This is a genomic window from Aquibacillus saliphilus (assembly GCF_020404745.1).
Lineage (GTDB): Bacteria > Bacillota > Bacilli > Bacillales > Amphibacillaceae > Aquibacillus > Aquibacillus saliphilus.
In genome coordinates, this window is sequence record NZ_JAIZAP010000016.1 from 1 (window position 1) to 57,671 (window position 57,671).

A 57,671-nucleotide genomic window follows, 5' to 3' on the forward strand; every position below is an offset into this window, starting at 1 on the left:
CAGGAGAAAGTGTTATCCGGTATTAGCTCCGGTTTCCCGGAGTTATCCCAGTCTTACAGGTAGGTTGCCCACGTGTTACTCACCCGTCCGCCGCTCATTCCACAAGTTCACACCCCGAAGGGTGATCACTTGTTTCCTGCGCTCGACTTGCATGTATTAGGCACGCCGCCAGCGTTCGTCCTGAGCCAAGATCAAACTCTCCATAAAGTTTATGAGCTTGATTGCTCGTTCAAAAAACTAGCTTAATTTCTTACTTAACATACTGGTTGTTTCGTTCAGTTTTCAAGGATCAAATTGTTGATGTCTTTGTGCGACAACTTAATTAGTATATCAAATCACATTAATAAAGTCAACAACTTTTTGCGAGGCCAAAACTACTTCGTTTGAGCGACAATGAATAATATACCACACTATGAAACTACAAGTCAAATGTTTTTTTCACTAATAATTTAATAAGTTTGTGTTCGTGTGGTGGATATATAATATAGCACGGATAGATAACTAGTTCAATACCCTACTAATAATCAGTTTTTTCCATTTTTTAATAATAAGGATTTATTTCTTTACACTTTTCTACTATATAATGAAGGAAAATTAAAAGGGTTCAAAAAATCGCTGGTTCCTATTAATGTTTTTCTTTGTTCTCAATCAACCGATCTGTAACATCTAACGTAATAATGTCTAAATCACGATGACAAGACTAGTCCTAATCCTCTATCTGCACCTGTAATATAAACATTCTTTTTCATTTGTATCGACACCTCCAGAAATTTCGAACATAAACATCATCCATATACGTATTCTTGGGTTAGAGCTATAAATCCTTGTTATCCATAAAAAATTGTCGTTTTTTGGTTTATAATAGTTAACTAAACTAGATAACACTCCTGTTCTATCCTCGACTTAATCAACTAACAAAAATATTACACAGTATTTCGCTTTTCAGATAGTATATAATGAAGAAACGGGGAATTGACCTTATATTTCAAAACGATATTATCGACTACTACTCTATAATCATCCTCACTATTTTCAAAATATCGCAAATTAATATCGACTTAAGTTCTCTACCTCCTCCTTTACGTTGTGCTTGGCATCTTATAAAATTGGTAATTAAAAATTAACTCAGATAAACTATTCGTTTGTTTATCTGAGTATAACTTGCTAAAATTAGGATTTATTAAATAAGAATGAGATTGGAGTGTCGATGTTGCCGAAAGTAAGACATATCATTGCTTTATTACTTGTTGCTGGTGCGCTTTGGCATTTTTATGGGGAGACATTCAACCATTCTGGTATCGCGGGCGTCTACGAGGATATTCGCTCAGATGTAAATGGAATAAAAGAGAACCCAAAAGTAATTCGTACAGTTGATTATTTGAATACAGAGATTCAGCTTTTGATTCGTAAGTTGAAAGGAAATATAGAGGATAGTGAAAGTGAACAACCAAATCAAGTTGCGCCCGAAAAACCTCAACTAGATGGTCCAACAGAGCAACCATTTTCTATTCATAATATTGAACTGAATGACAACCGTTCAGATGTAGAACAGCAAGTAGGGCAAGCAAAACGCTCCTCCTTGAATGAATATGGGGTCGATTGGGCTGCTTATCATGAAAACTATCATAATTTTTTGATGGTTGCTTATAATGAACAAGATAAAGTTGTTGGATTATATACAAACCAAGACTTACTTACATCTACAGAAGGGATTAGCTTTAACGATACAAGAGATTCAGTTCTTTCCACATTAAATGAACCTCTTGAATCAATACGGAAGGGATTTGTCAATTATCAAATTCAAAACAATCAAGAGTATGACACGTTCCAAATTAACAAAAATTATGTAACGATATTTTATGATAAACATGAAAATAGTACAGTAACAGCAATTCAAATTATTAGCGATGAACTGGAAAAACAAAAGGAAAATTACTTTGGAGATCCGAGTGATGAACTTAAAGAAGGATTTGAATATCAACTATTTGATCTTACCAATTCCACCAGAGTTAATCACAATCTTTCTACTCTGACGTGGGATGAGTCGGTAAGAGCAACTGCTCGTGATCATAGCACAGACATGGCTGACAACAACTATTTCGGCCATACGAATCTTGAAGGACAGTCCCCTTTTGACCGGATGACGGAGGATAATATTAGCTATCGAATGGCTGGAGAGAATCTTGCAGCAGGGCTTTCAAGTAGCATTTTCGCTCATGAAGGTTTAATGAATTCGCTCGGTCACAGGGAAAGTAAGTTAAAAACAGGTTTTGAATTACTTGCTGTTGGCGTTGCTTTTAATGAAGAATCACAACCATTTTATACAGAAACCTTTTTGACGAAATAGATGGAAAAACGGACAGAACCTTTAAGAAAACCTCGTTGCAAAATTTGCAACCGAGGTTTTCTTACTCTTATTTAGCCAAATTAAATATCTGACGTACGTCATCCTCATACAACTTAACAAAGTTGCCAACTGGGCCCCTTTCTGTTCCTTTGCTAGCCATCTCATCAAAGTGCTTATCATCAATATTTACTTCTTCTAATTTAACTGGCATTCCGATAGATTTGAAAAATTGTTCTGTTTTCTTTATACCTGCTAAAGCCGTTTTCTCTAAATTATTTAGATCAATTTCCACATCCCATACACGATTAGCAAATTGAACAAACCGATTAACATCCTGTTTGTAAACGTACTTCATCCAGGCAGGGAATACAATTGCAAGTCCTGCACCATGTGCAATATCATAAATTCCGCTTATTTCATGTTCAATATCGTGGCTTCCCCAATCTCCGATTCTTCCCGTATTTAGCAGGTCATTATGGGCAATAGTTCCTGACCACATAATTTCTGCGCGTGCATCATAATTCGTCGGATCTTGTATAACTGTATCTGCATTGTTAATAATTGTTCTTAACGTCGCTTCACATAATCGATCTGTTAACTCTACGTTTCTATCATTTGTAAAATACCTCTCTAAAATATGAGAAATCATATCTGTAATGCCACATGCGGTTTGGTAAGCAGGTAATGTATATGAAAGCACTGGATTTAGAATAGCAAACCTAGGCCTAAGTGATATATGACCTGTCGCTCTCTTATAAGACCCTTCTTCATTCGTAATTACACTTCCTGTACTGCTCTCACTACCTGCAGCAGGAATTGTTAACACTACGCCAAGTGGTAAAGAGTCTGTTACAACCGCTTTGCCTGTAAAGAAATCCCAAACATCACCGTCATATTTACAACCAGCAGCAATCGCTTTTGCAGAATCAATAACACTTCCTCCACCTACAGCTAAAATGAAATCGATGTTATTCTTTTTACAAAGTTCTACCCCTTCTCTAACAAGACTAACTCTCGGGTTTGGCTTTACCCCACCTAACTCAAAGATTTCTACACCTTGCTCATGCAATGACTCAACTACTCTGTCATATAGACCGCTATTTTTGATACTTCCTCCTCCATAATGCAAAAGCAGTTTTTTTCCATATGAGATAGATTCTTGCCCTACTACTTGTTCCTGATCTTTACCAAATATAATTTTTGTGTGATTATCAAAAACGAAATCTTGCATTTATTTTCCTCCTTTTTCTATATAATAGTCCCTATAAAAAGCAAAGGCAAACGCTTTCTTTTATATATAAAGAATACTAATTTGTTTTACAACAGTTAAAAAAGGCTAGCATCGAAAAGATTAACATTGCACACCTACTAGTACAATTTTGTGAACGACAACTAATGTCTTTTTAAAAAAAGGAACGACGGATTATAGTAACCCATCGTTCCCTCTATTACTTTACAATTAGAACCGGACAATACACATGCTTGGCCAACTTATGACTTACACTTCCCAGAACCATTGTTTGCAATTTGTTTAAGCCTCTACTGCCAACAACTACACAATCAAAGTCATGTTGGTTTGCATATTCCACGATAGCGGGTCCGGGCTCACCATGTAACATCTGAACATTGTACTCAACCTTAGAATTGTCAAGAAGATCTAGTACCGGTTGTATCTTTTGTTGTCTTTCCTCTTTAACCTTATATTTATCAACATTATGCAGAACATCTTCCTTTGAACTTTTGGCATCCACTACATAAACCGCCTCTATTGTTCCGTTGAACTTTTCAGCTAAATTTATAGCATGTTCAGCTGAACGCTTGGAATGCTCTGATCCATCTGCTGCTAGTAATATTTTTTTAAACAAAATCGTCACCTCCTAGTAGTTTCCTAGATTATATTAATTCAATGATCAATGTCCCGAAGCTTTTGAAAAGCCACCAATCCGTTTTTTCAAATGCTTACTTTCATCATTTAAGCCTGAATAAGTTACATGAATATTATTTTGTTCAAATTTCATTTCAATTTTATCTAAGGCACCTATTGCCGAGTCATCCCACAAATGTGCATTTGATAAATCGATTTCGACCTCTTTAACTGTGTCATTAAAATCAAATTTATCTAGCATATCATTTACAGAAGCAAAAAAGACTTGACCATAAACCTTGTAAATCTTTTTAGATCCTTCTAATGCTGCGATTTGTGTAACTTCCACTTTAGATATTTTAGCTGCAAAGAAGATTGCACTAAGCAATACACCAGCTAATACACCTTTAGATAAGTCGTGCGTTACAACAACAGTTACTACGGTAACAACCATAACCGCTGCATCTGTTCTTGGTAACTTATGAAGGTTTGTTAACGACGACCAGTCAAATGTACCAATTGAAACCATAATCATAACACCAGCTAAGGCGGCCATTGGAATTTGAACAACAACACCACCTAGTACGATGATTAAGAACATTAAAACAACACCAGATACTAGAGATGATAGTCTACCAGTTCCTCCTGATTTTACGTTAATTACGGACTGACCAATCATCGCACAACCCGCCATACCTCCAAAAAATCCTGTTACTACGTTGGCAACACCTTGACCGCGACTTTCTTTATTTTTATTACTTTCTGTATCGGTCATATCATCAACAATGTTCGCTGTTAATAGCGATTCTAGTAAACCAACAATTGCTAGTGCTAATGAATAGGGAAAAATAATCATTAACGTCTCAAAGTTGAAAGGAATTGACGGTATTAAGAAAACTGGTAACTGTTGCGTTAGATTTCCTAAATCACCAACCGTTCGAACACCAAAGTTTGCAAAAATAGCAATAGCTGTAACTACTACAATTGCAACTAACGTAGATGGAATTGCCTTTGTAAATCTAGGTAATATATAAATAATAGCTAATGTTAAACCAACAAGGGCATACATTACCCAACCTTCACCGACAAAGTGTTGAAGCTGTGACGTGAAAATTAATATAGCAAGCGCATTGACAAAGCCAACCATTACAGATCTTGGAACGAACTTCATCACGCTTGATAATTTAAATACACCGAATAAAATTTGTATTATACCTGTTAATATTGTTGCTGCAAATAAATATTGCAATCCATGATCAGCAATTAATGTAATCATAAGTAGTGCCATTGCTCCCGTTGCACCTGATATCATTCCTGGTCTGCCACCAATAAATGCAATAACAATTGCAATACAGAATGAGGCATAAAGACCAACCATTGGGTCTACTCCAGCAATAATAGAGAAAGCAATTGCTTCAGGTATTAAAGCGAGTGCCACAACAATTCCGGATAACACGTCGCCTTTAATGTTACCAAACCAATTTTGTTTTATTGTTTGTAAATTCAATTTTGCACCTCTTTTGTTTGTAGTATAGTAACTTTCGTCTTTCACAAAAGTTCGTCCCGTTTTCAACAAGATGAATCATATCATATTAATATAGGTGTTCAAAACCGCAAGAAAGCGTGAACATCAATTACATTCTCTCATATACTCTATCTTTCTCTTATAAAGTAGTTAAGTTCGGAAAATCCGTAAAACTTTATATTTGAGTATATCTGAATATAACTGATTACGTTTCATTGTTGATTTTTAAAAACGGAAAGTTTTTGTGTTATGATACGTATATGTTATCAGTTTGGGGGCGTCCTTAATGGAAAAGGAAATTATGACTGTTTCACAAGTTGCCGAATATTTACAGTTAAGTGAAATGACAACATATAAATTAGTTCAAGAAGGAAAAATACCTGGTTTTAAAATTGGACGACATTGGAGAATTAAAAAAGAAGACTTAAATGAATTTATTGAACGATTAAAAAATGGTGAACGAATATAACACGAGTATTTAAGTGAAATGAGTGAAACCTTAAAAACAAATAGCTAGTTAATTCAAATAATCGACAGAAAAAAGACTTCCATTTTATATAAATGGAAGTCTTTTTTTGATAGTCTGAGAAATTATATAATGGCTTGCTGTGGATAATAATTAGTAAGTTTGCCACGTCCAACTCTGGCACCTTCGAAATAAGCAATTTGCTTATTTCGAAGGTGCCTACTTTTGTAATTGGTTTATTATCTCACTGTTTTTAATGCTCCGCTCCATGAAAGAAGTTGATCAAGCATTTCATTAGCATTATTTTCATGGTGAACTGCAGGTTTGAATTCACTAAAGTTCTCAAAATCAGTCATTAGCGAGAATGTAACGGCTGTTCGCACATCTGCTACTTGTAATTCACCTAGAATTAAGCGTAGGTTTTCATGTGCACGCGTACCACCTAAGCTACCATAACCAACAAAACCAGCTGCCTTGTTGTTAACTTCTGGATTTAAGTAATCTAAAGCGTTTTTCATTGCGCCGCCTACTGCATGATTATATTCTGGTGCAATGAAAATATAGCCATCGAATGAAGCAATTTTTTCTGACCAAGCTTTTATCGCAGCCTCGGCCTCTTGTTGTCCAGCTTCTGGTACTGCCGCACCTAAAAATGGTAGATTGTAATCAGCAAGATCTACAATCTCATATTCAGCACTATCGTTACGTTTTTCTGCAAAATCCTTGGTCCAGTTTGCAACCGCTTCTCCATTACGCCCTTGACGTACACTTCCTAAAACAATTCCTATTTTCAACATATATATATCCCCTTTAGCAATTTAGTTATTATCTCGAATTCGAGATAATAACTAGTATAAGATATTTTTACAGTCTAGTCTATTATTTTGTTTAGTGAATCTATTTCGTAATTACCTTATGCAGCAATTGTCATCCACACAAAGTTTGGGAACGGTCTATCCCAACTAATGTTAAAAATAGGATAGTATTACAAGGAAATGAGAATAATGGTACAGTTATTGTTAAAGAAGTAACATTTGAAAGTGATGAAAGAGAAGTTGCTGAAGTTTTAACCGTACTTTAACTTATACAGACAATGATGGTAACTTTAGTGATTATATAAAGGAAGTAGTTAAAAATATTATTTCAAAAAAGAAATCTGAGGTCAATTAGAATTATAATAGGGACAAGTGGCCCTGTCCCTCTGCTAAATAATGGAATAAAATAAAAAAATCCTTATAAACACTGATGCCGTACAATTATTACTCGACACTAATTACTATCAGAAATTGACAGTGTTCCGAAATCCCGTTGTCGAACAAGGAACGCCTTTGTTAATTTTATTTAAAGGGTAAAACTAAATGTACTATAGTCCCTTTTCCTTTGTAAGAATCAATTTTGATTTTCCCTTGATGTGCTTTTATAATATCAAAACAGATAGGCAATCCCATTCCAAGTCCACTTTTTTTTGTAGTAAAAAAAGGTGTGCCTAATTTGTTCACTTCCTCTTCTGTCATACCTTCTCCTTCATCCTTGATGGATATATGAACTTCTTTATTACTTGGGTCAGAATTTAATTGAATCCATATATTACCGCCAAGGGGCATCGCTTCAAAAGCATTTTTAATAAAATTAATTAGTACCTGTTTTATTTTAGATTCGTCAATAGTGACTTCTGTAATTGTTGTTGAGGCTTTGAAATGAATCTTAACATTATGAAGATGAGCATTACTGTTCATTAATTCAACTGTTTTGATTATTAGATTATCGACATTACAATCAGTACGTTCAAAATCAGTTGGTTTTCCTAATGAAACAAATTGATTCACTAAACTTTTCATTCTTTCCAACTCTGCTGTTATGATCTCTAAGTATTTATTGTCATGATTATTCTCTTTTAATAACTGGGCGAGGCCTATAATCGAGGTAAGCGGATTACGGATTTCATGTGCCAAACCGGTGCCTAATTTGCCTATTGCAGACAATTTTTCCGACTCTACGACTTTTTGTTGTAGTTCATAGTAATTGGTGATATCTCTGAATTGAGCAAACGCACCAATCATAGTGCCTTTATCAAAAAATGGTAGTACATCCAGATAAATAATTTTAGATTTTTCATTTTCCAAGGAAAGTAAAATTTCGACATTCTCTATCTTTTTTCCAGTTTCAATAACAATTTGAATATATTCTCCTATCTTTCTTATCTGTTCTAGTCCATTATCTATAAACTGTTCTTGTTTAACTCCTAATATTTTTTCCGCACTTGAGTTAAACTCTAACACATTTCCATTATTGTCTGTCATCACTATGCCAACAGGTGTAGAATCAATTAACATTTGATTTAATAAATGAAGGGTGTGATTTTGTTCTTGAAGTTGAATTTCCCTCTCGATTGTATCAACAGCAGACGATAACAAACCGAGATGGAAATGACTAGCAAAATTAACCGGTGTCATAATCGAGACAGTACCAATTAAATTACCATCGGTTGAGGTACGAATAGGAGCGGAATAGCATGCTGCTTTTGATAAGTGATGATAGAAATGATCGTTACCAATCAAGCCAATTGATTCCCCATGCCTTAAGGCTAGAGAGACAGAATTCGTTCCAGCATCTTTCTCATCAAATTTAACCCCTATCGTTATACCAAGTGAGTCTACCATTCCTTTTATGCTGGCATCACCATAAATATCCAAGATATATCCCTCGTTGTCCGTTATAATAATTAACGTCGGGATTCCCTCCATATATTGAATCAGCTTTTGCATAAAGTGCTGAACAACATTCAAAACCTTTTCGTACATTCCTTTTTTAAATTCCAGTTGATCCTTGGTAAGACCTACTTTTAAATAAGGAACTTCGTCAGCATTCAGATTATAAATCAATTCACTTCTTTTTTTAGATTCACGTATGTATGTAGTAAAATCCTTCATAATTCCCCCCCTAAGTACTGTTATCGAAAGTACAATTGATTTTTGACAAATTATCCAAGATAACATTATTTCATAAATACCACCAACAAGGTATCACTTTCATGAAATCACTGATTAGTAATTCAATAGCACCAAAATTATAATAACCCTTATATACAAGGGGCAGGATATGTTTAATAACTGATGTCCGTCTGATGCCATACGTCGAGCCTCTTCGTGCGATAAAACACACAAAGAAGCTCGGGTTTGGGTATTATTTTCAATTAAATCAACTTACTATCTACTTTCTTGTCTTTCCAATCTGTCTTTTCTCTAAAACTACTTCATTCACCATCTCGTACATATCCTCAACACCTTTATTTGAAGCTTCAAAGTTAAAGGCGTGATCTGAACTTATCCCCAAGCTGTCAGCTTCTTGTGCTGCATCCATATTGGCACCGAGAAAAATAAACTCCCAATTATATTTTTCTTGTTGGTGATTGATGAGATGTTTCACTTTTTGATGGGTGAATTCACGACTCGAATTTTCCATTCCGTCCGTTGTAATAACAAAAATAAGTTTTTCAGGTCTTTGTTCGGCTTTTGTATTTGATAGCCTCTGACCTACATCAACAATTGTTTTTCCAACGGCATCAAGTAGTGCTGTACTCCCTCTTACAAAATAATCTTGATCTGTTAATCTTACTTTTTTCGCATCAACAACGTCCCATAATACCTCGTAATCATCATCAAAAAGGACCGCAGACAAAGTTGTTTCTCCGCTTTGTTGGCTCTGTTTTTCAACGAAAGAGTTAAACCCGCCAATAGTATCCATCTCAAGTCCAGACATCGACCCACTTCTGTCAAGCAAGAAAATAATCTCCGTTAAATTTGTATCCAAGCTAATCATCCTCTCCTCGTTTTGCATGGTATAATTGTAGCTGAATAAATAGATGATTTGGTCGCCTGTAAAGGGACAAATTGGAGGAATTTGATATGCTTAATCATCACCTTTTAATGGAACTACAAGAGTACATAGAAGACCACTTAAAATTAGAATCATTTGCATTCAATTTAAATGAGAGTAATTATGATATTCAACAAGAAGTAAAACAGAATGAAATAGATGATTTTATTAAGAACAAACGAAAACCTACACTTAACCAAGTATTATTCAGTTTTATTGACGCGAAAGGAGTTAAAGACTCTGAAGTTTATCGAAAAGCGGGAATCGATCGAAGACATTTTTCAAAGATAAGAACAAAACCAGGCTATCTGCCGAAGAAAAATACGACAATTGCTCTAGCCTTTGCTCTTTGTCTCAATGAAGCAGACACTAATGAACTCTTAGGTGCTGCCGGTTACTCATTGTCTGACAGTGATACCAATGACTTAGTTATTCAGTTCTGTTTAGAAAAAAAAATCTATGATATCGATAAGGTTAATCAAGCACTTGATTATTTTAATCTAAAGCCACTAACTGGACTATTTTAGAACAGATAAAAAATATCTACCACTAAACAATAGAACAATATAAAAAAACCCTAATAAAAAGGCTAATAACAGACACCTTTACTATTAGGGCTTTCTAATTGTAGGCTTGCCTACTATACGAAGTTGAAGTTTCCTTTCACGCTAGTGAAATTGACTGACCAAAGTAGTATTCCGTTTATCTTAATAAGAGGTTTTCTCAGATTTAACGATATTCCTTCATCTGCTCACCCACAGCAGTCATCCACTCATACTGACGAAGCTGTACTTCGAACATAGTAAGCGGATCGCGATAAACTTCAGGATTTTTTCTCATATCATTTAGTGAATCTCTATTCTCTTCAATCTCATCATATGTTTCTGCTAACGTTCTATTTAGCACTTCAATCGGATCCTTGAAAAACATGTTAATATCTCTTTCCAAAGATTTTTCAAATAAATCGAATTGCTGCATGAAGTTGTTTGTAATCAATTCAGCTGTTCCGCTATAGTCTTTATTCTCAATAAATTGCTTATATTTATTATGGAGCATTTCTTTATTTTGCTGCATTGCACCGAACAGCCTGCCTGCACTTTTCATTAAAAATTGGGAAGGGGTGGAACGCATGACGATATTGACTTTGTCTAGCTGAGTATTCCCCCTTGTCATTCGGTCCGCATCACGGCGCCAATCATCAAGCACCCTAAAGTCACAATTTAATGCCAACTTTTCTGCACCGTATAAATCGTTAAAACTCTCGCTCATTTCGTCTAAGTATAATTGGCGTTCCTTAAACGCTCCTTCACTTTCAGCAATCCACGTTTTGATGGCTAAATGAAAGTTAGGCAAAACTTTTGTATCAATATAATTAGTGATCCGCTTATTCATTTCATCGTTAAGATCTACATGCATTCTCCCAAAGTCACTGTCTTCATGAACGATTTCAGAGCAATTTCGAAGCTGTGTCGGTATATTTTCCATCAAATCCTGTCTCAAATCATCTTTAATATTGCTATAGGAATTTTTAATGACTTGAACTTTTTCCTCTTCCATATCGCTCAACTGGTTAAGTGTACCTTTTAATTTTGTGACTATCTCTTCATTCCACTTAATTTTATCAATTAACAATTTCTCCATTTCCACCCGTTCTTCAAGAAGAAACTTTATTGATTCCTTAACAAAGTAAAGAACTTTAGCCGTACGTTCCAGTTCTAAATTATGATTTCTTTTCAACGACTGAACGAACCCAGATAACTCAACTAAGCTACTGTTATCATACGCGGAAAAAGCAAAGACCTTTGCGTCTGGAAAATAGGTACTGATCTTAGCTGTTGTTGTCTCAACTAGTTCCACTTTCTCCTGGCTATTAGCAATTCTATCCATTTTACTTAAGAGAAAATGGATGGTTAACTCTGGTGCTTGTTCTCTGATGTTGACAACCCGATCAAGTTCTTTATCTGTTAGTGGCAATTCAGCATCCAAAACGAACAGTAGGCTGTCTGCAAAATGCAAATAGTGAACCATATCTTTGCTAACTTTACTTCGGTCTGCAAGCCCGGGGATATCCATTAGCTCAAGTTTATTTTCATTTAAAAAAGATATTGGCATCCTACAGTGAATAAGTGCCTGTTCATCTTTTGTACTCTCCCGAAAATCGTCAAGATCATCAATACTTCTAACTTTTTGACCTGTAATAGCTTGAATATTTGCCTCATCAGCATCCTTAAAAAGAACTGCTGCTGAAGTTGATTTATCTAAAAGGTCTTCATCAAGCAACGTGTTAATAAATTCAGATTTTCCATTTGTTGCTGTTCCTGAAACGAGAAGGCGGTAATCATGCATGTCCGGAAGTTCTCTCGCCATGAGTTCGAAGCGTTCATCAAGGAACACCCCTTTTCCCTCTGCCCAATTGATAATTGATTCGAACAGCCTGAACCCATCTTCGGTCCCGTTGTGATAGCGAGAAGATTGACTCACCATACTTTCCGCCTCATTAACCAACGAAGTGTCAAGATTGGACGGGAAAATCTCGTTCCACGCCAGTACAGCTGAAGCAGAAACTAAAGCACCCGAATCTGTAGACAGCTTCAACCAATTTGTTAAATGATTCGGTATTAAATGAGAAACTTCCCTAATTAAAAGTTTTCCATTAATTAATTTAAAGTACGTTTCTTCATATACAAGAGTTAATTCCTCCCATGTAAAAGAACGTTCTGGCTCAATGTTAAGGAGAAGATGGTTGATCTCCTTCAACCAAGAGAAATATAAATCGCTTTGTTTGTAACTGTTCCAAAATGCTACAGTTAGACTTTTAAAAAGAGACTGATCGATACTATATACAGTCATCAATGCTTCACTGAAATAATTTGGATCTACTTTTTGCGTATAGCCTTGCTCCACATATTTTTGTAAAATCCCAAACCATGATGGTGATTCTGTCCGAATTGCCTCTTTAACAGCAAGCTCAACTGCATTTCCAAAGTCCTGGTGTTGCTCAAAGAAAGCTCGCGCCATTTCGGTCACTTCCGAATAATCCGGATTCAAATCAACCGCGTTTTTGATAGAACCCACTGCCATATCAAGCTTGCCGTTCTGTATGTATAATGAGAATAACTGTAACAGCACTTCTGTTTTTAAATCAATCGAGTCAGTTTCTACTTCTTTATAAGCTTCTTCTGCAATTGCAAGCAGCTCCATTTTATAATGGGCATCCGCTATATTTTTCTGTGCCCACGGCCTTAATTCATTTGAGATATTTTCCCATTTAAAAATAGCCGCTTCAAAATCTTTATTCAGAAAATATATCTCTCCCTGAGCAAAACGAATATAAGATAAATAGGTTACTTCGTTTTGTTGCTCATCCATATACAGTTCACCCAGAACCTTAATTGGATGCACATTTTCATTACCTTCCATAAAGGTCTCATAATAGGATTTATTGATTAATTGCTTTTCTAATGTCATCGTGAACCTCCGCAGCGTTTATTTAAAAGTATGATATCTTAGGTAAAAGGAAAACCTGTATTCTCGTAAGAGTTACAAGTATACTAGTTTAAAAACAATATAAGTAACGCAAGCTACACAATTAGCCCTCTATTCTATATTGTAACAAAAGTTATCCTTACAAAATGTTTCATTTAGTTATCATTTCTGATACATTCTTGTATTCTTTTATAGAGGAAATGATAAGTTATTCCTTTGTAAAGAATGGTAGCCTCCTCAATCATAATCTTTATATAGAAGCTTTTCCTAAGACCTCAGGCGGGGTAGGCGCTCGAGCTAGACGACTGAGCATACTATTATATTTATATCAAAAGTAACAAATACAAGCATTTAGACATCTAACTAAAAAAGGTACTGTCAGAGCATTGAACTCTGCAGTTACCTCTTATGTTGGATTATACAATTTAATAGTATCGAAAAGAAATACCAGGAAAAATGAAGAAGGAATTTTATGTAAGTTGTAGAGAAGGTTGACGACTAATACATCGTTTTGTTGTTTACAACAATCTTATAATGTGCAGATTCAGTCTCGGATAACCCAACTGTTTCAAATTCATTTGAACTTTATGTTCTTTTTTTAATTAGTATGTTAAGAACGACTACATTAATACCCGCTATTGCTGCTAGAGCATATGGTATATTGGATAATTGATGAAACTCAAAGCTTCTTAAAATCCACATCAAGACCAAAAGGATTATCATTAGATACAACGCAATTCGCTTAAACGTTTTCAGTTTTTCTGTTTTTTCATTGTTTACCATGGTAATGCTCCTTTATTTAAACTAAGATAATTTCATTTCATCGATAGATTTTACCAGTCGCAGATTATTCTAGTTACGTTAAAATTGTATATTAGCAATTGAATCCTATCAAGTATAGAACTATTTTTTAAAAGAAATCGTTTTATGGCACTTCCGTTAACGATCATTCTTTGATTACATAGATTTACTTCGCAAAAAGAACGTAATTCTTATATAGAACTACGCTCCGACTTGAAATATTGCTTTTTTGCATTCTATATGAACAAGTTAACTATTACCATTAATATCTATAACAGCCATTCCGGGATCAGAATAAATTCGCCCCGTACCTTGTCTACATACAGACAATAAAGCGCATCATTATTCTCACCTAATATCACTCTAATCTCTTTCGGAATAGTTATTGAACCATTCGACGTTATAAATCTCACATTGTCAGTAGTAGATTCGTCTTCCATATGAGTTATAACTATCTGAGATTTCCTTATAAACACAACGACCACATTACCAGAAATATACCCCAATTCTATTCGCCATTTTTTAGGTAGTTTTACTAATCCTGATTGATTAAGACCTTTGCAATTTTTAAGGAAAATCATTTTAACCACCTCTGAATTACCACTACCCACTTTACCTATTTAAACAAACTTATTTCTACAAATATCGACTTCTTCACCAAATTCAAGCGGTTATCAAAAAATTCATTAATTTGATAATTATAAACAGAACACAGGAAAGTTACAGACTAATTTTCCCGCATTCTGTTTAGTTTCATTTTTCCAGAAGACATCATACATTCCAAGAATGAACGAAGTGAAACCTATTTTAATAGAAATATAATCCAGATGAATGATCATCACAGATACTTTTCCATTCGAATGTCAGTCCACATTTCACCTTGCCAAAAGGTAAAATTATCAATTCTACCAATTTCCTTGTAACCTAGACTTTGATAGAGTTTATGCGCTTGTTTGTTAAATTCAAACACACCTAGTTCAATGCGGTCAAAACCCTGCCTCTTTATCTGACCCTCCAAATATTGAATTGCTGCATATCCAACACCTTTACCCCTTGCCTCAGACTCACCAATTGTGATACCTATCCAAGCGGTCCCAGGCTTTTTGTGATAGAGATGACTTGGATCGATCATATAATTCATTTCACCTATCACCTGGTCATTCAAATATATTAAGTAGATAGAATGACTTTTCAGACGTTTTGTTAACTCATCTAGAGTTAATTTATTCCCACTTCCAAGTTCTGACTTGTTTTGGTTAGGTCTTGTAAAAGGAATTAAAGTAGGGTCGTTTTCCCAACGACTTATCACCTCTACAAGGCTTTGTGTCGGTTCAGTTAGTTGTACAAAATGAGTAGTCATGATGTGCTCCTCTCTACTATATGTCTATTAAAACTTTCAAATCAGTTGGATTCTACTTTCCTTTTCTATTATAGTTGAACACAGGTTATATTACCTTCTAAACCACATTTACAATTATATTTAAAAAAGAGGCCACTTACAGACATTTGTCCATAAAATAGAAAGAATCGCCAAATAAAATATACTCGGCGATTCTAAAAACATATTCTCTTGAAGGTATTGTACTCCATTGCTAACAAAGACGAGGCAGTGGTATCTATTAGCCCATCAGTTTAAGCGACTCTTCAATAAATGGAGGAATATCATCTGGTTGTCGACTCGTGACCAATTGATTTTTGCAGACAACAACTTCTTGATCTAAAACGTTTGCTCCAGCATAAGCTAAATCCGTTTGAATTGATTTAAAACCTGTTACCGTACGGCCCTCTAAAGTCTTTGCTGTTAGTAATAATTGAGGTCCATGACAAATAGCAAATACAGGTTTTTCGGTCTCCATGAAATGCTTAGCAAAGTTTACAAATCGATCATCTGCACGAAGCTGATCAGGTGAAAATCCACCTGGGATAAATAATGCATCGAATTGTTCTGGTTTTACATTCTCAATGCCCTCATCAATTGTAACAGTAGATTTCCCTTGTTTTCCCGTCACTTGTTTTCCTCGTTCTTTTTCTATTGTAATGACATCATGTCCTATTTCCTTAAACGATTGAGCCGGTTCAGTAAATTCAACATCCTCAAAATAATCAGTTATTAAAGTAGCAATTTTAGCCATGCTATCACTCCCTTTATATATTCTAAAAATCACCTCTATAGTTTAGGTTTACCACGTGTATTAAAATGATAAACGTTAATAATAGTTTGTCATCGTTAGAATATAGTTTAAGGAGTCGGTAATTACATCATCCATAAGATCCTCACTTGGTATCTCACTCAATTTATTTAAAGACAAACTCATCCGCTTTTAACATCAACTAATTCGAATCTTTCACAAACAAGTAGCATGTCTTCTGAGAACTCACGACCAATTGCAGTTAGTTCATTCCTGAAAAATGTTTCATGCGCTTCCCACCAGTATTGATACGTCCTATCGCCTTCTCCTTCTGAGATAGCGAAATCAACACTTACTTCGTTCATCGGTGTTAAGCTAACTTCCACCGTTTTAATGATTGCTACCGGTTTGTCGTTACTATTTAAGATAATGCTATAATCCTCAATTGTTGGCAGTGGTTCATTTTCTAGCTCATAAAAAACATAGCCAGAACATGTCGCAGTTTTCACACCATCAACCACCAATTGCGCTAAATAATCTGGTTGAGCCCCAAATTGCCATGCACTAACTGATTTTGGTTTTTCTTGTTCACCCCAATATTGATTCCAATAGGCCTGAACTATCTCATCCATATTTAAATCCTCCAGTTTTGCTTTACATTTATTTTATCATTAGTACAAACAAATTTGACACTTAATCAAATACTTTATTTTTTTCACAAGTTACTAAAATATCGCGTTACCAGGGAGTATGTAATTAGTTTAGAAATTGTTTTTCCAAAGACGATGCTGGATCTGGTGGCAAGTTATTTATTGTTCGTTCTACTAGATTTAAAATACCTCTTCAACCCCAATCGTGCGAAAAAGAGAGATTGCAAAAAGAAAATTATCCCCCATAGTTGCGTCGGAATAATGAATGTTGCTTTAGCTAGATTCGTTGCATCCCCTGCACTCATTGGAGATACAAAACTGAGATACATGATTTCAAATGAAGATGTAATCGACTCCACTAACAAAAGGGATGCAAAAAATAATGCGAGATTTTCTAAAGCTGTTTTTGATCCCTTCCATAGTACCCACGAAAATGCTGCAATAATTGTGATAATCCAGAACAATCCGAATAGATTTCGAACCCAAAACAATAAACTTATCACTAAAATTGCTAATAGAATTGACAGTACATATCCGCTTCTTCTTTTGTAAATCAAAACCATGAATAAGAAGGCTGTGAAGGAAGAAAATACATATCCGGCTGCGCTAGTTAAAAATGAACCAAGCCAAAATCGGTGACTCGCAAGTGTAGCACCTTCCGTATTGGAAAATAACGAAATCGACTGTACTTTACCACCAGTGATTATAGCCATTAGTGAGTGGCCAGTTTCATGGATTAACGTGTTAACAATTGAAAAATACTTTCCGATAACTGGCATCTGCGTTAAAAGCACCGCAAAAATAATAAATAGAATTAATTTTTTCTTCATAGTTAGTCCCCTCAGGAAACAGGATATCAAGTGTCTAATTTATAGGCTATTCGTACACTATTTCCTCTTTATCGATTCAGATTTATCACAAATGATTGTCCATTCCCATGATAGGCGGCCCAAGATAGTTTACTAGAAAAACAACACTCGATTCTATTAATTACATCATCGTAGTCAAAATAGTGTCCGTTATCCAGTTGAGATTAGCTCTTTTTATACAGTACTTCTCCCACTATTTCTTCTTTTGACGATACAAATCAACTGATTTATATCCTTGAGATAGTATATCAACCATTTGGTGGTGCCGCTTTTCACGTGTCTTTTGCTGCTTTGCTGAGAATAGATAGCGTGCCCATTCATTTTTATATCCAGGTGTTAATCCTTGGAAGAAATTCAGCTCATCTGGATGGTCTTTTAATAATTCTACAACGTCGTTCACGTTGTTCTTATAGTCGGCGATAGATTGGCTGGCAGCTGATGTCTTTTTTGTTTTCTTTCTCTCACGTTTTAACCCCACAACAGTGAAGATGTCATCCATACTTACTAAACGAGAGAATTTAATATCACTATTTCCAATATATCCATTTTCTCCAACCTTCATGGCTGAAAAAATTTCATCTCTATGAATAAAAGTTTGATAGCGTTTGTTTCCCTTTTTCGGGTAGGCAAAAAATAGGTAATCTTGTTCCATTAACAGTTGTTTATTGTCAATGATTTGTTGTGTGTACTCCTTCATCTGATCTACTGAATAAAAATTGCATCATGCTCTTTAGAAAGGCTTTTCTGTTCGGAGAAGATTTCATAATCACTTGGTTGATTGATAACAGCAATATTTTTGTATTTGTTTAGCTTTAATTTCTCAATTATTGTCATAGAATCTCCCTTTTTTGTTTAGTATAACGAGGATTACCAATAGAATCCACTCAAAAAAGCTTTAGATAATATACTTACCGGGATGTTTATAGAGAAAATATGATAAAATTATTATTAATTACATGTTTTAAGGAGCTCTATGATGACAAAAACAAGCCTATTAGACCAGCAACTATGTTTAGAAGCGTATAAAGCAGCTAGTAGTTTTTCTAAAATGTATGCCGATATCTTAAAGCCATTTGGATTAACTTTTCCACAATACCTTGTATTGCTAACTACCTATGAACAGGATCAAATTTTAACAAAAGATATTGGCGAAAAGCTTAATATTGGTATTGGTACATTAAATCCAATCATTAATCGTCTCATTACCAATGGCTGGTTGATTAAACAGCAGTCACAGACAGATAAACGTGCTCATATCCTCTCACTTACCGAATATGCAATAAACCAAAAAAGTGCTATTTTGCTTGCTGTTAAGAATAATATAGAGGTATGTGATCTTATAAATGAAAACACAATCGAGTTAATGAAGAATCTAAAACAAATAAATCAAAAATTTGATACATTAGGCTATAAATGATTATAGCCACAAGAATGTACCATTTCTACCATGTTTTTTCACCAGCAGTCGCCACGAAATTCACCACTGCTATCAACGTGTTTACGAATAAAAATACGTCTTTGAATTGAAAAAGCCTAATTCTCCTTATTTTTATAGAGAAATTAGGCTTATGGTCTTCGCAACCACGCCCTATAATTCTATTGGATAGTAGCGTTTGTACTGTGCAGCAAATGACTTTGTTAGTTGTTCTATACAAACATAAGCCCCGGTTATTTTAACTGCACTTTTTCACAAATCTTTTGTTTCCTGAAATTTAATATCATGTATATCCTCCTCCCTATATTATGTTTCCTCTTTTGTGAGAATGAGTCTTCTGTTTCGTCTAATATCAATCCCAAATTAATTTTAACTGATCCTATAACAAAATAATGTAAAGCATGATTGACATTACTTTAAATACAAAGTAAACTTTACTTACAACTGATTGTAAAGCTAGCTTTACAAAGTTGATCGGAGGTAAGCAAACGATGAGAAACCGTATCAAAGATCTGCGCAAAGCTAAGAAGATGACTCAAGAGGATCTAGCAAAACAGGTAGGCGTCTCGAGACAATCGATTATTGCCATCGAATCCGGAAAATATAATCCATCAATTGAACTGGCATACAACATTTCAAAGGCATTCGATTCCATAATTGAAGAGGTCTTTATATTTGGAGAAAGGGGAGAGGAATAATGGGAGTACAAATAGGTGGGTTGATAGGATTATATGGAGGAGCTGTATTTGGTATTTTAGGCTGGTGGTTTGGCCGACGTATGGCCAAAAAGCAGCGTGGTTTGGATGAACTACATTCGCATATTTGGCAAAAGTCTCGATCAATTTCTTGGTTCTGTACTCTTGCTGCAATCTATGTTCTATTTTCTCTGGTAGCATTCGGAATTAAACTAAAAGTCGCAATGGTTCTGGGAGTAATTATGATTGTTCATATGGCGAGCTGGGGAATTACAGGGATGATTTTGTCTATAAATATGAATATGACAGAGCCTTTGAAGCCCTCTAGAGTTAAATTCGGAATTTCAATTGTTGCAATGTCACTATTTATATTTATAATCTTATCAATTACTACCGGCAACTGGTGGTTTCTAATTGCTAGTATCCCACCAAATACCATTGGGCTAATAAGTGCATTAACTCCTGAAAGAAGCGGTGAGGATTAAGCTTGAATAATCATTCATAGATCAAATAATTTGTAATTGTTAAATGGTTTGTACTGATTTTTGACTAATGTTGATTCTATCGTAGGTACGAAGCACCTACGATACAAGTAGGTTCAGGGGCAAGCCTTTTGAGACAAGTGTTACTCCAAAGAATAGCCTACGCGTTGTCTCGGCTGGCATATCCTTGAAGCAATACTAGTAGATGTAAAGACTGCTTGAAGAAACTCCGTTAAACACCGCCGTTTCGTCCCTATCGCAATATTAAAAATTAAGCATACAATTGGACACTAAATTGGCAATATAATTTTAATGAGTATCCTAATAGCTCAGAAATGAAAAATAAATTTAAAGCAGAGAATGAACTCTGCTTTAAATTTGGATCTTTCCTATTAAACTACTCCAGTTTGTAAGTTTAAGTATTTTCTTCACACAGTCACCTAAATATAAAGATCTTTACTGCGCATTATTTAGTCTACTGGAGATTTTCTGCTATTTATCCAGTACCCCTTCGCTATTCCCTATATGCTCTATTTTTTCCTTTTCTTTATTTGCCATATTCAACATGCCAACAGTGGTAGGTGTCCCAAAACGATAATACCACATTGGATTTTTAATTAATTTAATAATAATAACTCATCCTCTGGTAATAATAAGTACTACTAAATTTATTTTCCATTAATTACAGCTGTGATAGCTAATTTCACTAAATTTAAAGTGAGGTACATCATGTGAGAAAAAAATTATTAACATTTATTCTGACTTTGGCATTATGGTTTGTTTTTGCAGGCCACGTTAGTATCCAGGTATTTTTCTTAGGTACTATTATTTCTTCCTTTATATCGCTTATGATGGCAGAGAATTTGTTTAGATTAATACAACTGAAAGATGGAACGAAAGATTTCCCTAAAAAAACATATGACATATTTATGGTAATCATTGCTTTTATCTATGATGTATTTTTATCTGCAGTCAAAGTATCCAGACATGCATTTGAGATTAAACCATCATTTTCTCCCCGAATTGTTCGCATAAAAACATCTCTTAAAAATTCAAACAGTATTGCAACCTTAGCCAGTTTTATTACATTCACTCAAGGGTCTCTGGCTCTGGATTTCGATCATATAAATAATCAATATGTTATTCACTGGATCGATGTTCACAGTGACGATGAAGAAGAAAGAAAGATAGCACGTATCCGTAAGCACCTTAATTTGATTGCGAAAATAGTTGATTAATTCAACTTTTTGAACACACTCTTTTAAGTGAATCAATTTCATAATTACTTATGTAGCAATTGTCATTACATATAGTTTGGGGAACGGTCTATCCCAACTATATGTAATGACAACTTTCAAAAAAATATTATCTTATAATTCGATGTGGAGTGTGATCGTAGTGCTCTATTTAATACTTGTAATTGTCTTAACTGCTATTTTAACTTTTTATAGAGTCATTAAAGGTCCCAGTCTGCCTGATAGACTAGTTGCTATGAATTGTATAGGTGTCATGTTTTTACTAGTTTTAGTTTTATTAAGTTTTTATTTTGAAAGAAAAATTTTTATTGATGTGGCTTTAGTTTATGGGGTTTTCTTATTTATCAATGTTTTAATTATGGCTAAGTATTTAAGAAAGCCATGGAAAGGTGGCGTTGGTGATTGATTTCATTCTCAGTATAAGACAATTATTTGTTTTTATATTTTTTATAACAGGCATTTACTTTTTGTTGAGTACTGCTGTGGGATTGATTCGTTTTCCTAATTTGTACACCCGATTACATGCTGGATCTAAATGCCTGATGGCCGGAGGTATTTCAGTTTTCATGGGATGTATCGTACTCGAAGGCATTAGTTTTGTTTCTTTAAAACTAATTGTCATCATGATTTTTTTATCCATCACAAATCCGGTAACCATTCATGTCATCGCCAGTTTTGATAATAATTATAATCTTATACCCAAAACATATACAAAAGAAGATTTCGAGAAGTGATTGGAGGTAACGTCGTGATAGATATCCTATTTTATCTGTTATTACTATTTTTAATAATTACCGCATTTTTTATGGTATTTACTAAAGATCTATCAAATTCCGTTATTACTCTCCCCCTATTCGGGGCAATTTTAGTCATTATTTTTGTCATTCTCCAGGCTCCGGGTGTTGCTCTCGCTGCAGCAATAATGACTGTTGGCTTAACGACTGCTTTTTTTGTAATTACAATAAATAAAACGGAGTATTGACGAGATGAGTAGACTAAATGAAAGGTTTAAAAAGCTTTATAAAATAGGCCTTGTTATAACGTTCGCTATTTTCTTATTCTTCTTATTTTATGACATACATAATCTTGATAGCGACGGTAAAAGATATTTATCTGAACACTATATTTCTGAAGGGGTACAGGAAACCGGGGCGACAAATTTAGTTGCATCCGTCTTATATGATTACCGAGCCTTTGATACTTTGGGTGAAGCAACGGTGATTTTAACTGCTGCAACTATTTTAGCTTTTCTGGTTCCTATAACTAAAGCGACAATGTTTGGTACAACATTTAAAAGTATTGTTAATCAAACGATAACATTGATTATCCCATTTTTAGCCGTTTTAGGAGCGTACTTACTATTATTTGGTCATCTTAGTCCTGGCGGTGGTTTTGTTGGAGGCGTTGTTCTGTCTGTCATTCCCATTCTGCTGACAATAACCTATAGTGTTGATTTCTCTGAATATATATTCAAACCTGCCCAAAAAAAGTTAGTAGAAAATATCGGAGCAATCGGTTTTGTTTTACTGGGATTACTAGGCGTATTCACTGGAAGCAATTTTCTTGCCAGCGGACAAGCCCCTTTCGGAACGGGAAGTGCCGGAGAAGTGTTTAGTGCCGGGTTAATACCTTACCTCAATTTAATGATTGGGTTAAAAGTAGGAGCTGGTCTGGCCATCATTTTTAATAGTTTGATTAAGGAGAAATAATAGTGGAAATACCATATGTTGTCGTAATCATTTTGTTCTGTCTAGGAATGTACACGATCATTACCAAAAAAAATTTAATAAAAATTGTTATTGGATTTACTATTGTAGAATCTTCTTTGATTTTGTTATTAATGCTCGTAGGTTATAAACCGGATGGAACTGCTCCTATTTTAGACAAAGGATATGAAATAGTAGTCGATCCTATCCCTCAGGCACTGGCCCTAACTACCATTGTTATCGGGGGAAGTGTTACAGCTGTCATGCTGGCGGTGGTGATTAAGATACATAAAAGATATAGAACGTTAAACATTGATGAAATTCGAAAATTGAGAGGATAATTTTTATTTTTGCACGTTAGGTAAGATAGAATAAAATTCAAAGATGTCTAGCTCCAGCGCTTACCCCGTCTGAGGTCTTAAGACAAACCTCTATGTGGCAAAGACCGCTACGCTGAGGCTTGTCTTATTGCCCTAGGGTGAGCAAGGCACCCTGCGCGCTTTTCTTTAGGAGGTTAATAATGGAAGCGGCTGTTTTGGTTATCATTTCACCTTTATTAACCGCATTTTTTCTTGGTATTTCAAGATTATATGTTAAAAAGATTTTTTTCCCTCTGGTAACCGGTAGTGCGATCATTTATCTTTATTTATTAATTTTAGTTATTACTAACAGTTATCCCGCAAAAGTTTACAGTATTGGTGATTGGGGGATGTTGGGAATAAATTTAATGGTCGATCCTTTTTCCAGCCTATTTTTGTTAATCATAGCGATATTATTTTTACCTTTTATTATTTTTTCCATGAAATATACTAAATTTATTAAACATGACTATTTTATTTTTGCCTATTTAATGATAGCCGGTATTTCAGGAATGGTTCTTACTGCTGATTTATTCAATCTTTATGTATTTCTGGAAGTGAGTTCGCTGAGTTCTTGCGCTCTGTCATTGCAAAAAAAGACTGATAGAGGAATAGAAGGTACTTTTAAGTATTTGATCATGTCTACGTTGGGGAGCTTTTTTATTTTACTAGCTACAATTTTAACTTATTATTTAACTGGAACTCTAAATATGGCTGAAATCCCCCTAGCATTTGAAGATATTCCCTTTAAGATTAAAAGTACCATTATGGCGTTTTTTGTTTTTGGCTATGCATTAAAAATCGGGTTAATTCCTCTGCACGCTTGGCTACCTGATGCTTATGAAGATTCCCCAATCCCTTACAATGTTTTATCCTCGGGTTTGGTGATGAAATCCGCTCTTTATGCATTAATAAGAATATTATATATAATGTTTGGCATTGATTTTCTGGATGAAAGTGGAATGTTAACTATAGTAGTTTTCTGGGGAGTCATTACTTTTCTTATTGCTCACTGTTTAGCCTTTCAACAATCAAATTTAAACCGCCTGCTTGCTTATTCCAGCATTGCCCAAATAGCGTATATCATGATCGGATTATTTGTGGGAACGGAAGCAGGCTTAATTGCTGGAAGTTTTCATATTTTAAATCATGCCATAATGAAAGGTGCCTTATTTTTAGTTGTAGGAATTTTTAATTATAGTTTAACCGCTGTTGAAATTGAAGATATTAAAGGGCTAGGTTATAAATTCCCCATAATTTCATTTACTTTTGTGGTTGCTTCCCTTGCTATAGTGGGCCTGCCTCCCTTCAATGGATTTATGAGTAAATGGCTTATTGTTGAAGCAGCTCTAGAAGCTGACTTTGTTTATGCTGCCTTTTTTATTCTGGTGGGAACGTTTTTATCTTTAACGTATTATTTAAAAGTAATTGTTACATTATATACAAAAACCGAAGAAGAACTATTAATAGAAGAACCAGGTTTATCTTTAAAATTACCAACTATCTTTCTAGGCAGTTTATGTATTGTATTTGGTATAGTACCTTCATTACCTTTAAGTCTAATGAATAAAATTCCGAAATTTTTGCTGGATAATGGGGAATACATAAGAATACTACTAGGGGGTTGAAGATGCTTACTCCAGGTTTCTTATATATAACAGGTGCTTTACTATTACTTTTGCCCATTAATAATAAAATAAAATACATCATATCTTTCCTTATTACTGCAGGAGCCCTTATTGTTACTTTTTATTTAATACCTGGTAATAGTTTACAACTGGATTTTCTAAAACTTACTCTAATTCCTATTAAAGTAGATAGTATCAGTAAATTAACTGGATTAATTTTTGCTTTCGCTGGCCTGGCTGCTGTCATTTATTCCATTAATATATGTTCCCTACCTAATTTACGATTAATATTTGTGTTTATTGGTAGTGCCCTGACCGTGGTTTTTTCCGGTGATCTGTTTACTCTGTATGTTTTCTGGGAGTTAATGACGATCAGTTCCTCATTTCTTATTATAATGGCAAGTGATTTCACTAAAAAAACGGGGTATTATTATTTTCTAATGCACGTGGCTGGTAGTTTGAGTTTATTATGGGGGATATTTTTACAGTATTCGGCTACCGGTAGTTTATCTTTGAATGCGATAGAGGCTGGTACCCCCTTTTTTCTAATTGCAATAGCAGTTAAGCTGGCCTTTGTCGGTTTCCATACATGGATGCCACTTGTTTACAGCAAAGCTCCTTTTTATGTTGCAGTAGTTTTGTCGATATATACGACAAAAGTGGGCGTATATGTAATGGCTCGTCTCGTGTCTGGGATAAATATTTTGGCATATGCTGGTCTTATTTCGGCTTTGTTTGGAATTGTAATGGCCTTAAGGCAAAATCAGGTCCTTAAATTATTGAGCTATTCGATAATAATACAGGTTGGTTATATGATTATTGGTATTAGTATTGGAACTGCAGCGGGAATATCAGGAGCTATGTTTCACCTGGTTAATCACATATTATATAAAACTGTATTATTTATGGCAGTGGGAGTTGTCATTTATACTACAGGGAAGGATGATTTTGAAAATTTAGGGATCATGCGTAGTAAACTTCCCGTAACTTCGATAGCAACATTGGTAGCTTTTTTGGGGATAGCTGGAGTTCCCTTTTTTAATGGCTATATGAGTAAAAGCCTTATTAAAGATGCTTTACACGAACCATTATTAAAATGGGGTTTGGACCTGATGAGTTTCGGGACTTCTCTACTGTTTTTAAAATTTATCTATTATGCATTTTTCAAAAATAGTACTATGAACTTAGCTAAAAAACCAACCATCAGCATGCAGTTAGGAATGGGATTTTTAACCGTTATGATGATATTGATTGGTATTCATCCTTATTTGTTAGAAAATTTAACGAATATGCATGTAGATTTTAATTATTTTGAAATGAAACATATACTAAGTGGAATGCAACCCTTTCTCTGGTCCATTCTTATCTTTATTTTATTTAAGAAATATGTAGTAAAAAAATACGATAGACTTCTATACTATGATATGTATCGTAAAATGGCTACACTATTTGTAGCTACAGGCTATCAGTTAAGTAACTATCATGACGGAAAATTAAATAAATATTTGTTGTGGGCAACTACCACTTTAATAATTCTGTTGTTCTTGTTAATGTTTAATAGCCATCTACTGTTATGATGAATATAGATTTGATCATTCTTCCCGGTGAATTATACCAATTGACCTATACCCGATTCTGTGGACACAAGTTTATATAATAAAACCAGAAAGGACATGTCGATTGGATTTGCAATGCGGGCAAAATTCACTATAATCTTTCAACTATATTACCTTCTAAGAAAATCTCTATCCTTACTATTTTATCTATAAGAGGGAATATTGGCCGAATAAGATGATTATAATCAATAGATAGAAACCTCATAATATAAGCTGCTATTTGCATCTTTTAATATAGATTATGATATACTAATTATATCGTACGCGATATAAAATAATGATAGGAGTGGATTTTTGATGAGCATTTATGATATTACAGTAAGTAAACCAAATGGTACATCTTATCAGCTAAGTGAATACAAAAATAAAGTTATGTTAATCGTCAATACTGCAACGAAGTGTGGCTTAAGTGGGCAATTTGATGGACTTGAGCAAATTCATCAAAAATATAAAGACCGTGGTGTAGCTGTGTTAGGATTTCCAAGTAATCAGTTTGCTAACCAGGAGCCAGGAACATCAGAACAAACCGAAGAAGCTTGTCGGATCAATTTTGGTGTGACTTTTCCAATCCATGAAAAAATTGATGTGAACGGAAAAAATACTCATGAACTGTTTCAATACTTAAAGAGCCAAGCAAAAGGATTCATAAGCAATGATATTAAATGGAACTTCACTAAATTTTTAGTTGATCAAAACGGTGAAGTTATCGAGCGATTTGGACCTAAAGATGCTCCGGCAAAAATCGAAAAGAAAATCGAACAAATAGTATCATAGATACTTGTTCAAACTCAGCATGATATAATATAGCAACAAAAAGTGAGGTAACCAAATGATAATTGGTTACCTCACTTTTTTAACTTTACAATGTTAATTCAATAATTCTAACCTACTTTTCTATTACTCTGCTGCTAATTGTGCTACTTCTTCGGCTGTAAGCTTGCCTTGATAGATAGATAACTCATCCATCATGCCTTGATAAGGGGTATCCCACCAGTTAACACCTAAGCTAAACTGGCTGTTGCTTGTCGTGAAGACATTATTAAAGGCTGTAGTTTTCGATTTTTCTTCACCATTTAGATAAACAATTACCTCTCCATCATCAACAGTCATTGCCAGATGGGTCCACTCATCAGTCTGAAGCTCGGTACCAGTGGTTGCATCAGTGAAACTAGACCCTCCTGACCAAACAGCTACTTGATTATCACCAGGCCAGCCTCCAGGTAATAGACTCACCCAGTTACTACTATCCCTAGCTCCAAAGAAACTGGTTGTATAACCTGTCAAGGTCTTTGGATTTAACCAAAGGGAAACAGAATAACTCGTACCTGTAATTAAATTATCTGGCAGCTTCACACCAGAATTACCGTCAAATACTGATGCCTGACCAACTACTCCTTTATCGAAGCTAATCGTACCGCCAGTATTATCTATTCGATTACCAGTTAAGGTTCCTTCACCAAAATTGCCAGTACTATCGGATAGGTCATTCTCAAAGGAATAATGGGCCATTACTTGTTTTGCTCCTTTGGGAAGAACGGTAACACTAAAGCTTTTCGTATCAGTTACCTCACCTTTGGTAATGGTCGCTGTCAACGTAACAGTCTTACTCTCTTCATCTGACTCAGGACGATTCAATACGCCTTGTTCGGAAACCACTTCAACATCAGAAGAAGTCCAGGAAATCTCCGTATCTCTTGTCCCTTCCGTAGGAAGCGTCAAATCTGTTACAACCCGATCTGTTTCGCCCAAGTTTAAATCTTCCTTCACATCTGCGACTATCTCTTCATCTGTTTTACCCATATCTCGCATACTGCCCCAGACACTGACACCATGTCCAGAAGAAGCAGTAAATGTCATAACGGTACTTTGGGTAACTGGATCAAATTGGCGGACAAAGACACCTTTGTACGTTTCACCGTCAATTTCTAACTCAACCTGATTGTGGCCTGTCTTCTTCCACTTACCACTAACTGCACCGGTAATTTTATTGTTTTTTTCTAGTGTGATGTTTACATCCTTATGAACAGTAGACGAAATATCTTGACCATGGTTGATGAACCGATAATCACCTACTACATCCTGACGATTCACTTTCTCCAGTGTTTCCCCACCATAGCGATATGGAGCTGCCACTGGCCAGCCATCTTCATTGATAAACAGTTGATGGATGCGAACTTCGTGTGTTTCGCCTCTTTCCGGAAAGCGTGAATGGAACACTAAAAACTGCTCACCGGTATCTTCATCATAATAAACAGAATTGTGTCCTGGTGAAATGTACCCATAACCAATTCCAGTTCCAGGATCGCCAATTTTTCTTTCAAACATAAAGTGACCCATTAACTTATTTCCGTAAGGAGCATGATCTACATTACCCGGTAGTACAGCATCCTGACCGTCTGCATCTAGGTAGGGTCCATCCGGATTTTCCGAGCGGAATACCCTCATATTATATTCCCCATCGGCACCTAACCAGCCATTAGTTATATACAAATAGTAATAGCCGTTGTCCTCATTGTAAACGATATAAGGACCTTCACCTGATTTCCCGTATCCACCAGAAATCTTTGTTCCAAAGTATCTATCAATCATCCGACCATCTTCTGTTTCTCGGTCTTCGCCAGGATAGATTGGCAGACCTGTTGCTTCATCAAGTTCATACATGAAAAGACCGCCAGACCAAGAACCGTATGTCATCCAGAGCTTATCGTCCTCATCGTAAAATAAATTAGCATCAATCGCATTAGGATACATGGTGTTGTTGTAAGAACCATCCTCATTAAACCAATCAGCGTTTGCTTCTGATATCTCTCCTTTGTCTATAAGTTCATCAATAGCAGTGTTTTCCCATTGTTTATTGACATCACTGTTGTCATCATAGTCTTCACCTTCAGTGAAACCAGAGTAAACAATCGTATCCACATACTGATACGGTCCTTCAATGTCCTTAGATACAGCATAACCAATAGCCGAACGAATATATGTTGAGGAAGCACTGTAATACATCATATAAGCACCTTTTGTACCGTCCTCATTAACATATTCGTCATTCCAGAAAATGTCTGGAGCCCAAACAGCAAAGCCTCCAGCACTATCGGCATCATCTTCACCTGCCCATTCAAAAGACTCAGCTAGATTCTCTGATAAATCTCCATACAACACATTATTTGGTGTTGTATAACCATTAGCAAAACTCTCCCAATCCATTAAATCTTTTGATTTAGCAGCCTCAATATGGGTACCAAACACATAATACATATCGTCCTCTTTTATAATTGAGGGATCATGAACAGATACATTATTAAACTCAGGAGTTTCCAACTGGTGATCGAGGTGTGGCTTGTTACTGTTTTCACTTGCTTGATTCCCTTTAGCTGACAGGGACAGCGGAAGAACAAGCAATAGTATTAATAAAACAATAAAAAATCGTTTCAATTGGCTATTCATATATTTTCCCCTTTCTATTCTCAGTACTTATTGTATTTAATCTTTTCAACTGATTATCATTGTAGAATTATATGGACAATTATTAGATATGAATCAATGGGCTTTAGCTTATAATCTGAGATGTTCTATTTCAGTAGGTATCATGCTGAGGAAATCACTAGGATAGGATATGCATTACGGTAATTAACATAAATAAACTTCATTACAAACAATTAGTAAACTTGTCCCTCCTTTCTAGTGGATAACACTTTAGTTGAACGGCATACTTTATATGTATGCGTTTACAAAATATAAGTTAACCGTACAACAATTATAATAAATCATCAATAAGTCATCAGGTTCATTTTATCCTATTTTAAATGCTTGCCAATGCAAAAGCGTCATGAAAAACGTGACTATTTAACTATCCATTCAAGTAAACCCAGGCTAGTCCACTTTAAATCTGTTGTAAAACAGGACTTTTTGCTACTGTTTGAGATTTAGGAATAAGTCCTTATCCCTAATCGATTTGTGTTATTATAATGAAATGAATGAAAGTATTTCGGGGGTGAAATTACAATGCTTGAATGGATCGACTGGTTACCTGCAACCTATGAAGATCTTATTAATATTGGAATATCGATTGGCATTCTATTAATCTTTCTATTATTTAGAAAGATTTTCACAAAATACGTATTTCGGATACTATTAGCTTTTAGTAGGAAGACACCTACAGATTTCTTTTCTAAAATTTGTTTAGCGTTTGAATATCCCGTTCGTTGGATATTTTTAATTATTGGCGTTTATGTTGCCGTTATCTATTTTCCTTATCTAGAACAATCAAACATTGTTTTTCTTAGAATTATAAGATCATCTATTATCGCTGTAATAACTTGGGGGTTATACAATCTATCCTCTGGTTCTTCTATATTATTCACTAAAATAAATGAGCGATCTAGCACAAAATTTGATCCAATATTAATTCCATTTTTTTCAAAAGCTTTACGTTTTATTATCATCGCAATTAGCTTCAGTATCATTGCACAAGAATTTGAGTATGATGTGAATGGATTTGTTGCTGGACTTGGACTTGGTGGGCTCGCTTTTGCCTTAGCAGCAAAGGACGCGATTGGAAACTTATTTGGCGGAATTATTATCATTACAGAAAAACCATTCACGATTGGTGATTGGATTATGACACCGAGTGTAGAAGGAATAGTCGAGGATATTAACTTTCGTAGTACCAGAGTTAGAACCTTTGCGCAGGGACTTGTAACAGTTCCAAACGCAACATTGTCGAACGAAAATATTACTAACTGGAGTAAAATGGGTAAACGGAGAATCACTTTTAATTTGGGTGTCACTTATGATACACCTAAAAGAAAATTGGAGAACACGGTTAGAAGAATAAAGGATCTATTGGAAGGTCATATTGCTATCCATCAAGAGACCATCTTTGTTACGTTTGATCAATATAATGCTAGTAGCTTAGATATTTTCTTATATTTCTTTACAAATACAACTAACTGGGAAGAATACCTAACAATCAAAGAAGATATCAATTTTTCGATTATGGAAATATTAGAAGACGAAGGTGTAAACATCGCATTTCCAAGTCAGACGCTATATTTTAACCCTAATTCCGAAGCTACATCACAAGCTGCTACAACAATGGATTATGACCATTGAAAATGATGAAAACATAGTATAAACCAAAAAAACCCTTAGAAATAAGGGGTTTTTTTGGTTTATACAGTCCTTAATTAGCTATACCCGATTGTTTTTCCTGTCCCGGTAACACTTCATTCATGCTACCTGTCCGGTACCCATTTAAATCTACTGAACTATAAGAAAAACCAAGTGATTTTAGTTTAAAATTAATTTTTTCACTAAACTCTAGAACTTTTTCCATTTGATTTGGTAACACTTCAATCCTTGCAACACCGCCATGGTGACGTACACGAACCGTATCAATACCCAACTTAATTATAAATTTCTCCGCTTCATTGACTTGATAAATTTTCTGTTTATCTAGCTTTGTACCATATGGTATTCTAGATGCTAAACTGCAAGAAGCAGGCTTATTCCAGACTGGTAAATCCATTTGTTTGGACAAAGTGCGAATTTCACTCTTATAGAGTTTCGCCTCTTGAAGTACACTCCTTACACCAGCCTCTGTTCTTGCTTTTAGACCTGGTCTGAAATCATCAAGGTCATCCATAATCATCCCATCTAACACATAATTATAATCCATTTTTTGAGCAAGTTGATTCAAATGACTGTAAAACATTTTTTTGCTATGATACCAACTATCTGGCGTATTGGCTACTATTGCTTCATTTTCTAGTTCTTTAATCTCTGTTTCGTAAACTGGCACACCCATTTCGTTAGCAAGCTTTACAGCACCGTCGAATTCTTCTCTGCGAAACAATTCAGATGCTACTACTACAGCTAAAACATTGGATGAACCCAGCTCTTGTTGGGCTCTTTTTAACACAAACGTACTGTCTACCCCACCAGAAAATGCCACCATAACTCGACCCATACCATCAATAATTTCTCCTAAATTATGGTTCTTTTCCATCGCGTTTGCCTCCCACTTTCTTTTTTTCATTGTAACTTAATCTAACGAAACGACACAATCGTTCCGCTTTTTCAGCATATGTGTCCATTGTCGAACCCATGTAATTAATTATAATGTCTTTTGGCTTATATCTAGTATTGATGTCATGTTTTAAAAACTCAACATCCTTAGAGTTTTTTTATGTTTTTGTTCATTTTTAAAAAAACTGGTTATTATATAATAACCAGTCTTCAAACTCTTATTTCTATTCTTCAGTTATAAGTGTATTTGTTAATGCTCCTAAATTTTCAACTTCGACAGTAACCTTATCTCCTGGCAATAAAAACACTTGCTTATCTTCTGGATAACCCATAATCACACCTTCTGGGGTACCAGTTATAATGATATCACCAGGAACTAAAGTCATATGTTGAGAAATATAACTGATAATTTCGCTACAAGAAAATATCATATCTGAAGTATTAGAGTTTTGACGTACTTCATCGTTCACAATTGTTTTTAAATTTAAATTTTGAGGATTCACCACCTCATCGCTGGTAACAAGAAATGGACCAATTGGATTAAAATAATCACACGTTTTACCTAATAACCACTGATGAGTTGTAAACTGTAAATCTCTTGCGGACAGGTCATTTGCAGTAAAATAACCAAAGACATGATCCAAGGCAGTTTGTTCGGATACATTTTTAGTTTCTTTTCCAATTACAATACCTAACTCGACTTCATAGTCCACTTTCTTTGTAACCTTTGGAACCGGGATATCCTGTTGATGCCCTGCAAGGGTATTGTTAAATTTGCTAAACAAAATTGGTGTTTTCGGATAGGGCGATTTTGTCTCATCAGCGTGTTTACGATAATTTAATCCAATACAGATTATTTTACCTGGATTTGTTACACATGGCAGGTATTCGACCTGACTTTCTTCCAAAATATAAGACGGGCTGTCAGCTAATTCAGTTATGTAATCTTCTAATGCAGTTACAGCGGCTGAACCTCCTTCAATTACCTCCATTATAGTTAATGGCACATCTTTTTTAGGATGTTTAGATAAAGTAGCTCCTATATCAATCATTCCGTTTGCCGTTTTAACCCCTAAAACATCTTTTCCATCTTTATTAAGACTTACTAGCTTCATTTTAAAAGTCCTTCCTTTTAAAGATTTTAGTTTAGTAACAAAACTACCATCGTATGAAAGTGAAATTGAATTAACCCCTTGCACTGGACCAAAAAGTTTCTACTATTATTTTACAACTTAATTGGTAGCGCTGACAATTATTATTTAAAAGGTAGTAAAAGAAATTGTTGTAGTCTATAAATAAGGCGCCATTCCTTAAATGATTGGCGCCGCGCCTTAAACTATTTCGCCCTTGCATTTGGCAATACCGTTTTAGCCATCATCTGGTCCAAATCTTCGTAATCATAGTAATTAATAGTCTGATAAAGTTCTTCACGTGTTTGCATACTCTCAAGCATTTCTTTTTGTGTACCTTTATCATAAATTTCCTGAAATACTCGTTGATAAGCTTTTGCGGCGACACGTAAAGACGTGACAGGATATATCACCATATCATAGCCGAATGATTCAAATTCTTCGGCTGTGAAGTAGGGTGTTTTTCCGAATTCAGTCATGTTAGCTAAAAGTGGGACTGAAACTAAGTTGCTAATTTGCATGAACTCATCTGGATCGGTAATGGCTTCTGGAAAAATCGCATCTGCACCTGCTTCAATATAACGGTTAATTCTATCCACTGTAGTGTCCATACCTTCAACTGCTCTGGCATCTGTCCTGGCAACAACAACTAAACTTGGTGCCACTTCTTTTATCGTTTTTATTTTCTGTGCCATCTCATATGCAGACACTAATTTTTTCCCGTTTAAATGGCCACACTTTTTTGGTAAGTCCTGATCCTCGATTTGAACGGCAGCTACTCGAGCCTCGAGCATATCTTTAGCTGCACGAGCTACATTTAAAATCCCTCCATATCCTGTATCAATATCAACCAAACATGGTAGATTGCTAGCTCGAATAAGGTCACGCGCCCTTTTAGCTACTTCTTCTGAGTGAATCAAACCAAGATCCGGAAGGCCTCGACTAGCCGTATAAGCAGCTCCTGATAGATAGATTGATTGAAAACCAACTTGTTTTGCAACAAGTGCTGCCATACCATCATGTACTCCAGGAATTTTCAGGATTTCTCGATGATTGATTAATTTTTTAAACTCTTTAGCTAAATCAACTTGACTGGTCTCTTCTTGAACAACCCAAGACATTATTTCCCCTCCACCAATGAATCTATCCACCTAATCCTTTTAGGACGAGGTGGACGAGATTGTAATTTTCTCTTGTTCTTTTTCTCGCTATCGGCGTTTAGTAGACTATCGCATTGACTTACTGGCTTAATATGTAATCAACAGCGTCTGATCCTGCAATACGTCCATAAACGAGCCCTCGAAGTACCGATGTACCTCCAGGATATTTGCCGTGATAAAGTCCGGTCAGTTCACCTGCGGCATATAAGCCAGGAATTGGATAATTGTCATTCGATAGAACACGTGCTTTTGTATCTGTCGCCACGCCACCGTAAGTAAACACATTGGAACATTGAATCGGGTAACAAACAAAAGGAGTATTCTCTAACGAAATCGCCCAATTCGATTTTTCAGGTGTTAACCCAACTGTATGTTTACCATCCTTGTTTGTCGCTTCAAAGTCTCCAGGCTGGACAGCGGCATTGTATTCTTCAATAGTTTTAATTAATTGTTCTTTAGGTATATTAATTTTCTCAGCGAGTTCTTCAATCGTATCAGCCTCAATCGGAGGTTTTTCCGTTTGTAAGGCATTTTCATAATTAGGAATTGAGAATAATTTTTGATCACTAATTGCATAGGCGATATGTCCAGGTAAGTCAAAAATGCGTCTTGCCACCGATTCGTACTGTTCATCAATCGTTGAGATTCCTTCATCAACAAACCGGTTCCCAGATTGGTCAACGAGAATACCGTATGGATAAGTCATGACAGCTGCATCACCACGGTTACTTCGTGGATCAGATGGTTCTGCATGGAAGGAATCAAGTTGTCCAGAGCTTTTTGCGCCAATATCAAACGTCATTTGGATACCCTCTCCTTTATTGGATAGGCCTCCTTCAGAGATTGTTGGAATCTTATAAGCGCCTTTACCTATATAGCGAGTCATCATCTCAGGATTTCCTTGAAATCCACCAGTAGCCAAAATAACTGCTTTTGTTGTTACCTTAGTAGCCTTCCCGTCATCGCCACGAATCCAAATTTCATTAATGGTACCATCTTCCCCAACACCAAGACGCCATGCGCTTGAATTATAAGCAATTTGAACATCTAATTTTTCAGCACTTTTTGCTAGCTGGTCAATGATCGCACGCCCGCCTCCAACTGGAAGTAGGCGGGGCCGATTGGCTGTTAAAAATAAAGTTGGCAAATAATCAAATTCGACCCCATTTTCCTTAATCCATGCAAGCGTCTCACCCGCTTTATCACTGAGGGTGCGAATATAACTCTCATCACTTCGACCCTCTGAAAATTCAAGCATTTCCTCAACAAAATTATCTGCAACCTTTGTCTCATCGACCATCCTTAAGTATGCGGCTGTATCACGCGAGTTTCCGCCACGACTTTCAACTGAGGTACGTTCTAGCATAACAATGTTTAGTGATCTGTTTTGCTCTTTTGCTGCCTCCGCTGCGGCTAATGCTGCCGAGGTACCAGCAACACCGCAACCGACCACAACAATATCGAAGTCTAGTTCATCTTTTGACATGAAATTATTTCATCCTCTCTTCAATTCGTCTTTCCAAGTCCAAATCTATTTCACGGAAGTCTTTTTTTCATTCGTAGACCACGCTTTTTCTTGACCTGGATTAGGTAGCCAACAGCTGACTTCAGGGATTAGTTTATTTACTTCTTTTTCAAATTGGCTTGGATCCTGCTCAATGGCTGGGAATGTACTATAATGCATTGGTACACAGAACTCTGGCTTTATCATTGACACTGCTTTAGCGGCATCACGAATACCCATCGTAAACCGGTCTCCGATTGGAAGCATCAGTAAGGTTGGCGGGTACAACTCTCCATATAACTGCAAATCGCCATGTAAGGACGTATCCCCTGTATTCATAATTGTTACGTCACCATCACGGATAATTAGTCCACCTGGATTGCCACTATCCGAGCTATGAAATGCTTGGAATAGTGTGACATGAATCCCCTCTTCTAGCGTTACAGTTCCGCCCATGTTAATTCGAATGAAGGCTTCATCCGGTAGTTCGTGATCCTGGACAAATCTTTTTACTACTTCTGGTTGAGTTACCACCTTCGCTCCATTTTGCACAAGTACTGGCACATCTTTAACATGATCCCAGTGGTCATGAGTGATTAACACATAATCAGCCTTAACATTGGCACTACTACTAGAATTTTTTGGATTATCTGTGTACCAAGGATCAACAACTATTGTTTTACCTGTTGATGTTGTTAATTCCCATGTGGAATGTCCCATCCAACGTGTTTTCATTTGATTTTCACTCATCTATATCGACTCCATTTCAATTAATTTTTACTATCAAACTTTCAAGTCGTAAGTTAAGGCAACAACTACCAGGCACTCCATCCGCCATCAACAGCAATAAGTTGACCAGTGATATAGTCAGAAGCTGCTGAAGCTAGAAAAAGTACGACACCGCTGATATCTTTTTCTGGATCACCAAGACGTCCCAATAGTGTTCGATCAGCCATTTGTTCAAGGCGACCTGGTTGGTCCGCGAGTGGCTCAGTCATATTGGTTGGGAAAAAAACACCAGGAGCAATACAATTCACCTGTACATTTTGTTTTCCCCACTCAGATGCTAAACCACGTGTTAAATTAACGACTCCGGCTTTTGACGCATAATAGGCCGGCTCAGGCAAAGGCCCGACCATGTTCGCATAGAGTGAGGAAAAATTAATTATTTTCCCATGTCCCTGCTTGGTCAATTCTCTCCCTGCGCGACGTGCCAACAACCAAGTACCAGTTAAGTTAACATCTATGATTTTTTGCCATTCAAGCAAGCTGGTTTCAAATGTTGGTTTACGTAACATGACACCAGCACTATTGACGAGAATGTCTAGTTTGCCAAATTTATCAATCACTTCTGTTATTGCATCGTCGATCTGATTTTCTTTGGTAATGTCCATTGTTACGTAAAAACTATTTTTTGAGTACTCGTTTATTTTTTGTACTGTTTGTTTTAAATCCTGTTCACGCGATGGAAGATCAGCAACAACTACATCACAACCTACCTTCGCAAAAGCAATTGCTGTTTGTGCTCCAAGCCCACCTAGTCCAGCTCCAGTGACAAAAGCAACTTTACCTTTTAAATCATATAATGACGACAACTAAATCCCCCCTCTCTTGTATAGCCTGAGGTCCCGATTAGCTTGGATTGCTTTTAATTGTTTCCGTTTTATCAGCACCTTCATTAATTTCAATACCTAATGCTGTTAATGCCCCAATTCTTCCAAACACTGCAGCTTTACCTAATGAACTGCCAGTCATGTAACCTGCCCCGTGGAAACCACCGACAATTTCACCTGCTGCATATAAACCAGAAATTGGTTCTTTAAAAGGATTAACTACTTGCCCGAGTGTGTTAACAGCTATACCAGCATAAGTAGCTAACATGGCAACAGTCGTCCGGAATGCATAAAATGGGCCGTTAGCAATTGTAGTTAGCTCTCCGTACCTGTGGGTCAATGTCTTTCTTCCAAATTGATCGGAACCATTAACAACACCTTGGTTGTATTTAGACACCGTCTTCTGAAGTGCAGATGGATCTAAATCAATTATTCTAGCAAGCTCCGTTATGGTATTAGCCTGGTAAACTAGTCCCTGCTGCAACAAATTCTCAAAATCATAGAGTTTATCTCCAGCTACACTTTTATCCATCACTGTTTGATCCCAAATTTGATAACTTAAATCATCAGGTTGCTTTAGAGCCACACTTCCTAATAGCTTATAAGAGAGGGATTCATCGACAAACCGATTTCCATATTTATTGACTATGATCGCTCCTTTATAAAAAACAAGACCTTGGTGTTTTACTGGACCATTTGCTGTTGGATGAAAACCATATGTTCCATTTAGATATGGCAAATCACGGATCCAGGCACCATGCTCCCAGGCCATCATAAGACCATCGCCTTCATTTCCGGGTCCGCCAATTCGGAGTGCACGACTTAGCTGTGGTGCAAAATGGCTGAGTAACTCTTCACTCTGGGAGAATCCACCAGAGGTAAGCATTACTCCTTTATCTGCCTGGCTAATCATACCTTCTCCATTGACTTCGTAATAGACGCTATCAATTCTGCCAGTAGCATCCTGCAAGAGTCTTTTGGCCGGCGCCTGTAAACGTATTGTTACATTTGGAAGTTGTTCGGCCCTTTGATAAAGCACTCCAATTGCTTGATCTGAATCAATTGTATGTCCACGAGGTGCACTGTGCCCACTTACTGCTTGCAGAGATTTAAATAGAATCCCGTGGTCCACCAACCATTGATATGTTTCTAACTGATAATTGCCATACGCTTCAACAAGTTCTTGATCATTGACACCGCCGCCCACATCGAGCATGTCATCAACAAGTACTAACGATGAGTCTTCAATCCCTCTTTCTTTTTGCATATCCGTACCGGCAAAGGCCATATATCTACCACTAAGGAGAGAACTACCTCCAACTTTAGCTTCTTTTTCAAGCAATAAAACCGTAGCACCACGTTCCCCGGCCTCAACAGCTGCACATAAACCAGCAAGACCTCCGCCTAATATAATTAAATCAGTACCATCCATTATTTTTCACTTCCTTGATAGCTACATTTGTTCTATCTGCGTTAATTGTAATCGGTTACAAATGCTGCTAATTAATTTATGCTTCAATCGTCATGTAATTTGCTTCCTTATTTTGGACTGTATCTCCCCAATACGTATTTCCAACTGCCCTTTCTTCTGCAGACCATTTAACTGGTTCCCAGTCCGGTTCAAAGATTAAATAACCACCGGTAAATAGTTCTACTCTACATCCGCTACCTGGATCAATTACATAGATGTACATCGCCTGACTGATTCCATGCTTACCAGGTCCGATGAATTTAATTCCCTCTTCACTTAAAATGTCTGCTGCTCTGAGTAAGTCTCCAGCATCATCGAGCCAATAAGAAATGTGGTGTAAACGATTTGGAGTTTTTTCATCTGGCCTTGGACTTATAGCAATATCGTGAACTAAATTGGTAACACTCATCCAAGCAGCCGCAATCTCTCCTTTATCATCTGTCACATACTCACGTAGTTTAAAGCCTAATTGATTAGATAGGTATTGGTGGATTTCACCGACATTCATTGATGTTGCGATATTGACATGGTCTATTCTTCGTGGTGATACACCTTTACGCCAAGATTGATGCCGTTGATTTTTCAAGATTGAACGTGAGTCTTTGTCTGCTAATGTTTTTTCCATTTCAAAATAAATTTCGAAACTGTGTTGGCTTGGCAATTTAAATCGAATTGCTCTACCTTGACCTGCCTCATCGCCTTTTTCCACCCAGTTAACTTCTGTTCCTGTCTCTACTAACAATTGGGCAAATCCTTCTACATCTTCTTTGCGCTTTGCTTTCCAACCAATATGATCAACGCGTCCTTTCTCACCTGGTGTTAAAGAAAGCGAGTGATGCTCAAAATCGCCCCATGCCCGTAAATAAACAGTACCGTTAACTTCTTCTGTTTCCTCTAATCCAAGTACTTCTTTAAAGAACCAAAGTGATTTTTTCATATCTGGTGTGACTAAGGCAATATGCCCAAGTTTTGCAATTTCAGGTAAGTTCATCTTAAATCCCCCTTCTTTTAGTCAATTTAAGTTAAAGAATTTCGTAGACAATAAAAAATAATTAATATCGTAACGCATTAGATTCCAGGCCAGCTAACACGCGACCATGATTTTCTTTCGTAATTGTCGGTGACAGAGATCGATGGGTATGCAATGTTAAGAAATCACGGATAACTCTTTGTAACGGGTTTCCCTCATAGACAAATCCAGATCCACTGGCCTGAATGATGATGTCAAGAGATTCTTTACATAACTGGTTAGCATAACCAATATCTGCTAAAGCTTTTACCCTAGCTGAACGCTCCATATATTCTCCGCTTTTTGCCCATTTATCTAACTCATCTGCCACTCGGTAAAAGTGCATTTCAGCCGTATCTATTTTCAAAGCTGCGTCGGACAGGTTTAAATGTGTACTTGGGGCATCGCGAAGATACTCGACACCAATGTGTGCTGCTTTTCTATTGGGTAGTTTTTCTAAATACATGTCTAGCGCCGCCTTGACAGCCCCTAGTGCAGGTAGCCCTAGTGATAAGATAAGAGCCGGAAATAGTGCAGTATTATAAAGTGGTATCTCACGAAAATGTTTCGATTGAAAGTTTCCGTTTAATGCTTCAGAAAATGAAACAGCTCGGTGATCAGGAATAAATACGTTGTGCATTTTGACACTGTTGCTACCTGAACCTTTTAGCCCCATCGTGTACCAGTCATCCATAATTTCCATTTCTTCAAATGGCAGTGTCATTAATACTTGATCTACTAATTCTCCATTTTCGTCCATGATGGGCATTCCGAAGTATCCCCATGTTGCATGTAAAGATCCAGAACAAAACATCCAAAAGCCTTCCTCAATCATGTAACCGCCTTCAACTTTGTTCGCAATACATTTTCTTGGTTCATATACTCCAGCAAATAAAACATCATCTGGATTTTCGCCGAAGATTTCTTCATGCGTTTTTTCAGAAAAGGATTCTGCTACCATCAATTCTCTAATACCGCATAGCGCTACAATCCAGCCAGTAGAAGCATCACCACGAGAAATTTCTACTACGGCGTCCGCGTAAGTTCTAATGTTTGCCTCAAATCCTCCATATCTTTTTGGACGCAGCATCTTAAATAATCCAGCTTCCTTCAATTCTTTCATCGTCTCTTCAGGTACTCTGCGGATCTCTTCGGTTTCTGCTCCACGTTCTCGTAACTTAGGAATCATAGAACTAGCTTTTTCTACAAATGAATGTTCTATTTGTGTTGCACTTGTCATTATTAAAACATCTCCTTCTTTTTAGTGAGAAAATTTCGCAAGATGTATCGATATCTCTTACCTAAATTTTAAAAAATACATACATTACTTCCAAGGGCAAAAACCGTTTGAATTTCGGTGGTTTTTAAGTAATTTTTACTTGTTTTTACGTTTATTTAAATTTTCTCACTGATAAATTAGGTGAAAGTTAACTAATATCAGATTAATTTTACGTATCTATCTTCAAGTGATAATTTTCTTTTTTGACAAGATGAATAGAAAATTGATTTCACTGTTCACCAGTTGGATAAGCTACATTAATCTGTGTAACTATTAAAGTAAAATGAAGCTCCATTCAACGGTATATATTCTCTCCATTGAATGAAGCTTGAATTCTAAGCTTAGTTAACAGTAGCTTCCTCTAAGGGCTCTTCTGTTACTTTTTCTTTTTTCTTTAACGTTTCTGTTAAAGCAAATGAAACTAAAAATGCAATTAAATAAGAAATAGCAACAACGATCATAACAGCCGTTAAGCTATATGCATCTGCCAATACTCCCGATATACCAATAGAAAATGCTCCAATTAACTCACCAGTACCCATGATTAAGGCATTTGCGGTTGCCATTATCGACGGAGATACACTTTCTACTGGGATAATACTTTGATAGATTGTGTTCATAGCAAGGATAATTCCACCTAATGCCACTAATACACCAATACCTATCCATGATTCTGGATAAAGAAATAGTACCGTTGGTGTTACCATAGCCAAGAATGCGTATCCGATCATCGCTGGTTTTCTCCCCAATTTGTCTGAAGAATATGGGATAAATACTTGCCAAAAGATAGTAAGGATACCAAATAGAGACATTATCACTCCCATACGTGTAACAGATAACATACTGACTTGTGTTAAATATAATGGTAGGAAAGAATTAAAGGTCCAAAGTGCCCCCATACAAGCGATGCTTAAGAATACGCATATCATAATGTTACGATTTTTTAACCCTGTGATAATACTTTTCATATTAACTTCACTGCTTTTATCAGTTGAGGCATTTTTAGTGAAATTATGCTCATGCAAGAACTTTAAAATGAGTAAGGCTGTCAGAAAGCTAGGTAAACTTACAAACAAAAACGCAGATCTCCAACTAAATAATTCTCCTAGTTGAGTAACAACTACTGGACCAATTGCTACACCAATAACCGCCGCTCCCGCATAGACTAATCCCATATTTCTTCCTAATTTCTTAGGTCTTGATACTGCGGCAAGTAATGAAATAGAGATTGGTAAAATAACTCCTTCACTAGCACCAAGAAGTGTGCGGATTATAAGTAAATAAACATATGAATTAGCAAACATTGTTACAAAAGCTAAAATAGATGTAATCATTGTTGCCCAAAAGATAATCATCTTTTTATGACCAATTCGATCAGAAATTACTGCAAACACAGGTGCCGAAATTGCAAAGCCTATTGTTTGCCACATATTCACTTGACCAATCAGTGTGTTTGTCAACGGAATGTCTTCCAACATAAGTGGCATTAAAATTGATAACGCTTGACGGTCTAAGTAAAGAAAACCCCATGCCAAGAAAAAAAGCAAAACCATCAATGATTCATATTTCGTTTCGTTTGATTTAAGACCCATCCTCGCACCTTCTTTTCAATTATTTATGCACTCCTAAGCACATAGAATCTTTCAGGGACAACCTGTTAGTAATGTTCTCTTTCTCAAGTAATGGATCAACATTACAAGAAGATGACTGCCTGGGATATGAGTCTGTCTAAAACCGCCACTATTGGTAACGCTTTCAAAAAAACCGTTCAATAAGATCTTGCTACTAACATTAGCTAGATAGATTTTAGATATCTATAGGCAGCTAATTTATTCACCCCCTTCCAACTTCTTTTCCAGTAGTTGTAATTATGTTAGATAGTAATAACTCTAAATTACAACTGAATTTAGTTCACCGCACTAAATAATTCCTTTTTATAATTTGTAATATTCTGAATTTAAATGTCAAATTTAGCGGTTCTTACCCCAATAAATCGTTAACCTAAAACTACGACTAAGTTACTTCTCGTTTAGCAAAACGCGCGGCATTTTCTCCAGCGATTTTCCCATAAACAGATCCTGCCATTAAGCCTGCGCCGCCAGGATAATTGAAATAAAACAATCCACCAACTATTTCACCTGATGCATATAGTCCAGGAATGGTTTGCGCCAAGACATCCTGCACTTCAGATTTCGTGTTAATTTTTAATCCACCATAAGTAAAAGTAATTCCACATGTTACCCCATACGCCTCAAACGGCCCTTCATCTAAAGTATTTGCCCAATTTGATTTAGGTACGTCTAGATCGCGAGTACAGCGACCATCTTTTTCAGTTGGATTAAACGGAATATCCGTTTCAATCGATTCATTATAAGCTTTGATTGTTTTAAGAAATGCTTCCGGATTAACACCATCGAGTTTTTCTGCTAATTCTTCCAATGTGTTTGCTGTTACCTTGGTAACCTGTCTATTCTTATACTCCTCTCGAAGTAAATGCGTTATTTTCTGATCGTACACCTGCCATGCGAACTGTCCAGTTTGTTCGAGAACTGCTCTGCCATATTTCGCATAAGTATAATTTCTGAAATCAGCACCTTCATCAACAAATCGCTTACCTTCTGCATTTACAATAATTCCAAATGGATAGCTTAGCTTTTGAAAACCCTCAGCAAATTCAGGTGCATTGACATCTCCCCCGACAGCATGTGCACCTGAGTAATTGCCATGCGGCATTGCACCGATGGTTAACGCCATTTGAATACCGTCTCCTGTGTTAAATCGACTTCCCCTCACTTTAGCGATATCCCATTTAGGCCCAAGATAGCGGGTACGCATTTCGGTGTTGGCATGGAATCCCCCAGAGGCTAAAATTACTGATTTAGCATGAATCTCTTTGGTTATACCTTTATGCTTAAAAATAACTCCATGCACACCATCATCATCGCGAATAATCTCTGTTGCCATCGCATCGAATAATACACTTGTACCTAAACGCTCCGCTTCTTGATGCAAAACATCAACTAAACCATGACCACCACCAACAGATTCAACAATCATTCCACCCCAAAATTTGAATTTACCATCCACTTTGAAAGCTTGTCGCCCATAGATAGGAACAAATCTCACCCTATGAGAATGTAACCATTTCATCGTACTAAAACTCTCACTTGTCAGCTGTGATGCTAATTCAGCATCCGTCCTGTATTCTGTTAGCCGACACATATCATCATAAAATTGTTCATCTGTGTAGGTGCCAAAATCTGACCCCTCCATTTCTTCAGGTGTCAGATCAGGCATAATTTCTTTCAAATCTTCTACACCGTCAAAAGCAAAGCGAATTGATCCATGCGTATAAGTAGTATTACCACCCTTCTCTTTCTCGGGAGACTTTTCTAACACGATAACATTAGCTCCTTTTTCACTTGCTGAAATAGCGGCACACATCGCTGCATTGCCTGCCCCAACTATAACTACATCGGTCTGATAAACGATTCTATCACTCATAAATGGACCTCCCCCCTTTTTTGTTTGCTATTTGATGATTAAGTAATCTACTGTAATCTGTTACAAGTCTAGCGTCAGCTGTTGCCCACTTTTAACAGATATCCCCAGGTCACTTTTTACATCTGGTTCAGGCTCCTGACCATACAGTTGACGAAGTCTAGCAATAGCTTCTGCTGGCGGTTTTGCATGATAAAAACCGCGACGTGTCATATAAACACCAGAAAGATTGCGGAGATCTACAAATGATTCACACATTTTAATGCCAGCACCAAAAGAATCAACTACCGGAACATCACCAATCCTTGAGATCCCATTCGTTGCCAAAAAGACATTCATGGGACCTTCTCCAGGTACAATCACATCAGCACCCTCTGCAATTGCAATGCTAGCTGCCTTTTTGAATGCAGCTATTACAGGCTCTGGATTCCGAAAACCAGCCAACACATCATCAAAACCTGCTTCCGACTGAACAATCGGCCCTAATTGCTCACTTAATCCATAGCGGTGGGCGTTTTCCCTCAGTTCATCTGCTAGAGGTGCGAGAAAATTAACGACTCCAATCTTGTTTCCAAGCATAGAAGCGATATGGAAGGATGCTTGACCATATCCAATCACAGGTATGTCTACTAATGTTCTTGCTTCTAGTAAACCTACATCTGGAATTGTTCCGATGAACATGGCATCATAGCCCGCTTTTTCAGCTATAAGTGCTGCACGAACAAATTGCTCTCTATGCAAGTTTTGTAAATAGGAATATGTAATAAAATGCCCTGGATAATCGGTTGGATAAGTATCTTTTGACATTCCATGTAATACAACTTCGACACCTGGGCGAGCAATTTTTTGAATATGTTCGATCACGGCATCGCGATATGGAGGTACATTTTCTATACTCGTTAAGCTTTGATGCCAAATTTTCATCAACATCTCCTCCTAGTTATTGAAATACTGGCATAATAGCGGCTAACATAATTCAGAACTTACTAAAATTTCGTTAAGTTTACTGAAACACTAAACAGTTGTCGTAGACTTTTTCGCTTCTTTTAACCTTGCAGCTACTTCATAAATCAAATCTTCCTGACCGCCAACGGTCTTCATTTTTCCAAGCTCTACTAAAAGGTCTCTTTCATCCACTCCAAATTTTTCAGAAGCAACTTGTGAATGTAGTAGAAAGCTAGAATACACACCAGAATAACCTAGAATTAAGCTCGATCCTGTTATTTCTTGTGGACGCTGCATAAACCCTGCAACAACTTTATTGGCGACATCCAATGTCTCATATAAGCTCATACCAGTTTGATAACCAAGCTTCTCAAGAACTGCCACCATCACTTCGGTTTGTGTATTTCCACTACCCGCTCCAAGACATCTAAGGCTGCCATCTATATACGTCGCACCTGCTTTAACAGCAGCGATCGTGTTTGGCATCGCCATCGAAAGATTGTTATGGCCGTGGAAACCAATCTCACAAGAAAGCGCTTGTTTCAATGCAGAAATTTTTTCTGTTACATCATGAGGTAGAAGCGCTCCGGCTGAATCTGTCACGTACACGATTTCAGCTCCGTAACTTTCAAATAATTTTGCTTGTTCAACAATCTTTTCAGTCGATGCCATATGGGCCATCATTAAAAATCCAACTGTTTTAAGTCCAAGCTCGCGTCCAAGTGAAATATGTTGAGCAGCAACATCCGCTTCGGTAACATGGGTGGCCACTCTGACCATCTTGGCACCTGCTTTAACCGCATTTTCTAAGTCTATTTTCGTACCAATGCCAGGAATTAGCAAAACGGACACATCAGCAGTTTGACATTCATCTACCGCTGCTTCAATTAGTTTCAATTCCTCGGTCTTGGACAATCCGTACTGAAGCGACGATCCACCTAAGCCATCTCCATGTGATACCTCAAAATAATGAACACCAGCTCGATCTAGTCCTCTTGCCGTTTGTCTTACCTGTTCTACTGTAAAAGCATGTTTCATAGCATGACTGCCGTCTCGTAGTGTTACATCAACAATTTCTAAATCGCGATCTGTCATAGTGACCCTCCTTTAATTAATCGCAGCAGCATTGATTGTTTTCGCAAGTTCATTGCCAACCTTCGCAGCTGCAGCAGTCATAATATCAAGATTTCCGGAATAGGACGGGAAGAAGTCTGCTGCACCTTCGACTTCGATGAATACTGTTATTTTTCTTCCGTCAAATTGTGGTTCACTTTTTAAACGGTAACCTGGTACATACGTACGTACTTCTTTTTCCATTTCCCGAATTGACTCAACAATTTCTTCTTCTTTCCCGTCCTCTTCTACAAGTGCATGTACCGTGTCACGCATCATAATTGGTGGTTCCGCAGGATTTAGAATTATAATAGCCTTTCCGCTTTTTGCACCACCAACTTGTTCAATCGCCTTTGAGGTTGTTTCTGTGAATTCATCAATATTCGCACGTGTTCCTGGTCCAGCACTTTTACTAGAAATCGTCGCTACAATCTCCGCGTAAGAAACAGAAGTAACACGATTGATAGCATGGACAATCGGAATCGTCGCCTGCCCACCACAGGAAACCATATTCATATCTTGTTTGTTTAAATGTTCATGTAAATTTACAGGAGGCACCACAAATGGGCCAATTGCTGCCGGGGTTAAATCAATTACCTTTTTGCCTAGCTCAGAAAGTTTCAGACTATGATATTGATGTGCTTTAGCAGTTGTTGCATCAAATACGATATCAACAAGCTCCGGATGTTTCAGAAGTCCTTCGATACCAGAGTCGATCGTTTGATAACCGCGATTTCTCGCACGACGAAGCCCTTCAGATTCTGGATCGATTCCCACCATAACACTCATTTCTAAATGCTCTGACCGCTCTACTTTGTACATTAAGTCTGTTCCAATATTACCTGAGCCAATAATACCGACCTTATACTTATTCATACTAACCCTCCCTATTAAATGAAGCTGACACTGTGCCTATTGAAAAATCCGCTTTAAACGTATCCCCATTTTCAATTGGAATTGCTTTTGACAATGCACCCGCTAAAATAACCTCACCAGCATGGAGCGTAATGTCATAGTCACCAACAGCATTGGCAAGCCAAGCAACCGCTTCTAGCGGATTTCCCATTACTGCTTCACCTGTTGCCGAGTCCAAATATTCTTCATTTCGATACACGGTCATCTCTACCTTCGCAAGATCGACTTCACTTATATCGGTAAACTCATCCCCAAGAATGACGCCTGCAGATGAACCATTATCTGCTACCGTATCTTCAAATTTAATTTTCCAATCTTTTATTCTACTATCGATTATTTCAAATGCAGGCACAACATAATCTGTTGCTTCTTTGACGTCTTCAATTGTTACGCCTGGTCCTTTAATATCCTTTTTCAATACAAAGGCAATTTCAAATTCAATCCTTGGCTCAATAAACGAATCAGTCGAAATAGTGGTACCATTTTTGTAAATCATATTGTCAAAAAGATGACCATAATCTGGTTGATTTACATTTAACATCTCTTGCATTGCTTTACTTGTTAAACCTATTTTTTTCCCAATTATCTTTGCGCCGTGTTCCATTTTATGACGTACAATTTCTAGCTGAATCTGATAAGCCTCATCAACAGTAATCGTACCTGCTGATGAGGTGAATGGTGCAATCGCAATGCCATTATTTTCTGCTTCAATAAGTTTTGATGCATTTTTTTGAATATCCATCAACAAATTCTCCTCGTCTTTGTCACATTCATTAATTAAATTGTACTTGTTACTTGTTCTTCAATTTTGCGATAGCGCCCTTCAGAGAAAATTAAGGGATTACCTTCTTGGACACGGAACTCCGTAACTCTTCCAATAAAAAGGGTGTGGTCACCTTCCACATGTTCTGCCGATACTTCACAAGCCACCTGTGCTATTGCACCTGGGATAACCGGGAGACCATCAAGGTAATTAAACGTTAATCCCTCAGTTGATTTTGTTTTTGAGGCGAACGTATTTGAAATTTCTTTTTGATTTTCAGATAAAATGCTGACTGTAAAATTTTTAGTTTGCTTTATTCGTGTTAGTGTATTTGCATCATTCATAACAGAAATAACAATTAACTTTGGTTCTAGCGACACTGACATAAATGCATTAGCAGTCATCCCGTGAACATGCCCATTCATTTCCGTCGCAACTACCGTGACACCAGTTGAAAATTTCCCCATTGCATCTCTAAATTCACGTGTATTCATAGTAAACATCCTCCTTATTTTTTTTACGAACTTTGCCCGTAAACGAACCTTAAATAAATTCAGAAAAATATTCCTTTACTAAATGATTAAAACTTTCTTTTTGCTCAATTTGTGTCCAGTGTCCACACTTCCCGTAGACATGAAGTTGTGCGTTTGGCAAATGAGAAAGCAGATAATAACTTGATTCTACCGAGCATACACGATCATCACGACCATGAACGAGTAATACTTTATGGTTGATTCGATTAAGTGCTGTTACTGGTACTGGCACAGCTGCGGTTGAAAAAATAGATTCATTGGATCGCTTTATCTCAGGCTTCATTGCTGTTTCAAAACGTGTATCTGTAAGTGAATCAATTTCCGTTTTAAGTGCCTCTGGATCGTAAACGAACCAACTCATAATTTGACGTAACTTCTTTGGGGTTGGATTATCATAAAAACCTTTTGCACGAGCAAGCTCTGGACTAAGCTTCGTATTTGGTGTACCACCTGGCCCCATTAGAATGATTCGTTTAAAGCGCTCTGGGTGTTCAATTAATAATTCCTGAGCGACGGAACAACCTAGTGAATTACCTACAACATGTGCTTTTTGAATACCTAACTCATCCAGCAATGCAATTGCTTGTTCTACCCAGTAATTCATCCATCCCTGTCTATTTTTTGGAAGTGGATTTGGATGAGAGCTTTGTCCGAAGCCGATAAGATCTGGAGCAATACAGTCGAAATCCTCTCCACAAGCCGTTAATGCATACCGCCAGTTTGCCCACGCTGTTACGCCTGGTCCAGAACCATGCAGAAATAAAATCACTTCTTTGTTTCCTTCTCCAGTTCGATTAATAAAACTTTCAAAATCACCTGTCTTTACAATTTCTTGGTTAATATCAGTCACAACCTTTAGCCTCCTTCAGGGTAGGTACATCATGATTTAGTGTAATTTTTAAATACTAGTTATAGCCATTGTTCTATTTAGTTTTTATTTTTAGAAAGCGCTATCATAATGAAGTTAAAAAATAGAGTTTCTCCTTTAATTCAAATGGTATTTCCTTAAAAGGGAAACCGACTAATGTTAACTCCATATATCTATTGTAAAAATAGTTAAGCTTTCTATCTAGATTAAAAATGGTTTAAGTTTCTAATGTTTTATGCTAATTTTTATTGGTTTTCAACATCCAACAAAAAAAGACCAACAATCTGGTCCTTTTAAAAGGTGATTTGCTTCATAGCTCGAGTTCTTCTAAAGCAATCAATGAATCTAGAATAAGTAAAAGCTGATAGCTTTGTGAAGGATCTCGCAAATCTTTGTTAATTAATTTTTCAATTTTATTTTTTCTGTACGTTAATCCACTCATCGACAATGAAAGATCATCCATTGTCTGATGAAGATTGCCCCCATTTGATAGGAAGACATATAATGTTTTTATTAACTCTAAATTTTTAGGATCATTCGTTTGAACTAATGGTCCTAATTCTTTTTCAGCGATTTCGGTAATCACTGTTGTGTTTTTTGAATTAATTAACACACCAAGGATTCCCAACTCTTCATAATCGGTGATCTTTCTCTTATTTGACACACGTAATGCAATTAATGCTTTTTCTAGATATTGTGAAGCTTCTGCAATATTAGTAGCCTGGTTACTGAGGCCAATTTTATATTCAATCGATTTATAGGTAGCTTCCAAATGGTGGTAAAGTTTTTGAATCATTTGAATCACTTTTTGCTTATCAACCGATTTCTCTGGGATCAGCATTGCTATATGGTTTTCATATCTACCAACCAACGCTTTGGAACCTTGAATATCCAAATGCTTTGATATTGTTTCAATTAAACCAACACTATGACTCTCTGTTTGGTTTTCTAACCCTTTTTCTTTATATTCAATCGCGGCAATATAATACGCATCATCAAAGTCTAGTCCCATATAGCGCCCTCGATTAACAATATCTTCTTTTGAGGTAATCTCATCAGTTAAAATTTGTTCTAAGAAATTACCCTTCAATTTCTCCAATGCATCAAAACTAGTTTTTTCATTTAATAAAATTAATGAGGCCGCATTTGCAACTCTTTCAATAAACATAAAATCCTTACTATGTTCATCCGCTGTATTTTCTATATATACGAAAGAACAATAACCAATAATCTTCTTTTGGACATATAAAGGAGTAATTAGCCTCGTCTGATTGGACGTTCTCATTATTTTAGTTTTTTTAAAGATTGGCAGGATGTTATCCACCCTATTTTTTTCAACTGAATTTTCCTTCAAGTCCTTATTTAGCAAGGCATATTCTGCTTCACTCAGACCAGAAAATGCTATATCTTCAAAACTCAGATCCTCGAATATGACAGGAATTTTTAATGATTCATATACAATAGTGGTAATGTCAGGCAAATTACTCCCATTTGAAATACTTTCTGTTAATGTCTTATGGAATTTGGAAACTTTTTCGATGTAATTGCGTTCTTCGAGTAATTGTTCATAGGTATATTCCAATTCTTCAACAATCTTTTTTTCATGGTAGTAACCTAATTCTTCTTGTATTTCATCTCCCCAGTCATCCTCATATTTCATTTCAAAGATACACTCTTTGTCACCTTTACCAATACAACTTGTTTCCTTAACAATTATATTTGCATTACAGACACTTGACATATATCCACTTGCATAGCCAGTCAATGTGTGACAGACTGGGGCATCTGATATACCATGATGCCTGATATGTTCTAATCCCTCAAACGAATCTATCCACTTTCCTTTCGCCGTTATCGATTTGATGTTTTTGGCATCTTTTTTTTCAATCTGACGCTCCGATTGAATATCTCGAATATGCCCTGTGCTCAGATGAAGCAGGGAAGCTTGTTTGATTAAATAATCGATTGATGTACTTATTTTCTTTGCTTCCTCTGCATCACTCGACCCTAAACGCCAACCATACCGAAACAGGAACCCTCTTATCCTCTTAACACCCATATTTTCAATTAACTCTTTTCGTAAAAGACCAAAAGCTTCTGTAGACGATAGAATCTTTTTACTATTCCCGCTGTTATAGGTCTTTTTAAGCGAATCAGTTAAGCTTCTCAAGTAGGATCACTCCCTCAGAAAATAAATGAATAAACGACTTACTTAAAAATGTTGTTCAAAAGGTCACCACTTAATCTACGCTAGAACAATAAGACGAACTTCTATGTGGTGATTTTTGCCACATAGAAGTTCGTCTTATGACCTCAGGCTACATTCCTATTAGGCATGCCCTCATAACTCTTTGGTTAAACAAATAGTTTCGTTAACTTAAGCTTTAATAGTAGGATTATTTTCCCGATTCGTATCCATTTGGTCTCCCCAATAGGTGAAACCAATGTCCATTTCGTCTAGAGTCCATTCAATAGGATCCCAATCTGGCTCAAAAATTAAGTAACCGCCAGTGAATAACTCGACTCTAAGTCCGCTACCAGGATCTTCGACGTAAATATACATTGCCTGGGAAATACCATGTTTTCCCGGCCCTTTAAATTTAATTCCATTCTCCGATAAAATATCTGCAGCTCTAAGTAAATCCTGGGCATCATCTAGCCAATAAGAAATATGATGAATTTGATTTTCTGTTGGAGATGTAGGGTCAAAGCTAACAGCAATATCATGAACTAAATTCGTTACACTTAACCAGCTTCCTGCATACGAATCATCAGGTGCTTTAATATATTCACGTAATTTGAAGCCTAAACTATTAATTAAGTAATTTGTAATTTCTTTCGCGTCATAAGAAGATAATATGTTTACATGATCAATTCGACGTGGTGAAATCCCTTTACGCCATGACTTGTACGTCTGATTCTTTAATACAGAGCGACGATCTTCATCAGCTAACGGTTTATCCATTTTAAAGTATATTTCAAATGTATGTTGACTAGGTAATTGGAAACGAATCGCACTTCCTTGCCCCGCTTCTTCCCCCTCTTTCACCCATGTTACTTCAGTACCTGAAAACGCCAATAGCTCTGCGAACTTTTCAACATCTTCTTCCCTCTTCGCTTTCCATGCAATATGATCAACACATGATTCGCTTCCTTCACGAATGGATAGTGTATGATGCTCAAAATCGCCCCATGCACGTAAATAAACCGTGCCATTTTTTACTTCCGTTTCCTCTAATCCAACAACTTCCTTAAAGAATACAAGCGATTTTTCAAGATCGGTTGTTATCAGTCCAACATGTCCTAACTTTGCAATTTCTGGAATACTCATATAATAACCCCTCCTATTTAAGCGTTTTCATTTCTCTTCAAACTAACATTTTCTTTTTTAAAAATAATAGTGATTCCGTATTTCATGATGTTAGTAAGCTTTTAAATTATGAAAAATAATCTTGGAGGTTAATCAATTAACTTATCGGCGTACTGCAGCTAAATTATCAAATTTTCTTATGGATAATTAATCTTATTAGATAAAATAAGTATTAGGTTCTTGACCACATAGGACTCTTCCATACGTTTCAATTAAACTAGACGGAGTAATGAATCCATGGAGGTGCATTGTTGTAAAGTCACGATAGACACGTTGGAGTGGATTTGTATTAAAAGCAAATCTCGATCCTGCTCCTGCTACAAGTAATTCAATTGCTTCTTTACACAATTGATTCACATAGCCAAAATCTGCCTTTACTTTTGCAATTTCCATCGTATTCATTTCTTTTCCTTCTTCCGCATATTCATCCATCATATCTACTGCACGAAATAAATGAAGTTCAGCAGAATCAATCCTTAATTGTGCTTCGGCAATCTGAAAGTGGGTAATCGGAGCTTCAGACTGTTTATCATAAAATGTATTACCTATATGTGACTTTTTAACTGTTTCCATTTGAAGATCCATCGCTGCTTTAGCAAGCCCCAGTGCTGGCGCTACAATAGATAAAGTTAAAGCTGGCACAAACGGTGTACGATAAACCGGGATATCTTTTAGTTCATCGGCTGTATAATAGCCCTTACTAGCTAACCGGTCTAAAGAAACACGATGTTCCGGTATAAAAACATCTTCTAATTCGACACTATTACTCGCAGAGCCTCTTAATCCCATGACGTTCCAATCATCAAGAATAGTCGCTTCTTCTCGTGGAACAACGATGATGGCCATTTCCATTTCACCATTATCATCTTCTAAAGGTACTCCAAAATACAACCAATCCGCATGTAAACAGCCGGATACAAATGGCCATTTTGCATTCTTAATGTAGTATCCACCATCGACTTTCTTAATATCAATTTTAATCGGCTTAAAGTTTCCTGCTAGGATGGCATCTTCTTTAATGAAAATTTCATCCAATGCCTGTTTGCCAAATACGTAAGATGCCATGAACCCTCTAATGTTAGTTAGTGATACAAACCAAGCTGTCGATCCACATCCACGGCCAATTTCTGTGACAACTTCGGTAAATGTTCTCATATTCTCCTGATAGCCACCATACATTTTCGGCTCAAAAACATTAATAATTCCTTCTCTTTTTAAATCAGCCAGTGTTGCATCAGGCATCTTGCCAATTTCTTCGGTCTCCTGAGCTCTCTCTCGCAATTTAGGGATTAACGCATTCGCTTTTTTAACTAATTCTTCTCTTATTGTAATCGTATCTTGACTCACAAAAAAACCTCCTAGTTATTTATGTTAAGACTGACCAACCTATTTAAATCGATCCTTAACTTTTTCAGCTACCCTTTCCATATGTTTTTCCATGATAGTTCTAGCCATGTTACTATCTCTTTCTTTTAAACTGTTATAGATCATCCAATGTTCTGTTTGCGACAGCTTTCTCGATTCACCTGAAAATAGTTGATAAGGACTGCTTACATAATGCAAGTAATCCCAAATCTCTCTCGTAATATCAAGAATATAATCCAACTCAGATGCATGTAGAATTACCGTATGAAATTCAATGTTAAGCTCTGCATATTCTTGATAATTTAATGTTGGTTCCTCCATTTTAACTAACAATTCTTCTAGATAAAGGAGCCTTTCCTCACTAATTTTCAACGCTGCGTGCGACGTCATTAAGGCATCAATAGTTGCACATACGAGCATTTTCTCATAAACTTCTTTTTCATCTGGTTGTTTAACAAACACGCCGACTTGCGGAATGATACTTAGATACCCTTCATGTTCTAATTTTCGTAGAGCTTTATTGACTGGAGTACGGCTGATATTTAACGTTTTTATTATTTCATTGATATTTAAAGCAGTATCATTACCCCAAGCATCTGTTAATATTTGTTCTTTAATGTATTTATAAGCAACCTCTATCTTCATATTTATCTTCACCTATCATTCTTTTTTTCTTATATTCTAACATTTAAGTGAAAACTAGTAGATATAAGGCTCTTTGGAAATATTACAGTTCACCAAGAAAGAAATCATTTGTTAATTTAACAAATCTATCTTTTTGTTCGATTTGTACCCAATGACCACATCGCTTAAAAACATGCAACTGACCATTTGGGATATAATCCATCATGTACAAGCTGCTCTCTAACGGGACGAATCGGTCTTCTTTACCATGAAGTAATAAGAATTCGTTTTTCATTCTCTTCATGGCAGAAGGTGGTACAGCTAAATCTGCTAAGGTAGCATTTGTAAATGTTGCTTCGTATGATTTACGAACTTCTGGTTTTAAGAATAATTCTAGTCTCTCTTTGACCACTTCCTCTAACTCATTTTCTAGGGTACTATCATCAAATAAAAACCAGCTTAGCAAATTTTGAAAGGAAGCAGGATCTGGATCTTTATGAAAATTTTGTAGTTTCATTAATTCTGGAGTTGGCTCAAATTTCCCACCGCCTGCACCCATCAAAATAATTTTGTCAAATTTCTTAGGTGCCTGCATGATCAAGTGAAGTGAAATTACCCCTCCTAATGAATTACCAACTAGGTGAGCTTTATCAATTTCCATCTCATCCATTAATGTGGTAATCTGATCAATCCTTGCTCTCAACCACTCAACGCCATTGTTTGGCGGTACGTCGGGATGATCGGTACGACCAAAGCCATAAAAATCAGGTGCAACAACATGAAAGTTAGCTGCAAAGGCGGGAAGAACATGCTGCCAGTTACTTTTACCAGTTACTCCTGGTCCACTCCCATGTAAAAAAATAATTGTTTCAGAAGATTTATCTCCCCCTTCTATCACATGAGTTTTGTAATCTCCTGTTTGAATCATTTTAGTTTCTATATCTGTCATATTACATGTCCCCTTTTCCATATGTATTTTCTCTTTTACTAGAGTTGTTCCAAATGAAATAATAGCCTGTGTGGAGTAAAAACTTGTGAGGTGTCTTCGATGAGTATGGAGCATTTAATTTCAATAATTCTTAGTTGAAATTGATGTAAATCCACAGACTGAAATTTCAGTTTAGCTAAAATACCTTAAATATTGTAAAAATACCACGTTGAAAGCGCTTTATATTACTAACTGTAATTTTAGTTGGTAATATGCTGATTGTCAACAATATTCTGTATTTTCTAAATTTCCGACAATATTTGCGATGTTTTAAATTTCCATCGAAACCCAAGAAACCAAAAA

51 protein-coding genes, 1 rRNA gene and 1 pseudogene are annotated in these 57,671 nt (G+C 36.4%); 16 read left to right on the forward strand and 37 right to left on the reverse strand.

The genetic code is table 11. The features are described 5' to 3' along the window. A 16S ribosomal RNA gene (locus LD272_RS15260) occupies positions 1-207 on the reverse strand; the annotation flags it as partial. Between the two features lie 1,000 nt (positions 208-1,207). Between LD272_RS15260 and LD272_RS15265 the strand changes: the two genes are divergently transcribed. Then, a complete protein-coding gene (locus LD272_RS15265; protein WP_369413992.1) occupies positions 1,208-2,347 on the forward strand; it encodes a CAP domain-containing protein in 1,140 nt (379 codons plus the stop codon). Positions 2,348-2,414: 67 nt separating this feature from the next. Here the strand turns inward: LD272_RS15265 and LD272_RS15270 are convergent, their stop codons facing one another. The 3 genes from LD272_RS15270 to LD272_RS15280 all read right to left on the reverse strand — a co-directional run bounded on the left by LD272_RS15270 (position 2,415) and on the right by LD272_RS15280 (position 5,718). Continuing rightward, on the reverse strand, positions 2,415-3,578 hold the full coding sequence (locus tag LD272_RS15270) for an iron-containing alcohol dehydrogenase (protein WP_226037489.1): 1,164 nt from the start codon (positions 3,576-3,578) through the stop codon (positions 2,415-2,417). A 217-nt stretch (positions 3,579-3,795) separates the two neighbouring features. Further along, complete coding sequence (locus LD272_RS15275) at positions 3,796-4,212, reverse strand: universal stress protein (protein WP_226037490.1); 417 nt, start codon at positions 4,210-4,212, stop codon at positions 3,796-3,798. 45 nt (positions 4,213-4,257) lie between these two features. Then, entirely contained in the window at positions 4,258-5,718 is a 1,461-nt protein-coding gene (locus LD272_RS15280; protein ID WP_226037491.1) for a SulP family inorganic anion transporter, read from the reverse strand. Between the two features lie 304 nt (positions 5,719-6,022). On the opposite strand from LD272_RS15280, the gene LD272_RS15285 reads away from it, so the two are divergent. Continuing rightward, the gene (locus tag LD272_RS15285) at positions 6,023-6,205 is read left to right on the forward strand and encodes a helix-turn-helix domain-containing protein (protein WP_226037492.1); all 183 of its coding nucleotides are present in this window, start codon (positions 6,023-6,025) and stop codon (positions 6,203-6,205) included. Positions 6,206-6,441: 236 nt separating this feature from the next. Here the strand turns inward: LD272_RS15285 and LD272_RS15290 are convergent, their stop codons facing one another. From LD272_RS15290 to LD272_RS15300, 3 genes are all read right to left on the reverse strand, one after another. Continuing rightward, positions 6,442-6,999, reverse strand: a complete 558-nt coding sequence (locus LD272_RS15290) for an NADPH-dependent FMN reductase (protein ID WP_226037493.1) — start codon at positions 6,997-6,999, stop codon at positions 6,442-6,444. A gap of 540 nt (positions 7,000-7,539) precedes the next feature. Beyond that, complete coding sequence (locus tag LD272_RS15295) at positions 7,540-9,132, reverse strand: ATP-binding protein (RefSeq protein ID WP_226037494.1); 1,593 nt, start codon at positions 9,130-9,132, stop codon at positions 7,540-7,542. A gap of 280 nt (positions 9,133-9,412) precedes the next feature. Continuing rightward, positions 9,413-10,021 carry a vWA domain-containing protein gene (locus tag LD272_RS15300; RefSeq protein ID WP_226037495.1) on the reverse strand — a complete coding sequence of 203 codons (609 nt, stop codon included), beginning with the start codon at positions 10,019-10,021 and terminating at the stop codon, positions 9,413-9,415. A gap of 86 nt (positions 10,022-10,107) precedes the next feature. Between LD272_RS15300 and LD272_RS15305 the strand changes: the two genes are divergently transcribed. Next, on the forward strand, positions 10,108-10,605 hold the full coding sequence (locus LD272_RS15305; RefSeq protein ID WP_226037496.1) for a hypothetical protein: 498 nt from the start codon (positions 10,108-10,110) through the stop codon (positions 10,603-10,605). A gap of 202 nt (positions 10,606-10,807) precedes the next feature. Here the strand turns inward: LD272_RS15305 and LD272_RS15310 are convergent, their stop codons facing one another. The 7 genes and pseudogenes from LD272_RS15310 to LD272_RS15340 form a co-directional block, all read right to left on the reverse strand. Then, the gene (locus LD272_RS15310) at positions 10,808-13,546 is read right to left on the reverse strand and encodes a GTPase domain-containing protein (protein WP_226037497.1); all 2,739 of its coding nucleotides are present in this window, start codon (positions 13,544-13,546) and stop codon (positions 10,808-10,810) included. Positions 13,547-14,149: 603 nt separating this feature from the next. Beyond that, the gene (locus tag LD272_RS15315; protein WP_226037498.1) at positions 14,150-14,347 is read right to left on the reverse strand and encodes a hypothetical protein; all 198 of its coding nucleotides are present in this window, start codon (positions 14,345-14,347) and stop codon (positions 14,150-14,152) included. Positions 14,348-15,203: 856 nt separating this feature from the next. Further along, a complete protein-coding gene (locus LD272_RS15320) occupies positions 15,204-15,725 on the reverse strand; it encodes a GNAT family N-acetyltransferase (RefSeq protein ID WP_226037499.1) in 522 nt (173 codons plus the stop codon). A gap of 259 nt (positions 15,726-15,984) precedes the next feature. Beyond that, a complete protein-coding gene (locus tag LD272_RS15325; RefSeq protein ID WP_226037500.1) occupies positions 15,985-16,497 on the reverse strand; it encodes a type 1 glutamine amidotransferase domain-containing protein in 513 nt (170 codons plus the stop codon). Positions 16,498-16,676: 179 nt separating this feature from the next. Then, on the reverse strand, positions 16,677-17,126 hold the full coding sequence (locus tag LD272_RS15330; RefSeq protein ID WP_226037501.1) for an ASCH domain-containing protein: 450 nt from the start codon (positions 17,124-17,126) through the stop codon (positions 16,677-16,679). A 173-nt stretch (positions 17,127-17,299) separates the two neighbouring features. Further along, positions 17,300-17,974 (reverse strand): M50 family metallopeptidase, encoded by a 675-nt coding sequence (locus tag LD272_RS15335; RefSeq protein ID WP_226037502.1) that lies wholly within the window; start codon positions 17,972-17,974, stop codon positions 17,300-17,302. Between the two features lie 232 nt (positions 17,975-18,206). Beyond that, positions 18,207-18,847 (reverse strand): annotated as a pseudogene (locus LD272_RS15340) (YdeI/OmpD-associated family protein). 142 nt (positions 18,848-18,989) lie between these two features. Between LD272_RS15340 and LD272_RS15345 the strand changes: the two are divergent. The 12 genes from LD272_RS15345 (at position 18,990) to LD272_RS15400 (ending at position 27,964) form a co-directional block, all read left to right on the forward strand. Then, complete coding sequence (locus LD272_RS15345; RefSeq protein WP_226037503.1) at positions 18,990-19,430, forward strand: MarR family winged helix-turn-helix transcriptional regulator; 441 nt, start codon at positions 18,990-18,992, stop codon at positions 19,428-19,430. Between the two features lie 509 nt (positions 19,431-19,939). Further along, on the forward strand, positions 19,940-20,146 hold the full coding sequence (locus LD272_RS15350) for a helix-turn-helix transcriptional regulator (RefSeq protein ID WP_226037504.1): 207 nt from the start codon (positions 19,940-19,942) through the stop codon (positions 20,144-20,146). Then, positions 20,146-20,628: a hypothetical protein gene (locus LD272_RS15355; RefSeq protein WP_226037505.1), complete on the forward strand. Its 483-nt coding sequence runs from the start codon at positions 20,146-20,148 to the stop codon at positions 20,626-20,628. Before LD272_RS15350 ends, LD272_RS15355 begins: the two co-directional genes overlap by 1 nt. Before the next feature lie 728 nt (positions 20,629-21,356). Next, positions 21,357-21,863 (forward strand): Na+/H+ antiporter subunit E, encoded by a 507-nt coding sequence (locus tag LD272_RS15360; RefSeq protein ID WP_226037506.1) that lies wholly within the window; start codon positions 21,357-21,359, stop codon positions 21,861-21,863. A gap of 160 nt (positions 21,864-22,023) precedes the next feature. Next, positions 22,024-22,287, forward strand: a complete 264-nt coding sequence (locus tag LD272_RS15365) for an MrpF/PhaF family protein (protein ID WP_226037507.1) — start codon at positions 22,024-22,026, stop codon at positions 22,285-22,287. Further along, entirely contained in the window at positions 22,280-22,615 is a 336-nt protein-coding gene (gene mnhG, locus LD272_RS15370; RefSeq protein ID WP_226037508.1) for a monovalent cation/H(+) antiporter subunit G, read from the forward strand. The genes LD272_RS15365 and mnhG overlap by 8 nt, the downstream gene beginning before the upstream one ends. A 14-nt stretch (positions 22,616-22,629) precedes the next feature. Beyond that, positions 22,630-22,863, forward strand: coding sequence for a Na(+)/H(+) antiporter subunit B (locus tag LD272_RS15375; protein WP_226037509.1), 234 nt, complete (start codon positions 22,630-22,632; stop codon positions 22,861-22,863). 4 nt (positions 22,864-22,867) lie between these two features. Continuing rightward, positions 22,868-23,590: a hydrogen gas-evolving membrane-bound hydrogenase subunit E gene (gene mbhE / locus LD272_RS15380; RefSeq protein WP_226037510.1), complete on the forward strand. Its 723-nt coding sequence runs from the start codon at positions 22,868-22,870 to the stop codon at positions 23,588-23,590. A 2-nt stretch (positions 23,591-23,592) separates the two neighbouring features. Continuing rightward, a complete protein-coding gene (locus LD272_RS15385; RefSeq protein ID WP_226037511.1) occupies positions 23,593-23,928 on the forward strand; it encodes a sodium:proton antiporter in 336 nt (111 codons plus the stop codon). 179 nt (positions 23,929-24,107) lie between these two features. Continuing rightward, the gene (locus LD272_RS15390) at positions 24,108-25,574 is read left to right on the forward strand and encodes a complex I subunit 5 family protein (protein ID WP_226037512.1); all 1,467 of its coding nucleotides are present in this window, start codon (positions 24,108-24,110) and stop codon (positions 25,572-25,574) included. 2 nt (positions 25,575-25,576) lie between these two features. Continuing rightward, positions 25,577-27,151: a proton-conducting transporter transmembrane domain-containing protein gene (locus LD272_RS15395; protein WP_226037513.1), complete on the forward strand. Its 1,575-nt coding sequence runs from the start codon at positions 25,577-25,579 to the stop codon at positions 27,149-27,151. Positions 27,152-27,487: 336 nt separating this feature from the next. Further along, entirely contained in the window at positions 27,488-27,964 is a 477-nt protein-coding gene (locus tag LD272_RS15400; RefSeq protein ID WP_226037514.1) for a glutathione peroxidase, read from the forward strand. A gap of 123 nt (positions 27,965-28,087) precedes the next feature. On the opposite strand, the gene LD272_RS15405 is transcribed toward LD272_RS15400, so the two are convergent. Further along, complete coding sequence (locus LD272_RS15405) at positions 28,088-30,634, reverse strand: LamG-like jellyroll fold domain-containing protein (RefSeq protein ID WP_226037515.1); 2,547 nt, start codon at positions 30,632-30,634, stop codon at positions 28,088-28,090. Between the two features lie 558 nt (positions 30,635-31,192). Here LD272_RS15405 and LD272_RS15410 point away from each other — a divergent pair. Further along, positions 31,193-32,302: a mechanosensitive ion channel family protein gene (locus tag LD272_RS15410; protein WP_226037516.1), complete on the forward strand. Its 1,110-nt coding sequence runs from the start codon at positions 31,193-31,195 to the stop codon at positions 32,300-32,302. A 70-nt stretch (positions 32,303-32,372) separates the two neighbouring features. Here LD272_RS15410 and larE read toward each other — a convergent pair whose 3' ends face one another. The 22 genes from larE to LD272_RS15520 form a co-directional block, all read right to left on the reverse strand. Continuing rightward, positions 32,373-33,197 carry an ATP-dependent sacrificial sulfur transferase LarE gene (larE, locus tag LD272_RS15415; RefSeq protein ID WP_226037517.1) on the reverse strand — a complete coding sequence of 275 codons (825 nt, stop codon included), beginning with the start codon at positions 33,195-33,197 and terminating at the stop codon, positions 32,373-32,375. Positions 33,198-33,441: 244 nt separating this feature from the next. Beyond that, positions 33,442-34,332: a fumarylacetoacetate hydrolase family protein gene (locus tag LD272_RS15420; protein ID WP_226037518.1), complete on the reverse strand. Its 891-nt coding sequence runs from the start codon at positions 34,330-34,332 to the stop codon at positions 33,442-33,444. 221 nt (positions 34,333-34,553) lie between these two features. Next, on the reverse strand, positions 34,554-35,468 hold the full coding sequence (prpB, locus tag LD272_RS15425) for a methylisocitrate lyase (protein WP_226037519.1): 915 nt from the start codon (positions 35,466-35,468) through the stop codon (positions 34,554-34,556). Positions 35,469-35,586: 118 nt separating this feature from the next. Continuing rightward, positions 35,587-36,993: an FAD-binding protein gene (locus LD272_RS15430; RefSeq protein ID WP_226037520.1), complete on the reverse strand. Its 1,407-nt coding sequence runs from the start codon at positions 36,991-36,993 to the stop codon at positions 35,587-35,589. 45 nt (positions 36,994-37,038) lie between these two features. Continuing rightward, positions 37,039-37,761: a metal-dependent hydrolase gene (locus LD272_RS15435; RefSeq protein WP_226037521.1), complete on the reverse strand. Its 723-nt coding sequence runs from the start codon at positions 37,759-37,761 to the stop codon at positions 37,039-37,041. Between the two features lie 65 nt (positions 37,762-37,826). Beyond that, a complete protein-coding gene (locus LD272_RS15440; RefSeq protein WP_226037522.1) occupies positions 37,827-38,606 on the reverse strand; it encodes an SDR family NAD(P)-dependent oxidoreductase in 780 nt (259 codons plus the stop codon). Positions 38,607-38,643: 37 nt separating this feature from the next. Further along, positions 38,644-40,056 (reverse strand): FAD-dependent oxidoreductase, encoded by a 1,413-nt coding sequence (locus tag LD272_RS15445; RefSeq protein ID WP_226037523.1) that lies wholly within the window; start codon positions 40,054-40,056, stop codon positions 38,644-38,646. 76 nt (positions 40,057-40,132) lie between these two features. Beyond that, entirely contained in the window at positions 40,133-41,086 is a 954-nt protein-coding gene (locus LD272_RS15450; RefSeq protein WP_226037524.1) for a VOC family protein, read from the reverse strand. Positions 41,087-41,147: 61 nt separating this feature from the next. Further along, the gene (locus LD272_RS15455; RefSeq protein WP_226037525.1) at positions 41,148-42,344 is read right to left on the reverse strand and encodes an acyl-CoA dehydrogenase family protein; all 1,197 of its coding nucleotides are present in this window, start codon (positions 42,342-42,344) and stop codon (positions 41,148-41,150) included. A 380-nt stretch (positions 42,345-42,724) separates the two neighbouring features. Beyond that, positions 42,725-43,975 (reverse strand): MFS transporter, encoded by a 1,251-nt coding sequence (locus LD272_RS15460; RefSeq protein ID WP_226037526.1) that lies wholly within the window; start codon positions 43,973-43,975, stop codon positions 42,725-42,727. A 421-nt stretch (positions 43,976-44,396) separates the two neighbouring features. Further along, a complete protein-coding gene (tcuA, locus tag LD272_RS15465; protein WP_226037527.1) occupies positions 44,397-45,887 on the reverse strand; it encodes an FAD-dependent tricarballylate dehydrogenase TcuA in 1,491 nt (496 codons plus the stop codon). A 60-nt stretch (positions 45,888-45,947) separates the two neighbouring features. Continuing rightward, positions 45,948-46,808 carry an aspartate/glutamate racemase family protein gene (locus tag LD272_RS15470; RefSeq protein WP_226037528.1) on the reverse strand — a complete coding sequence of 287 codons (861 nt, stop codon included), beginning with the start codon at positions 46,806-46,808 and terminating at the stop codon, positions 45,948-45,950. Positions 46,809-46,898: 90 nt separating this feature from the next. Next, entirely contained in the window at positions 46,899-47,924 is a 1,026-nt protein-coding gene (gene dmpG, locus LD272_RS15475; protein ID WP_226037529.1) for a 4-hydroxy-2-oxovalerate aldolase, read from the reverse strand. A gap of 12 nt (positions 47,925-47,936) precedes the next feature. Further along, the gene (locus tag LD272_RS15480; RefSeq protein ID WP_226037530.1) at positions 47,937-48,818 is read right to left on the reverse strand and encodes an acetaldehyde dehydrogenase (acetylating); all 882 of its coding nucleotides are present in this window, start codon (positions 48,816-48,818) and stop codon (positions 47,937-47,939) included. 1 nt (position 48,819) lies between these two features. After that, positions 48,820-49,599: a 2-keto-4-pentenoate hydratase gene (locus tag LD272_RS15485; RefSeq protein ID WP_226037531.1), complete on the reverse strand. Its 780-nt coding sequence runs from the start codon at positions 49,597-49,599 to the stop codon at positions 48,820-48,822. A 35-nt stretch (positions 49,600-49,634) separates the two neighbouring features. Beyond that, positions 49,635-50,114: a flavin reductase family protein gene (locus tag LD272_RS15490; protein ID WP_226037532.1), complete on the reverse strand. Its 480-nt coding sequence runs from the start codon at positions 50,112-50,114 to the stop codon at positions 49,635-49,637. Between the two features lie 49 nt (positions 50,115-50,163). Continuing rightward, positions 50,164-51,003, reverse strand: coding sequence for an alpha/beta fold hydrolase (locus LD272_RS15495; protein ID WP_226037533.1), 840 nt, complete (start codon positions 51,001-51,003; stop codon positions 50,164-50,166). Between the two features lie 328 nt (positions 51,004-51,331). Next, positions 51,332-53,191, reverse strand: coding sequence for a XylR N-terminal domain-containing protein (locus LD272_RS15500; protein ID WP_226037534.1), 1,860 nt, complete (start codon positions 53,189-53,191; stop codon positions 51,332-51,334). 207 nt (positions 53,192-53,398) lie between these two features. Beyond that, complete coding sequence (locus LD272_RS15505; protein WP_226037535.1) at positions 53,399-54,352, reverse strand: VOC family protein; 954 nt, start codon at positions 54,350-54,352, stop codon at positions 53,399-53,401. 195 nt (positions 54,353-54,547) lie between these two features. After that, on the reverse strand, positions 54,548-55,738 hold the full coding sequence (locus tag LD272_RS21670) for an acyl-CoA dehydrogenase family protein (protein WP_226037536.1): 1,191 nt from the start codon (positions 55,736-55,738) through the stop codon (positions 54,548-54,550). A 39-nt stretch (positions 55,739-55,777) separates the two neighbouring features. Then, positions 55,778-56,401 (reverse strand): GntR family transcriptional regulator, encoded by a 624-nt coding sequence (locus LD272_RS15515; RefSeq protein ID WP_226037537.1) that lies wholly within the window; start codon positions 56,399-56,401, stop codon positions 55,778-55,780. A gap of 82 nt (positions 56,402-56,483) precedes the next feature. Then, a complete protein-coding gene (locus tag LD272_RS15520) occupies positions 56,484-57,329 on the reverse strand; it encodes an alpha/beta fold hydrolase (RefSeq protein ID WP_226037538.1) in 846 nt (281 codons plus the stop codon). Between the last annotated feature and the right edge of the window lie 342 nt (positions 57,330-57,671).

Coding starts and splice junctions, on each gene's coding strand:
- LD272_RS15325 (WP_226037500.1), bottom strand. CDS start 16,497: ATGGCTAAAATTGCTACTTTAATAACTGATTATTTTGAGGATGTTGAA.
- LD272_RS15485 (WP_226037531.1), bottom strand. CDS start 49,599: ATGGATATTCAAAAAAATGCATCAAAACTTATTGAAGCAGAAAATAAT.
- LD272_RS15455 (WP_226037525.1), bottom strand. CDS start 42,344: ATGACAAGTGCAACACAAATAGAACATTCATTTGTAGAAAAAGCTAGT.
- LD272_RS15295 (WP_226037494.1), bottom strand. CDS start 9,132: ATGAAGGATTTTACTACATACATACGTGAATCTAAAAAAAGAAGTGAA.
- LD272_RS15450 (WP_226037524.1), bottom strand. CDS start 41,086: ATGAACTTACCTGAAATTGCAAAACTTGGGCATATTGCCTTAGTCACA.
- dmpG (WP_226037529.1), bottom strand. CDS start 47,924: ATGACAGATCGCGATTTAGAAATTGTTGATGTAACACTACGAGACGGC.
- larE (WP_226037517.1), bottom strand. CDS start 33,197: ATGGAAAAGAACCATAATTTAGGAGAAATTATTGATGGTATGGGTCGA.
- LD272_RS15350 (WP_226037504.1), top strand. CDS start 19,940: ATGAGAAACCGTATCAAAGATCTGCGCAAAGCTAAGAAGATGACTCAA.
- LD272_RS15390 (WP_226037512.1), top strand. CDS start 24,108: ATGGAAGCGGCTGTTTTGGTTATCATTTCACCTTTATTAACCGCATTT.
- mbhE (WP_226037510.1), top strand. CDS start 22,868: ATGAGTAGACTAAATGAAAGGTTTAAAAAGCTTTATAAAATAGGCCTT.
- LD272_RS15420 (WP_226037518.1), bottom strand. CDS start 34,332: ATGAAGCTAGTAAGTCTTAATAAAGATGGAAAAGATGTTTTAGGGGTT.
- LD272_RS15400 (WP_226037514.1), top strand. CDS start 27,488: ATGAGCATTTATGATATTACAGTAAGTAAACCAAATGGTACATCTTAT.
- LD272_RS15395 (WP_226037513.1), top strand. CDS start 25,577: ATGCTTACTCCAGGTTTCTTATATATAACAGGTGCTTTACTATTACTT.
- LD272_RS15410 (WP_226037516.1), top strand. CDS start 31,193: ATGCTTGAATGGATCGACTGGTTACCTGCAACCTATGAAGATCTTATT.
- LD272_RS15335 (WP_226037502.1), bottom strand. CDS start 17,974: ATGAAGAAAAAATTAATTCTATTTATTATTTTTGCGGTGCTTTTAACG.
- prpB (WP_226037519.1), bottom strand. CDS start 35,468: ATGTCTTGGGTTGTTCAAGAAGAGACCAGTCAAGTTGATTTAGCTAAA.
- LD272_RS15310 (WP_226037497.1), bottom strand. CDS start 13,546: ATGACATTAGAAAAGCAATTAATCAATAAATCCTATTATGAGACCTTT.
- LD272_RS15285 (WP_226037492.1), top strand. CDS start 6,023: ATGGAAAAGGAAATTATGACTGTTTCACAAGTTGCCGAATATTTACAG.
- LD272_RS15270 (WP_226037489.1), bottom strand. CDS start 3,578: ATGCAAGATTTCGTTTTTGATAATCACACAAAAATTATATTTGGTAAA.
- LD272_RS15480 (WP_226037530.1), bottom strand. CDS start 48,818: ATGAATAAGTATAAGGTCGGTATTATTGGCTCAGGTAATATTGGAACA.
- LD272_RS15405 (WP_226037515.1), bottom strand. CDS start 30,634: ATGAATAGCCAATTGAAACGATTTTTTATTGTTTTATTAATACTATTG.
- LD272_RS15320 (WP_226037499.1), bottom strand. CDS start 15,725: ATGACTACTCATTTTGTACAACTAACTGAACCGACACAAAGCCTTGTA.
- LD272_RS15490 (WP_226037532.1), bottom strand. CDS start 50,114: ATGAATACACGTGAATTTAGAGATGCAATGGGGAAATTTTCAACTGGT.
- LD272_RS15515 (WP_226037537.1), bottom strand. CDS start 56,401: ATGAAGATAGAGGTTGCTTATAAATACATTAAAGAACAAATATTAACA.
- LD272_RS15330 (WP_226037501.1), bottom strand. CDS start 17,126: ATGGATGAGATAGTTCAGGCCTATTGGAATCAATATTGGGGTGAACAA.
- LD272_RS15520 (WP_226037538.1), bottom strand. CDS start 57,329: ATGACAGATATAGAAACTAAAATGATTCAAACAGGAGATTACAAAACT.
- LD272_RS15445 (WP_226037523.1), bottom strand. CDS start 40,056: ATGGATGGTACTGATTTAATTATATTAGGCGGAGGTCTTGCTGGTTTA.
- LD272_RS15305 (WP_226037496.1), top strand. CDS start 10,108: ATGCTTAATCATCACCTTTTAATGGAACTACAAGAGTACATAGAAGAC.
- LD272_RS15265 (WP_369413992.1), top strand. CDS start 1,208: ATGTTGCCGAAAGTAAGACATATCATTGCTTTATTACTTGTTGCTGGT.
- LD272_RS15470 (WP_226037528.1), bottom strand. CDS start 46,808: ATGAAAATTTGGCATCAAAGCTTAACGAGTATAGAAAATGTACCTCCA.
- LD272_RS15505 (WP_226037535.1), bottom strand. CDS start 54,352: ATGAGTATTCCAGAAATTGCAAAGTTAGGACATGTTGGACTGATAACA.
- LD272_RS15345 (WP_226037503.1), top strand. CDS start 18,990: ATGACAAAAACAAGCCTATTAGACCAGCAACTATGTTTAGAAGCGTAT.
- LD272_RS15300 (WP_226037495.1), bottom strand. CDS start 10,021: ATGATTAGCTTGGATACAAATTTAACGGAGATTATTTTCTTGCTTGAC.
- LD272_RS15315 (WP_226037498.1), bottom strand. CDS start 14,347: ATGGTAAACAATGAAAAAACAGAAAAACTGAAAACGTTTAAGCGAATT.
- LD272_RS15290 (WP_226037493.1), bottom strand. CDS start 6,999: ATGTTGAAAATAGGAATTGTTTTAGGAAGTGTACGTCAAGGGCGTAAT.
- LD272_RS15355 (WP_226037505.1), top strand. CDS start 20,146: ATGGGAGTACAAATAGGTGGGTTGATAGGATTATATGGAGGAGCTGTA.
- LD272_RS15460 (WP_226037526.1), bottom strand. CDS start 43,975: ATGGGTCTTAAATCAAACGAAACGAAATATGAATCATTGATGGTTTTG.
- LD272_RS15430 (WP_226037520.1), bottom strand. CDS start 36,993: ATGTCAAAAGATGAACTAGACTTCGATATTGTTGTGGTCGGTTGCGGT.
- LD272_RS15435 (WP_226037521.1), bottom strand. CDS start 37,761: ATGAGTGAAAATCAAATGAAAACACGTTGGATGGGACATTCCACATGG.
- tcuA (WP_226037527.1), bottom strand. CDS start 45,887: ATGAGTGATAGAATCGTTTATCAGACCGATGTAGTTATAGTTGGGGCA.